Consider the following 54,963-nt stretch of genomic DNA (forward strand, 5'->3'; position numbering starts at 1 on the left):
ACGGAGCAGGTTCGCCCCGGGCAATCGGCGGCCTGCTATCACATGGATCGCTGATCTCAGATCCGCCCTGGCGACTGACGCGCGCAACACGCGGACAGCTCCAGCGCTTGCCCCGGAGCGGAACAAATGACGCTCCGGGGCAGTTTCCTCCTCGTGAAACATATGTTCCGGGTCTTGGTAGGGCTCCGAATGGAGGAAAGAATAATGCTAAAATTGATCTCGAATGCCGGTCTTGCCCTGGCACTCACCCTCGGCAGCGTCGCGCTGCCCGTAAGCTTTGCGCAGGCGCAGGACGTCCAGTTCCGCATTGGTCCCGATGGCGTGCGCATTTACGATCGTGACCGCGATAGGGATCGCTACGGTGACCGCGATCGCGATTTCCGCCGCGGCTGCAGCCCGCGCGAAGCCGTTATGGCCGCCCGCGATGCGGGCCTGCGCCGCGCCGAAGTCGTCCGCGTTACCGACCGCAGCGTCACCGTTCGCGGCTGGACGCGCGGTGGTCCCGACCGGATCATTTTCGCCAATCGCCGTGGCTGCCCGGAAATCGGCTAAGCTTCAAAAACCGCGTTTCGAAAACAAACGGCCCGCCCAAAGCGGGCCGTTTGCATGTCCTGTGCGCTTGCCACCCGAAGCCTCTGCGCGTAAGCAGCAAACGCTTAGGAATTCCGGGAGGCTGATTTGAGCGGACGCTTTCTTTCGATCGGTGAATGCATGGTGGAGCTGTCACAGGCGGGTGAAGGCCTGCTGCGAAAAGGCTTTGCCGGAGATACGCTGAACACGGCCTGGTATGCCCGCGCCTGCCTGCCCGCCTCCTGGACCGTCGATTACTTTACCGCGCTCGGCGACGACGCCATGTCCGACGAGATGGCCGCCTTCTTCGAGAGCCACGGCATCGGCACCGGCCATATCCGCCGCATCAAGGGCAAGGCGCCCGGTCTCTACATGATCAATCTCAGGAACGGCGAGCGCTCCTTCAGCTACTGGCGCGACAGCTCCGCCGCCAGGCAGCTGGCCGCCGACCCCGATCGCCTGCGCGAGGCGGTGGAAGCCTCCGACGTCATTTATTTCTCTGGCATCACGCTCGCCATCCTGCCGCGCGAGGATACCGATACGCTGCTCGCCGAAACCCGCCGCGCCAAGGCCTCCGGCAAGCTGGTGGTCTTCGATCCGAACATCCGCCCGCGGCTCTGGTCGAGCTATGACGTGATGCACACGGTCATCAGCGAGGGCGCCCGCGCCTCGACGCTGGTCATGCCGAGCTTCGACGACGAAGCCTCGCATTTCGGCGACGATTCGATCGAGGCGACCATCCACCGTTACCGCGCGCTCGGCGCCAACAACATCGTCGTCAAGAACGGCGCCGATGGCGCCACGCTGGATTTCGAAGGCAAGCGCGCCGCGGTTCCCGCCGAAAAAGTCGAGACCGTCGTCGACACGACCAGCGCCGGCGACAGCTTCAACGGTTCGTTCCTGGCGAAATACCTGGAGACCAAAGACGCCGAGACAAGCGCCCGCTTCGCCGCCAAGGTCGCAGCCCGCGTCGTCAGCGAACACGGCGCGCTGGTGGCCAGGGACAAGCTTGGGCTCTGAAGCCCCTTAGATCAGTGCGATGATCTTCGTAAACGTCGTCGCGATCTTCAATGCGGCCTCGGTTGTCCGAACCAGTCTTTGAATATCGTCGACTATGTCCTCAAGCGAGCCCTTGGCGCTTTTGAGCTCGTTTGTCAGCACCTTATATTGCCCCGACGACTTCGTGAGGCTCGCCGCCACCATCGCATCCAGTTCGTCGTCGTAGATATGATAGAGCTTGAGGAACCGGTTCGCATCGGCAGCGGTCAGCGCTTCGCTGAAACCGAGATTGGCGGCTGCGATGCCGGACCGCAAACGATCATAGGCTATGCTATTCGTCGTCATCTCAGCCTCCTGTCGAAGCAAACAATCGCGCAAACACGGCCAGCTGTTTTGCCGCCGCCACGAAATCGGCGAGTGCCGCCGGATCGGCATTCCCTTCGGCCAATTGCTTGTGAGCGCTCACCATGTTGTCGAGGACACCTGCATAGCCTGGCTTGCCGTTCCCGGACGGCACAAGCAGCCTGATCGCATTCGCCATCGCCTGCTGCTCGTCCAGTGACGCCTTGTAGGCCGTAATCTTCTCGCTGGCGCTACCATTCCGCCTGATCGTGTCGAGAGCCTTACGCTTGCGCAGAAGCCAATCGCCGTAGTGTTGCTGGACTCTATCGGCGACCAGCGCGAAATCTGCCGCCAGCAGCTCCTGCCCCTTGACGATCGTCGGGTGAGCGCGCCGCATCTGTGTCTGGATACGCCGCCACGCAGCCTCGGTAATAGCTTTCTGGACGATACCGGATATGGCGGCGGCAGCCGGCTCGAAAGTCTTCACGGCTGTCACGTTCGGCGCCGCCGTCGATATCACCTTCTGCATATTGTCCACCGCAGCCGCCACGCCGGGACCTTCGACGCCGCTGGCCGCCCGGGCGAGTGCCTGCCCATAATCGGCGAGCGCGGCCGCATAGGCAATCCGGACATCCCAGACATCGCCTGTTACGAGCGTTGCCCGATAGGCCGGCGGAAATTCGTAGCCGCCGCCTCCCATCGCGAAAACAGTCGCCTGCTCCTCTGTCCGGATAGCCCGTGCCAGCGTATTGTCGATGCCGCGAGCATCTCTCGCCGCCTGGGCGACGGCTGTTGTGGCCGTTCCAAATGCCTGAATATCGCCGGCATCGATATTGGCGCAGCCGGTAAGTGCCGCCGCCGCAAGCAATGCGGCTGCCCGTCGTCGTTTCAACATGAAGTGTTCCCCTGCTCCATCCAAGAGATAGCAGGGATACGCGTGCAAGCAACAAACCACATACAATCAAAGATTGCGAAATATGCAATGCGCCGCGCTGTTATCGGCTTGTAATATTTCCATCATCGACAGAAGCGACAATAGGCTGCGGGAATCGATAATCCGGCTCCCGCCTGGGGTTGCGCTTGCCCGGCTTGACCGGCGGCCTGGATGGATACGGGATATGCTTCAACATCCTTCGAAGAGCCTGAGTGGCGAGAGCTGGGGCAATGCCGGGCCCGGCACGGTGCCCGAACGCCTCGTCATCGTCACCGACGCCTGGCACCCGCAGGTCAATGGTGTCGTGCGCTCGATCGAGAATACCAATCGCGAACTGGCGAAGATGGGCGTCGAGGTGTCGATGGTGACGCCAGAGCGCTTCGCGAGCTTCCCCTGCCCGACCTATCCCGAAATCCGCCTGTCGGTCGCCCGCTATGGCCGCGTTGCCCGCGAGATCGAAAAGCACCGGCCGTCCTACGTTCACATCGCCACCGAAGGCCCGCTCGGGCTGACGGCGCGGCGCTGGTGCCTGAAGAACCGCATGCCCTTCTCCACCAGCTATCACACCCGCTTTCCGGAATATGTCTCGGCACGCCTGCCGGTGCCGAAGAGCTGGCTCTACGCTTTCGTGCGCTGGTTTCACAATTCGGGCGCCGGCTGCATGGTGGCCACCCCCAGCCTCGCCCGCGAACTGGCGGAAAAAGGCATCCGCAACCTGATGCCCTGGACCCGCGGCATCGACGCCTCGCAGTTCCATCCGGCTGAACTCGAGGAGAAGCCCTTCGGCCTGCAGCGCCCCGTCTTCATGACCGTTGGCCGTGTGGCGCTGGAAAAGAACCTGCCCGCCTTCCTCGATCTCGATCTGCCCGGCTCGAAGGTCGTCGTCGGCGACCGCCCGGCGCGCGCCGAGCTTGCCAAGCGCTACCCCGATGTGCTCTTCACCGGCATCAAGTTCGGCGAGGAACTGGCTGATATCTACGCCCAGGCCGACGTTTTCGTCTTCCCGTCGCTGACCGATACTTTCGGCAATACCATCCTCGAGGCGCTCGCCTCCGGCGTCCCGGTCGCCGCCTATCCGGTGACCGGCCCGCTCGACATCATCGGCGATGACGGAGAAGTCGGTGCGCTGGATGACGACCTGCGTGCCGCCTGCCTTGCCGCACTTTCGGCCTCCCGCGAAAAAGCCCGCGAGCTGGCGCTGAACTATTCCTGGGAAGCGGCGACGCAGCAGTTCATCAACAACATCCGCGCCGCCAACGGCGTCATCGCCCCGAAATGGAAGCGCGCCTGGCAATATGCCAAGACCCTGCCAAGGCGGAAGGCGGCGATCGCTGCGGAGTGATTGGTTGAGCCTGAAGTAATTTGAGGTTGGCGCAAGCAGCCCCCTCATCCGCCCTACGGGCACCTTCTCCCCGATGGGGAGAAGGGAAAACCTCAGCGTATTAATTCCTGCACCATCAGGCGGAACGGCGCGGCAATTCCCTTCTCCCCATCGGGGGTCCGAAGGACGGGTCGAGACTGTCGGCTCGACCCCGGTTGGTGGCGGCGGCCGGATGAGGGGGCCGCACGCTCAAAGCTAAAAGGCTAGCTAACCCTAAGTCCGCCGCCTCTTCCCCTCGTAGGGGTTTTCCTTCTCGCGGTAGTGGATCCGGATCGGCACGCTCGGCATATCGAAATCGACGCGCAGGCTGTTGATCAGGAAGCGCGTATAGGATTCCGGCAGGGAATCGGCGCGCGTGCAGGAGATCATGAAGGCCGGCGGGCGGGCCTTGACCTGCGTCATGTATTTCAGCTTCAGGCGGCGGCCGGAGACGGCGGGCGGCGGATGCTGCACCTGCTGCTGCTCCAGCCAGCGATTGAGCTTGGAGGTCGAGATGCGCTTGTTCCAGACACGGTCGGTCTCGATGATCGACTGCATCAGCTTGTCGAGCCCGCGGCCGGTCTGGCCGGAGATCGGTACGGCGCGGATGCCGCGCGCCTGCGGCAGCAGCCGCTCGGTCTTTTCCCGCAGATCGGCAAGCACGGCCTGCGGATCCTCGATCATGTCCCACTTGTTGAAGGCAAGAACAGCGGCGCGGCCTTCGCGGATCACCAGATCCACCAACTGCAGGTCCTGCTTTTCGAACGGAATGGTCGAATCGAAGACGATCACCACCGTTTCGGCAAAGCGGATCGAGCGCAGCGAATCCGCAACCGACAGCTTTTCAAGCTTCTCGGTGACGCGCGCCTTTTTGCGCATGCCGGCGGTATCGAACATCTTGATCGTCCGGCCGTGCCAGTCCCACTCGACGGAAATGCTGTCGCGGGTAATGCCGGCTTCCGGACCCGTCAGCAGACGGTCTTCGCCGAGGAAGCGGTTGATCAGCGTCGACTTGCCGGCATTCGGACGACCGATGATCGCCACGCGCAACGGCTTGGTGTCGTCGTACTCGGGCTCGTAGTCGTCGTCTTCGAATTCGTCGCGAACATCGACGTCAGTGACGGCGTCGTCTTCCTGCTTGGCATAGGCGCGGTCCTTGCCGATCGCTTCGACGATAGCGTCGCGCAGATCGAGCATGCCCTGGCCGTGCTCGGCAGAAATCGGCGTCGGTTCGCCGAGGCCGAGCGTATAGGCATCGTAGAATCCGCCATCGGAGCCCTTGGCTTCCGACTTGTTGGCAACCAGCACCACCGGCTTGCCGCGGCGGCGCAGCATCTCGGCGAGATCCTTGTCAACAGGCGTCAGCCCGAACTTGGCATCGACGACGAAGAGCGAAAGATCCGCCTCGTCGATCGCCGCTTCCGTCTGCAAACGCATGCGGCCCTGCAGGCTCTCTTCGTCGGCCTCTTCGAGACCGGCGGTGTCGATGATGGTGAAGGTCAGGCCCATCAGCCGCGCGTCGCCAGGACGGCGGTCGCGGGTAACGCCCGGCGTGTCATCGACAAGCGCCAGCTTCTTCCCAACCAGGCGGTTGAAAAGCGTCGATTTACCGACATTCGGGCGACCGACGATGGCGACCGTAAAACTCATCAGGTTTCCTTAAGCTCAGCCCTGTGCGGCGGGCGCCTTGCCGGATGCGGTGATATTATCAAGCATCATCTGCGCCCGGTTGGCAACATTGCGCGGGCTCGCGGCATCTTCAGTGATCTGCGTGAACCAGGTACGCGCCTGCGCCATGTTGCCGGCCTTGTAGGCGGCAATGCCGAGCGCTTCGCGGGCCGAGTGGCGGAAGGCATTGGCCGGGATCGCCATATCCTCAAGCTCGGCAACGACCTGATCGTAAGTGCCGGTATCGATCAGCAACCAGCCGGCGCGAAGCTTGGCGGCACTGCGCACGGCTTCCGGAACCGACTGATCCTTGCCTATCACCTGGAAGGCAGCAACGGCGCCGGCATTATCGCCCTTGGCCGACAGGACAGTCGCGGCGCGCATGCGGGCCAGAACCGGATAGGCGCCATGGCCTTCCTTCTCCAGCTTGTCGAGAGCGGCGATCGCTTCGTCGTTCTTGTTCTCGTCGGCAAGCTTCATTGCCGCCAGGAACTGGTCGCCGGTGCTGGACGAGGCATTGTCGTCCCAATACTGGTAGACCTTGAAGCCGACGGTGCCGAGAACGATCAGGACGGCGAGCGCGATCAGGTAGCGGCCAAAGCGGCGCCATGCGCCCTTCATCTGGTCGGAACGCAGTTCCTCATTGACTTCACGAATGAAGCTGTCGTCGTTGAATGCCATTCTCGTCTCCGGCAGGAAAAGCCCAGTTTATGCGTTTGCGCATATTGTTGGGCCTTCTACCCCATTTTGCGGCCGATGTAAGGGGGATATCTGAGATTCCTCAGGAAGCCAGCATCGGCAGCGGCGCCACGCCGATCAGCCATTCATGCACCCGCCAGATCATCAGCGCCCAGACGATGACACCGATGACCACGGCATAGAGATCGTATTTGCCCGAAACGAACACCGGAAGGGTGATCTCGCCGCGGCGCCAGCGGCGCTTCAGCGAGATGCGCAGGATGACGCCCCAGGCGAGAAACGCCGCAAACAGCAGGACGGAATAGGCCTCGCCATTCGACAGCAGATGGGCGAGCGCCCAGATCTTCACCGACAGCACCACCGGATGCTTGGTCTTGGCCCGGATATGGCCGGCCGGCAGAAAGCCGGCGACAAAACAGATGACGGCGAGAAGCATTAGCGTCACGGTCAGATGCGCCATGCCCGCCGGCGGATTGTAGAGCATGCCGATCGGCTCGCTGCGCGCCGTCACGAAGGCATAGGCGACGAACACCAGCGTCAGGATGCTGGCGATCGAATGGAAGGCGATCCATACCGGCTTGCCGAGCTTCTCGATCATCGCCAGCCGGAAGCCAGGTACGACGACGCGGATCAGATGAAGACCGAGGAAGAGAACGAGGCTTAAGGCAAGCAAGGCCATGGCTGATATTCCTGATTGATAGGTGCTGATGCTGGATACCGGTTGACCGGCGAAAATGCCAGCGCGACCGCAGCTTCGCCGCAATTCTGTAACAGGAAAGCCGCAAACAAATTGTCGCGGTGCCCATGTTTCGTTTCATTTCCTCTGCCTGCCTCGCCCTTTCCGTTTCCCTGCCCTCTGCAGCCATCGCTGCCGATCAGCCGAAGCAGCTCGTCATCATTTCCTTCGATGGCGCCCACGACAACGCGCTCTGGCAGAAGAGCCGCGAGATGGCGGCGAAGAACGGCGCGCACTTCACTTATTTTCTGTCCTGCACCTTCCTGATGAATCAGGACGCGAAGAAGGCCTACCAAGCCCCTCATCAGAAACGCGGAAAGTCGAATGTCGGCTTCGCCCAGAGCGACGACGAAATCCGCGAGCGGCTCGGCAACATCTGGCATGCGCATCTGGAGGGACACGACATCTCCAGCCATGCCTGCGGCCATTTCGACGGCCGCCAATGGAGCAGCGCCGACTGGTCGGAGGAATATGCGACCTTCAAGGCGACGCTGAAGAGTGCCTGGAAGAGTGTCGGCCTCGAGGAGCCGGATGGCTGGCAGGATCTCGCCGATCACGGCATCAAGGGTTTCCGCGCCCCCTACCTCTCGGCAACGGCGGGCAGCGACATGATCACCGCAGAAAAGAAGGCGGGCTTCACCTATGACGCCAGCCTCGTCACCAAGGGACCGGCCATGCCCGTCATCGAAGACGGCATCATCCGCTTCGGCCTGCCGCTGATCCCCGAGGGACCGAAGGACCGCCCGATCATCGGCATGGACTACAACCTCTTCGTCCGCCACTCCAAGGGCGAAGAAGACGCCGCCGACAGCAAGACCTTCGAAGAACGCTCCTACGCCGCCTTCAAGGAAGCCTTCGACAAGCAATATGCCGGCAACCGCATCCCGCTGCAGCTCGGCTTCCATTTCGTCGAAATGAACGGCGGCGCCTATTGGCGGGCACTCGACCGGCTGGTCAGCGACGTCTGCCATAGGAGCGATGTCGCTTGCGTCAGCTATTCCGAGGCGATTCCGATGATCTTGGAGCGCGGGAAATTGAAAGAGCAGGACGCTTCGGGGCTGTAACGGCGGTTTAGTTCAGCAGCATGAGGAGATTGGCCGCCAGCGCAGGCGGCCCCCTCATCCGGCCCTTCGGGCCACCTTCTCCCCGCTGGGGAGAAGGGAAGTTTGGAAACTGCCTCCCCTAAAAAGCGAGCGTTCAAGGCTGGGTCCCTTCTCCCCCGCGGGGAGAAGGTGGCGGCAGCCGGATGAGGGGGCCGCTCGCTCGAAGCCTTCAGTAAGCTACCTCAGCCGTCCTGATGGACAACCCCACCCTCACGATCCAGATACCGCTGATCGATCGCCGGCAACGGCTCCCCATCGATCGCCGATTCGAACGTCCGAAGACGCTTGTAGATGGACAGCAGCTCGACGATCGTCGTCCAGGAATTGACGAGATACTGGAACGATTCACGCACCTGCCCGAAAACGTTCTGGATCTGGCTCATGACGCCAAGCGTCAGCTTGCCAGCAACGATCGACGGCACGAGGACGAAGGTGCCGAACAGATTGTCCGCCTGCAGATAGAAGATGCGGGCGACGTTGAAATACATGTAGTGGAAATAGAGGCGGAAGTAGTTGCGCCGGACGTTGGCGAAAAGCTGCGCCACCGTGATCGGATCCGCGCGGTCGTCATGGTCCTCGCCATAGACCAGCTCTTTGCGGTAGGCCGCTTCAACGCGCTGGTTGCGGAACTCGAGGCCCGGCAGCTTGATCCCGACCGCCGCCAGAAACACCGTTCCGAACAGCGACCAGCAGATCGCCGCCCAGACGAGCGCATGCGGGACTTCGCCGATAATTGGAAGTTCGGTGACCGTGCCGGAGAACTTGAACAGCACCGGCAGGAAGGCGATCAGCGTCATGATCGAGCTGACGAGGTTGACGCCAAGGCTTTCGACCGTGGTCGAGAAGCGCATCGTGTCTTCCTGAACACGCTGCGAAGCGCCTTCGATATGGCGCAGCTTCGGCCAGTAGGACGTGTAGAATTCGTTCATCGCCGTGCGCCAGCGGAAGATATAGTGGCTGACGAAGAACAGGTTCAGCACGCCGACGGTGATGGCGACGAAGGCGATGCCCGCAAAACCCGTCATGCCCCAATAGAGGTCGGCAGCGCTCGGAATCGGGTCCTGACGCGCCAGCGCCCGCTGGATCATGTCGTAGAACGGACCGTACCACGCATTGATCGCCACGCTCACCTGCACCGAGAAATAGGTGTTGAAGATGATCAGCGCCGAGCCGAGCACCGACCAATTCTGCCAGCGGTGCGGGCTGTAGGTAAACCAGAAGCCCGCGAACAGGGCGACGAAGACCGCGTAATAGATGTAGAACCACAGGAACGGCTTCGACCAGAAGACGGAAACGCCGATCACCGCCTCCTCCCCGGCCGGCAGCGGCGGCAGGCCGATCGCGGCACCGAGGCCGGAGCCTCCGAAATACCATAGAAGAACGCCGATCAGCGCCCAAACGATAGCGGATGTGAAGAACAGTTTCGGCTTCGGGAAATAGGAGACGAACACGTTTGCGCGGCTTTCTTGAACAGAGTCGGCATTTGCTTTGACAGCACTGATTGTGCGGGAAATTAAGGCAGTTCGAAGAAGGCAGCAATGGCCGAGAGCCATTCTTACGTATTTGTAACGGCTTATCCCAGTTTCTTGATGACCGGCAGCACCAGCAGCGCGCAGACGACGAGTGCGGCCGCCGCCATATAGGTCGGCAGCGTGAAGCTGCCGGTGCCCTGCGCCACCCAGCCGGCGACCAGCGGCCCGATGATCTGGCCGAGTCCGAAGGCCGCCGTCATCATCGCGAAGATCCGCCGCGGGCTTTCGGGCGACAGCTTGCGGCCGATCTGCAGGCCGAAGGCGGTGATCGCAAGGAAGGTCGCGCCGAACAACCCGCCGCCGATCAGCGGCGCCAGCGAATGCGGCAGCATGACGGTGGCCAGAACGCCCGCTGCCTCGACCACCAGCGCGGCCACATAGACGCCGCCGAGGCCAAGCGGCTTGACGAAGGGCTTCCAGGCAAACAGCGCGACCGCCGATGTCAGCCCGGCAATGAACCAGCAAAGAAACTCCACCATCTGCCCGGCCGCATCCATGCGCGCGATGGCGACGAGGAAGGTGGCGGTGATCACATAGCCGAAGCCGAAGATCCCGTAGGACAGCGTCACCAGCGTCATCGGCCGGTTCCAGCGGATGGCAGGCTCCGGCCCTGACTGCTGCGAACGTGCCGGGCCGGCCGGCAGCAGAAACCAGACGGCGGCAAGACTGACCGCAGAGAAGATCGCCCCGCCGAACCAGTCGGCTCGCCAGGCGCCAACAACGGGATAGAGGAGACCGATCAGCAGCACCATGACCGACGATAGCGCGATCCCCGCCCCCGGCCCGCCGAAATGCGCCGATTGCACATGGTCGTTCCCCGCTGCAGCCCCATGGCTGAGGACGATCGACGAGGTGAAGATCATTGCAAAGGCGCTGGCGAGACCGGCGAGGAACCGGATTGCAGCGAAGACGGGCACCGAGGTCGTCACGCCCATCGCTGCCAGTAGCAGCGTGCTGAGTGCCAAAGCCGACAGCGCCACGAAGCGCTCCCGCCCCGCCGCCCAGCCATAGGCGGCAAGAATGGCACCCGCAAGATAACCGACGAAATTCGCCGAGGCGATGAAGCCGGCATCCGATGCCGAGAGCGGAACGCCGCTCATCATGCCCGGCAGGATCGGCGTGTAGGAGAAGCGCCCGAAGCCCATGGCCGCGGCCATGGCGATCATCCCGGCAAGCGCCGTGCGGAACAGACTGACGGGCTCATTGTCATTGCGTGCCAACATGCCACGGTTATCGCGCCGTTCTTGCTGCACCGCAAACAAGTAATTCTCATCGATCGATCAATTTCAGAAATTCGAAATGTGCATCTTGAAACGCGATATCGTACGATATATGTTTTACGACATAGCATTCGATATGACTAACGATGAAAGGAAGAGCTATGAGAGGCTTTAGAGGTGGTGGTGGCGGCATGTTCGGCGATGCGATCCGCATGGGAATGGGCCGGAAGTTTTCGGCAGGCGATCTGCAGATCGTGCTTCTGGCGCTGCTCAACGAGCAGCCGCGCCACGGTTATGAACTGATCAAGGTGCTGGAAGAGCGTTCCGGCGGTTTCTACGTGCCGAGCCCCGGGGTCATCTACCCGGCGCTGACCTATCTGGAAGAAACCGGCCTGACCGAAGTCGAGGCCGAGGGCACCAAGAAGCTCTACAAGATCACCGAAAGCGGCAAGCGCAAGGTCGAGGAGAACCGCGCCATGATTGACGGCATTTTCAGCAAGCTTGAGCGCGTCGGCGAGAAGATGGCCTTCGTCAACCGCATGTTCGATCCGGAACAGCATGGCCGCCGCCACGAGGAGAACGAGGAGTTCATGCGCGACGACCGTGAGGTTCGCGCCGCCCGCGAACTGCTCCGCTCGGCGCTGCGCATGCGTCATCCCTGGTCACCGGCCGAAGCGCTCCGTATTTCAGGCATCCTGGAGCGCGCCGCAATGGAAATCCTCCAGGGCGGTGATGCCAAGCCGCAAGGCTGAGCTGTCCACACCAGACCTTAAAGCGGACTGCCGTCGCGCGTTGCGTGGCGGCCGTCTTTTTGCAGGACGGGGCCGATCTGCGCCATGTCGCGCCGCACCGAACTGCCCGGCAGCCCGTCGCGCTCCGCGACCCAATATCCAGCTACGCCAATCGCCATCATCACCGCAAACAGTGGAACGGCCACGGCAGATTTCCTGAACCGCCCGAAGCGGATCGGCTTTTCGATCAGCAGATAAGTCAGGGCTGCAAGGGCAAAGCCGGCGGCAAGCAGGCCGATGCGAACGGAAAGCGCCGGCGTGTCCTTCTCGACGATGTAGCCGAACGACAAGAGCGGCCAGTGCCACAGATAAAGCGGATAGCTGATCAGGCCGACGGCGATGGCAATCGGATTGCTGAAGATCGCCTGTTTCAGGAATGCGGTCCTCCCCGCAGCAATCACCAGCACGGCTCCGAGAACCGGTGCGGCGGCGATGATGCCCGGAAAAGCCTGCTTCTCGCGGATCAGCGCGAAACTCAGAACCAGCAACACGATGCCGGAGATGGCGGCGGCATTGGCCGCCGGTTTCGAAAGATTGCCGCGGGACCGCTCAAGCTCGGCCAGTGCAGCACCGGCAAGCAGCTCCCAGAAGCGGGTAATCGGCAGGTAGAATGCCGTTGTCCGGTCAAGGTAGACGATGACCAGATTGGCAATCATCGAGACAAGCGCCACGACGGCGATCGTCTTGATCACGTTCATGCCGCGCCGCCAGGCAATCCAGGCCGCCAGCGGCCAGACGATGTAGAATTGCTCCTCGACGCCCAGCGACCAGAGATGCAGCAGCGGATTGGAAATGCCGCCATCCTTCTGGCTGCCGATCTCGAACCAGAAAAGCAGATTGGCAACGAAACCAGCGCCACCCGCCACATGCTCGCCAAGCTCCCTGTTGTCGGCCGCCGACAAGGCGATCCAGCCAACGCACAGGCAGAACAGCAGCACAGCGATCAGCGCCGGAAAAATCCGGCGGATGCGGCGGCTATAGAAATCGAAGATCGAGAAGCGGTCGTCATGCAACTGCTGCAGGATATGCCCGCTGATCAGATAGCCCGAAATCACGAAGAAGATATCGACGCCGACAAGGCCGCCCGGCAGCCAGGTGGGAAAGGCATGGAAGATGACGACGGACAGAACCGCGACAGCGCGCAGCCCGTCGATATCCGAGCGATAGCCGTGCTGAACGGCCGATCCACTGCCCTGTTGTCTCTGCAGCATTCCCGACCCTCCGCAACAGCCGGCGGGCAAGGCAAAGGTTCAGCCGGCATGTCTCAAGCGGTACCGCGGAAATGCCGCAGCCGCTAATCGGCCATAGGCGGTAGACGCCTGAATATTCGGATGAGGGTGGTGCTAAGCCTGGCCGCCGGGCGCCGTAAAGGATGAGCGCCCTACCCGGTTAAGCAGCAAGATCCGGCAGCGTCAGGATCAGTGGACCGTTGCGGGTCGCAACGACCGTATGCTCGTATTGCACGGTCGGCGCCTGCGGATCGGCATAGAGCGTCCAGGCATCGTCGCCGCCTTCGGCCCAGGTGGCGCCGAGCGACAGGAACGGCTCGACGGTGAAGACCAGACCATCGGTCATGATCCGCTTTTCGGACGGATCCGGCCAGGTCGAGAGTTCGCCCGGCTCCTCGTGCAGCGAGCGGCCGACGCCGTGGCTCGCCAGATTGGCGACCAGCGTGTAGCGGTTCTTGGCTGCAAAGGCGCCGACGGCATTGCCGATCTTTGCCAGCGGCTCGCCCGACTTGATCTGGTTGAGGCCGACGAACAGCGCCCGCTTGCCGTCGCGGCAGAGCCGCTCGATCTTCGGCTTGACCGGCGGCACGGTGAAGGAGGCGCCTGTGTCGGCGAAGAAGCCGTTCTTCTCGGCCGAGACGTCGATATTGACGAGATCGCCCGGGCGGATCATCCGCGGGCCGGGAATGCCGTGGGCGATCTCCTCGTTGACGCTGATGCAGGTCGCACCCGGAAACTGGTAGCAGAATTCAGGCGCCGAACGGGCGCCTGCATCTTCGAGAACCTTGCGGCCGATCTGGTCAAGCTCCAGGGTGGTGATCCCCGGCTCAAGCGCTGCAGCCATGATCTGGATGGCATTGGCGCAGATGCGCCCGACATCCTTCAGCTTTTCCAGTTCGTCGTCGTTTTCGATTACCATCGTTCTTCCCGGCTGCCGCATCGGCGGCAGGCCAATTGCGGGTCTAGGCGGTGGCTTTCGCGCCTTCGCCCGTTTCAGTCAATGCCTTTCTGACCAGCGGCGCGACTTTCGTGCCGTAGAGCTCGATGCCGCGCATGATCTGGCCATGCGGCATCAGGCCGATCGCCATCTGCAGCAGGAAGCGGTCATTCCCGAACACCTTGTGCGCAGCCACAATCTTCTCGGCCACCTGTTCCGGATTGCCCAGAAAGAGGTTGCCGATCGGTCCGCGCGCCGCATCGAAATGCGCCCGGTTCGTCGGCCCCCAGCCGCGCTCGCGGCCGATGCGGTTCATCACCTCGGCCTGCGGCCCATAGAACTGGTCGGCGGCCGTCTCGGTCGTATCGGCGATGAAGCCGTGGACGTTGATGCTGGTCTTCAGCTTCGAAGCGTCCTGCCCTGCCCGGCGTGCCGCCTCGCGATAGAGCTCGAAGAGCGGCGCAAAGCGCGGATATTCCCCGCCGATGATCGCCAGTGCCACCGGCAGGCCCATCGCGCCTGCCCGCGCCACCGACTGCGGCGTCCCGCCGACGGCAATCCACAGCGGCAGCGGATCCTGCAGCGGACGCGGATAGACGCCGCGCCCGTTGATCGGCGCCCGCAGCTCGCCCTTCCAGTTGACGACTTCCTCGTCGCGCAGTGCCATCAAGAGATCAAGCTTCTCCTCGAACAGCTGGTCGTAGTCTTCGAGATTGTAGCCGAACAGCGGGAAGGACTCGATGAACGACCCGCGCCCCGCCATGATCTCGGCGCGCCCATTCGACAACAGATCGAGCGTTGCGAACTGCTGGAACACGCGGACAGGATCCTCGGACGACAGAACGGTGACGGCGCTCGTCAGCCGGATGTTCTTGGTCTTCACCGCAGCCGCGGCAAGCGCCATGGCCGGAACAGAAGCGGCATAGTCGGGACGGTGATGCTCGCCAAGCCCGAAGACATCGAGCCCCACCTGGTCGGCAAGCTCGATTTCCTCGATCAGATGCTTCAACCGCTCGGCACCCTCCGCGCCCTTGCTGCGGCTCGGATTGGGATTGACGTCGGCGAAAGTATAGAGACCCAATTCCATTGTCGGCATCCTGTTGAACTTGCTCCTCAGATAAGGATCGGCAAGCCCCCGGGCAAACGGAAATTCTGGAACGGATCGTTCGAAAAAGTTGATGGCTGGATGGGATCAGGCCAGCGGCCAATCCGAATCCAAATTCAACGGCTTGCGGGCGCAGGCGGAATCGAAGTCGAAGCCGCCTCAGCGCCCGCTTTAAGCCGGTCAGGTCCGCTTCAGATATTCCTCAAGCTGGCCGGCGACGGTACCCCAGCCCTCGTGAAAACCCATCTTCTCGTGAGCCTCCTTGTCTTCGGCACGCCAGTGCAGCGCCTTGGCGGTGTATTTTGTGCGGCCGTTGCCGAGATCTTCGAGCAGGATGACGGCGGTGAAGAACGGCTTTTCGGACGGCACCCAGCCGCTCGTATAGGCATCGGTGAAGACGATCTTCTCGTTTTCGACGAGCTCCAGATAGACGCCGGAATTCGGATACTTGTTCCCGTCAGGATCCTGCATGACGACGTAGCTGGAGCCACCCGGGCGCACGTCGAGCTTGGCTTCGGCGATCGTCCAGGGCTTCGGAACGAACCATTCCTTGATCGAATTCTCGTCGGTCCAGGCCTTGTAGATCTTCTCGCGCGGCACATCCATTTCGCGGACGAGAACCAGTTCATGTTGGGTCGTGGCGGTCATTTCGGCATTCCTCCTGTTATAGCGAAACCTGTGTACGATCAGGTTGTTCCAAGGACGTGGCGGCTCCCGCCATTCCGACATCGAGGTCGATTTTTCGAAGGTTATTTGACGCCGGACAGCACCGACGGTTTCTGCAGGCCATCGAGCTGCAGGCGGATATGGGCGGCCTCGGCGGCGGAATTGGCGAGCGCAATGGCCCGGTCGAACGCCTCGCGCGCCTCCCGCGTCCGCCCCATCTGCTTCAGCAACCCGCCCCTCAGACCATGGAAATAGAAATAGCCGTCGAGCTTCTCGGCAAGCGTATCGACCAGCGCCAACGCCTCTTCCGGCCCCTTGAGCTTGGAGACCGCCACAGCCCGGTTCAGCGTGATCACCGGCGAAGGCTGCAGACGCTCCAGTACGCGGTAAAGGATCTCGATCTCTTCCCAATCGGTATCCTCCGCCCGCTTGGCGCGCGAATGGATCGCCGCGATCGCGGCCTGGATCTGATAGGGACCGGGCCGGCGGTGGCGGATCGCCTTGTCGAGCAGGTTGAGCGCCTCGTTGATCAGCGCATGGTTCCAGCACGTCCGGTCCTGATCCTCGAGCAGCACCAGCTCGCCCCTGGCATCGAAGCGGGCATCGCGGCGCGAGATCTGCAGCAGCATCAGCGCCAGCAGCCCCATGATCTCGGGCTCACCCGGAAAGATCCGCAGCATCAGCCGCCCGAGGCGGATCGCCTCGTCGGCGAAGGCGGCCGCTTCGCGCTTCGGGTCGCCCTGCGAATAGCCTTCGTTGAAGACCAGATAGATCATCGTTGAGACGATGGTGAGCCGCTCTGCCCGCTCCTCCTGTCCCGGCGTCTCGAAGGGTACGCCGGCCTTGGCGACACGCGCCTTGGCGCGGGTGATGCGCTGCTCCATGGCGCTTTCGCCAACCAGGAACGCCTTGGAGATCTGCTGCACCGACAGCCCGGAGACGATGCGGAGCGCCAGCGCGATCTGCTGCGTCGCCGGCAGATCCGGATGGCAGCAGATGAACAAGAGCCGCAGGATGTCGTCGCGATAATTGGATTCGTCCAGCCGGTCGGCGATATCGCTTTCTGCATCCTCGGTATCGGAAATCAGTTCCTCGTCCGGCAGCGCCTGCGTCTTCTTCTGCTTGCGCACCGCGTCGATGCCGCTGTTGCGGCCGACGAAGATCAACCATGCCGTCGGATCGCGTGGCGGACCCTTGTCCGGCCAGGTGCGGATGGCGCGCAGGCAGGCCTCCTGAAAGGCCTCTTCCGCGATATCGAGATCGCGGAAATAGCGAAGCAGCGCGCCCAGCGCCTTCGGCCGGGCCGAAGCCAGCGTCACGTCGATCCAGGCAATGTCTGTCATGTGGCTTTATCTCCCGGATGGAACACGTAGAAGGGGCGGATCTCGTAGGAGGTCGAGCCCGGATTGGCGGCCGACAGCTCCTTGGCAAAGGCGATCGCTTCGTCCAGCGTCTCGAAATCGACGCAGTAGAAACCGAGGAGCGCTTCCTTGGTTTCGGCGAAGGGTCCATCGAGCACCAGCGGCTCGTCCTTGCCCTTGCGCAGCGTGGTCGCCGAGGTCGTCGGCATCAGGCGGCCGGTCGGGCCGAGCTTGCCGGACTTGGCAAGGGGCTCCTGCACCGCATAAAGCCTGGCCATGACGGCATCCTCCTCTTCCTTCGACCAGGAAAAGACGGTTTCTTCATTGGCATAGCAAAGGATCGCATACAGCATCGGTCACTCCTCTTCCTCAATGACGAAGGAGTAACCCGCCATCCGACACGGCGCAGCAAAAAATTACGCCAGGCAAAATTAGCATTGGGGATTGTATCGGCCGTCCCGCGTTTCGCCATCGAGTTGCCACCTTCGGCTTCGATGTCTCCAGCGGCTGGATTTCCAACATCACATTTCAGGACGAAACATGCATCTTTTCAAAAGCCTGCCGCTATCTGCTGCGATCACCGTGGCGGCCTCCGCCGCCTATGCCGCGCCGCAGAATTTCATCTATACCGGCTCCGGCGACCTCGAGGCAGCAAAGTCCCTGCTGGAGCGGCCGGATGTCGGCGGCGCGCAGGTGGTCTATAACTGGAAGATGCTGGAAAAGGCCAAGGGCGAATACGACTTCTCGGCTATCGAGAATGATCTGGCGATCGCCGAGAGCCTGAACAAGAAGCTGTTCATCCAGGTCCAGGACCGCTTCTTCAACCCGAAGGCCCGTAACATTCCGGATTACATGCTTGAAGGCGCCGACTATGGCGGCGGGCTGGCGCCTCAATTCGACAATCCCGGTGAGAACAAGGGCATCGGCTCCGGCTGGGTGGCGCAGCAATGGAACCCGGCGGTGCGCGAGCGCTACCAGGCGCTCATTTCGGCTCTGGCGCAGAAATTCGACGGCCGCGTCTACGGCATCAACCTGCCTGAGACTTCGATCGATCTCGACCCGAAGAACGAGCCGAAGGATTTCAGCTGCGATGCCTACTTCGCCGGCGAGATGGAAAATCTCGGCTTTGCCCGCAAGGCCTTCGCCAAGTCGATGGTCGTCCAGTATGTGAACTTCTGGCCCTGCGAATGGGAAAACGACCATAAATATATGAGCCGCCTCTTCGACTTCGCGGCGAAGAACAATATTGGCCTCGGCGGCCCCGACATCGTGCCGAACCGCAAGGCGCAGATGAAGAACTCCTATCCGTTCTTCAACCAGTACAAGGGCAAGCTCGCCTATGTCGGAATGGCGGTTCAGGAGCCGACGCTGACCTACAGGAACCCGCAGACCAAGAAGCCCTTCACCAAGGAAGAATTCACTGCCTTCGCCGACGACTATCTCGGCGCCAGCGTCATCTTCTGGAGCACGAAGAGCCCCTGGCTCAAGAAGTAGCCTTCAGCCTCTTCTGCATGCCGGTGATTGCCCGGCGGAAGACATCGTGATCATTAAGGGCGCGCGACAGAACGAGCGCGCCCTGGATGCCGAGAACCGCGGCCTCCGCCTCGGCCCGCGCCTCGCCGGAGTTCCGGCCAGCCCGCGTCAGCGCCCCGGCCAGCGCCTCGACCCAGCGCCGGAAATAGCTGTTGATCGCCTCGCTGAAGCGCTCCCGCGTCCCATCCAGCGCAAAGGCGCCGACAAGGCAGATGCGCCCGCCCGAGCGGAAGTAATCGTCAACGCCACGCCACATCGCCGCGATCGCCACGGCGGGCTCGTCGCGGCGCAGCGGCTCATAGATGAAATCCTCGAACCACCGGTCGACCTCGGCAAGCACGGCGGCCGCCATCTCCTCCTTCCCGCCAGGGAAGAAGTGGTAGAGGCTGCCCTTGCCGATCCCGGTGCGTTCGGTGATCCGGCTGAGCGTCGTGCCCTCATAGCCGAGCTCCCGAAAGATCTCGGCAAGCAGGGGCACGACATCGCGGCGTTCGTAAACGGTCTTCAGGTCATCAATCCTTCAGAGACCAAGCTCCGACAGCCCCGGATGATCATCCGGACGGCGGCCGAACGGCCAATGGTATTTACGGTCCGATTCCTTGATCGGCATGTCGTTGATGCAGGCGAAACGGCGCTGCATCAAGCCGCTAGCATCGAACTCCCAGTTCTCGTTGCCATAGGAGCGGAACCAGTTGCCGCTGTCGTCGTGCCATTCATAGGCATAGCGCACGGCAATGCGGTTTTCGCGGAACGCCCACAGCTCCTTGATCAGCCGGTAATCCAGCTCCTTACCCCATTTGCGCGCCAGGAAGGCAACGATTTCTGGCCGTCCGTTGACGAACTCGGCGCGATTGCGCCAGGCGCTATCAGGCGTATAGGCGAGCGAGACCTTCTCCGGATTGCGGCTGTTCCAGCCATCTTCGGCGAGGCGGACTTTCTGGGTGGCGGTTTCAAGCGTGAAGGGAGGAATAAGCGCAGTCATCGTCTTTCTCCTGTACTGATATGACTGCATTGTACTGATTGGTACAGACGATGCAAGAAGCGCGATCTGCGGCATTCGCGCACACTCGAGACGGTGGTGATTTTGCGAGTGTTGTCAGGAGCTCGTCGCGAGCGGCACGCACCCCCTCCGTCATCCTCGGCCTTGTGCCGAGGATCTAACGTACCCCTCCGTCAGCCGTCGTCAGCACGACCCTAAGCATCGCTCAGCGTCCGCTTCACCGCATTCCGCCAGCCCTTGAGCTTGGCGCCGCGCGTCTTCTCGTCCATATCCGGCTCGAAGCGCTTGTTTCGTTTCCACTTGGCGGAGAAGGTCTTCCGGTCCGGCCAGACACCGGCGCGGCTGCCGGCCAGCCACGCGGCCCCGAGAGCGGTGGTCTCCAGGATTGCCGGCCGATCGACGGGCGCATCGAGCAGATCCGACAGCCGCTGCATCGTCCAGTCGGAGGCGACCATGCCACCATCGACGCGCAACACCGTATCGTCGGCGCCGTTCTTCCAGTCCTTCTGCATCGCATCGAGAAGATCGCGCGTCTGGTAGCAGACGGCTTCGAGCGCGGCGCGGGCAAATTCCGCCGGGCCGCTGTTGCGGGTCAGGCCGAAGATCGCCCCACGCGCCTTCGGGTCCCAATGCGGCGCCCCGAGGCCGGTGAAGGCAGGCACCAGATAGACCTCCTGCGAGGGATCGGCGCTCTCGGCCAGCTTGCCGGTTTCTCCGGCGGAATCGATGATCCCCAGCCCGTCGCGCAGCCACTGCACCGCCGCCCCGGCGATGAAGATCGAGCCCTCGAGCGCATAGGTCGTCTCGCCGTCCAGCCGGTAGGCAATGGTGGTCAAGAGCCGGTTCTTCGAGCGCACCATGTCGGAGCCGGTATTGAGTAGCGCGAAGCAGCCGGTGCCATAGGTGGATTTCATCATCCCGGGCTCGAAGCAAGCCTGGCCGATGGTTGCCGCCTGCTGGTCACCGGCAACGCCGAGGATCGGGATCTCGGCGCCGAACAGCGCCTTCTCGGTGATGCCGAAATCGGCGGAGCAGTCCTTCACCTCCGGCAGCATTGCGGCGGGAACGCGCAGGATTTCCAGCAGGTCCTTGTCCCAGCTATTGTCGGCGATGTTGTACATCAACGTGCGCGACGCGTTGGTCGCATCGGTGACGAAGCTCCTGCCGCCGGTCAGCCGCCAGATCAGGAACGTGTCGATCGTCCCGAAGCAGAGTTCGCCCTTGGCGGCCCGGGCACGCGCGCCCTTCACATTGGCCAGCATCCACGAGAGCTTGGTGCCGGAGAAATACGGATCGAGGATCAGGCCGGTCTTCTTGGTGAAGAGTTTTTCGAGATCCTGGCGCTTCAGGTTCTCGCAATAGCTCGCCGTGCGGCGGTCCTGCCAGACGATGGCGTTCTGGATCGGCTTGCCTGTCGCACGCTCCCAGACGACGACGGTTTCGCGCTGGTTGGTGATCCCGAGTGCGGCAATATCGGTCGCCTTCACCCTCGCTTCGCGCAGCGCCATGTGGATGGTCGAAACCACCGAATCCCAGATCTCTTCCGGGTCGTGCTCCACCCATCCCGAGCGCGGATAGATCTGCGTGAACTCCTTCTGGCCGACGCCCGCGATCTTCATCTCGCCATCGAAAACGATCGCCCGTGTCGATGTCGTGCCCTGATCGATCGCCAGAACATACCCGCTCATGCCTGCCCCTCCCTCTAAGCTCAGCGGCTTTCAGATAGATCATTTAAGGCGCCGAAACGAAAGAGAAAAGAAAGCCGATCGCAATTTTGCCTCGTCGTAAATCGGCAGCTTTACAAGCCAGCCGACGCATGCTTAAAGGGCGTCAACGACAGGGGTGCTCCGTATAGCCGGGGCTGAGATGCGGCCGCATGGTCTCAAACTCTTGAGCTGATCTGGATAATACCAGCGGAGCGAGGCGAGCGATGTTTTCTGGCGCACAAATTTCCCTTTACCCGATGACCGACCGTTTCGTCGACGTCATCCTGTCGGCCCTTCCGGCCCTCGACCCCTATCGCGACAGGCTCAGGATCGAGACCGACGACATCTCGACGCTGATCGTCGGCACGCCCGATGTGGTCTTCGCGGCGATGCGCGATCTCTATGTCAGCGGTTCGGCCGATGGCATCCATGCGGTGCTGCGCGCTACCATCTCCCGCGGCTGCCCGGGTGAGCCGGATGATCCGATGTGCCATACCGAAGCCCTCTCGGGTCCGGTCCTGCCGCTTGCCGAGCGCAAGGCGTCAGCGCTGGAAGCCGTTGCCTCCTCGCCGGTCACTGGCCGTACCGCCGCCGCGCAGTTCTCGCTCTATGTCATGGGCACCGGCGATCACATGGAAGAGATCTACGGCTGCATCGACTTCCTGAAGAATTCGGGCGTCTTCGACCGCTCGAAGAATTTCTGTACCCGCGTCAAGGGCGACGCCGGTGCGGTTTTCGCGACCATTCACGAAGCCTTCGTCCGTTTCGGTCCGCCGAATGGCCATGTGACCATCGACCTCACCGTCTCCGCCAACAGTCCATCCGCCGTCTGATCGCTGCCTCACGTCAGGAGACTGCCGATGCTGCGGTTCATCCGATTGCCGGAACTTGCCATGCGTTCTGCGCCCGCCGTGCTGTCGGTCAGCGCGCTGCTGGCCATCTGGGAAGCCTATGTTGAGCTTGCCGGTGTGCCGCCGACGACGCTGCCTGCGCCATCGCGCGTCATCACCCAGGCATTCGTCGAGCACGCCGCCCTGCTGAGCAACAGCTGGCCGACGCTGCAGGCGACGATCTCCGGTTTCGGCCTTTCGTTGGCAATCGCGTTCGTGTTCTCGGTCGCCATCGACTTTGCGCCGCGCCTGCGCGCCGCCCTGATGCCGGTCTTCGTCATCAGCCAGACATTGCCGCTGGTCGCCATCGCACCGCTGATCGTGCTCTGGTTCGGCTTCGGGCTGCTGCCGAAAATCCTGCTCGTCGCCCTCGTCACCTTCTTTCCGATGCTGGTGGCCCTTGCCCGCGGCTATGCGGCAGCGGAACCGGAGATCGAGGAGCTGCTGGCCTCGATGGGCGCCTCGCGCTGGAAGCGCTTCATCGTGGCGCGGCTGCCGGCATCCCTGCCCTATTTCTTCGCCGGGCTGCGCATCTCGATCACCTATGCGGTCGTCGGCGCGATCTTTGCCGAATATGCAGGTGCCGCCCGCGGGCTCGGCATCTACATCCTCAACGCCAAGAACAATTTCCGCGCGGATCTCGTGCTTGCCGCCGTGCTCGTCAGCTCACTGCTGACACTTATCCTGTTTTCGCTGGCCGTGCTCGTCGAATGGCTCGCCATGCCCTGGCACCGCGCCAGCCGGGACGATCGTCGATGAGCGATCAGCCTCTTCTCGATATCCGGGATCTCAGCTGCCGCCTTGGCACCGTCGATGTGCTCGATGGCATTTCACTGCGGCTTCACGTGGGCGAATTCGTCTCGATCCTCGGCCCGTCGGGCGCCGGAAAATCCACGCTCTTCCGAATCCTGACCGGAAGCATCGCCCAAACAGGCGGCAGTATCCGCATGAACGGCAATGCGCTGGTCTCAGAAACCCGCCCCTTCGCCTTCATGCCGCAGCGCGATGCGCTGATGCCGTGGCGGCGGTTGCTTGCCAATGCAGCACTCGGCCTCGAAATCGCGGGGATGTCGAGACGGGACGCGAGCGCCGAAATCACGCCGCTGCTGGCCGAATTCGGCCTGAAGGGATTCGAACGCAGCTGGCCGCACGAACTCTCCGGCGGCATGCGCCAGCGTGTCGCCCTGCTGCGCACCGTCGTCCAGCAGCGGCCGATCCTGCTGCTCGACGAACCTTTCGGCGCGCTGGATGCGCTGACCCGCCTGAAGATGCAGCGCTTTCTCGAAGCGCTCTGCCTGCGCCGGGGGCTGTCGGTGATCCTGATCACCCATGATGTGCGCGAGGCCGTGCTGCTGTCGGACCGCATCTATGTGCTCTCCGCCCGTCCGGCCCGCATCGCGCTGGAAACCAAGGTCGATCTGCCGCGCCCACGCACCGAACCCGGCAGGCAGCAGACGGACGTCATCGCAATCGAAAACCGTATCCACGCAACGCTCTTCGAAGGAGAAGATCAGCCATGACCCTTCCGTCCATCACCCGCCGCACCGCCCTTGCCGGCATTCTGTCGCTGGCCGCCGCACCGCTCACCGTTCGCGCCGCCGCCAACCCCAAGGTTTCGGTCGCCCTCGATTGGACGCCGAACACCAATCACGTCGGTCTCTACGTGGCCCGTGACAGGAATTTCTACCGCGACGCCGGTCTCGATGTCGAAATTCTCCCCTACACCGACACCTCGGCGGCAACCCTCGTTGCGAGCCGCGTCGCCGATTTCGGCGTGCTCGGCTCGATCGGGCTGATGACCCAGCGCGCCGCCGGCGCCGATCTCGTCGGCACCTTCGCGATCGTCCAGAAAGAAACCGGCCGCGTCGTCTTCAAGGCCGATCGCAGCGACATCCAGACACCGAAGGATCTGGACGGCAAGACCTATGGCGGCTTCGGCAGCGCCTGGGAAAACGCCCTGCTCGGCTCGATGATCAGGAACGTCGGCGGCAAGGGCGAGTTCGAGACCGTGACGCTGGGAACCTCCGCCTACCAGGCGCTCGATAACGGCGCCGTCGATTTCACCCTCGAAGTCTACACATGGGAAGGTGTTCAGGCCGAACTTGAGAACAAGGCCCAGCGCGCCTTCGTCTATGCCGATTACGGCGTGCCCGACGAACACACGGCCATTCTGGGCAGCAGCAACGCCTATCTCGCCGAAAAGCCGGACCTTGCCCGCGCCTTCATGCAGGCGACCCGCAAGGGATATGAATTCGCCGCCGATCATCCAGATGAAGCCGCCGCCATTCTGATCAAGGGATCGGATGGCGCACTGATGAACGGCGAACTGGTGCGCGCCTCGCTGAAGGCCCTGGTCGACGGCGCCTATCTGCGCACGGCACCCGGCAAGGCTGGAGATATGAACCCGGCCAAGATGGCGGATATCGGCAACTATCTCTTCGATGCCGGTATCCTGAAGGATGCCAATGGCGCGCCGCTTGCCAAGCGCCCGGAGTTCTCGGCAGCTTTCACCAACGGACTGCTCGCCGGAAGCTGATAGCGGCAACGCGGCGATTGTCAGCCACGGCTCTTTGCGCATAACCTTGGTCCATTGCGGACCAAGGAGAAGCGTTCATGAAGAGAACCGTCGTCGTCACCGGCTCCACCAGCGGCATCGGCCTGGCGATCGCCACCGCCTTTGCCGGCAAGGGCGACAACGTCGTCATCAACGGCTTCGGAAGAGCCGAGGAAATCAAGGCGATCACCGAGCGGCTTGAATCACTTTCGGAGGCGCGCGCCCTCTATCACCCCGCCGACATGACCAAGCCCGCCGAGATCGCCGACCTGATCGAAACGGCGGCAAAGACCTTCGGCACCGTCGATGTGCTCGTCAACAATGCCGGTATCCAGCATGTCGAGAAGATCGAGGATTTCCCGATCGACAAGTGGGACCAGATCATCGCCATCAACCTGTCGAGCTCGTTCCACACGATGCGCGCGGCCATTCCGCACATGAAGGCGAAGAAGCATGGCCGCATCATCAACATCGCCTCGGCCCACGGCCTCGTCGCCTCGCCGTTCAAATCCGCCTACGTGGCGGCGAAACATGGTATATTAGGATTAACGAAGACGGCCGCCCTGGAACTTGCTGAGTCGGGCGTCACGGTGAACGCCATCTGCCCCGGCTATGTGCTGACGCCGCTGGTCGAAAAGCAGATCCCGGATACGGCAAAGGCCCGCGGCATGACCGAGGAGCAGGTGAAGACTGAAGTGATCCTCAAGGCCCAGCCGACGCACGAATTCGTCAAGGCCGAGGAAATCGGCGCGCTGGCGCTCTACCTCGCCAGCGACGACGCCCGGCAGGTCACCGGCACCCACATCTCGATTGACGGGGGCTGGACTGCGGCATAACCATTAGAAAAACAAGAATAAGGAACATCATGAGCGACAGCATCCGCTTCATCCTCAATGGCGAGGACATCGCACTCTCTGATGTCCGCCCGACCGAGACTCTGCTCGATTTTCTGCGGTTGAAGCGCCGGTTGACCGGCACGAAGGAAGGATGCGCGGAAGGCGATTGCGGCGCCTGTACGGTGCTGGTCGGCCGTCTCGTCGATGGCAAGCTGGCCTATGAATCCGTCAATGCCTGCATTCGCTTCATCGGCTCGCTGAACGGCACCCATGTCGTCACCGTCGAGCATCTGGCGGCCAAGGATGGCACACTGCATCCGGTGCAGCAGGCGATGGTCGATTACCATGGCTCGCAATGCGGCTTCTGCACGCCGGGCTTCATCATGTCGCTCTATGGCCTCTGGCTCTCCAACGACAAGCCCGGCCGTCCGCAGATCGAAAAGGCGCTGCAGGGCAATCTCTGTCGATGCACGGGCTACGAGCCGATCGTAAAGGCGGCGGAAGCCATCGCCAGGGCGCGCCCGAGCACGCTGTTCGACCCGCTTGAAAAGACCCGCTCCGATATCGTCGCCCGCCTCTGGGCGATGCAGCCGCGCGAGACCATTACCGTCACCTCCGATGACGGCAGGCTGATGATCCCCGGTTCCGTCGAGGCGCTGGCCCGTATTCTGGCGGAAGAAAAATCCGCCACCATCGTCTCCGGCTCGACCGATGTCGGGCTCTGGGTGACGAAGCAGATGCGGGCGCTGAATCCCGTCGTCTTCATCAATCACCTGAGCGAATTGCAGACGATCAAGGTCACCGACGGCGGCGTCACCTTCGGGGCGGGCGTCACCTATACGAAGGCCTTCGAAGTGCTGGCGAAGAAGGTCCCCGCGCTTGCCGCCCTGATCAACCGCATCGGTGGCGAGCAGGTGCGCAACATGGGCACCATTGGCGGCAACATCGCCAACGGCTCGCCGATCGGCGACAGCCCGCCGCCGCTGATCGCGCTCGGCGCGACGCTGAAACTGCGCTCCGCCGCCGGCACTCGCATGCTGCGGCTCGAAGATTATTTCATCGCCTATGGCAAGCAGGACCGCAAAGCCGGTGAGTTCGTCGAAAGCGTCTTCGTGCCCTATCCGGCCGAGGGCAGCCATTTCGCCGTCTACAAAGTCACCAAGCGCCGCGACGAGGACATTACCGCCACCCTCGGCGCCTTCTACCTGACGCTCGACGACGCCGGTGACGTCAACGACATCCGCATTGCCTTCGGCGGCATGGCGGCGACCCCGAAACGTGCCCGCACCGTCGAATCCGACCTGATGGGCAAGCCCTGGACAGAAGCAACCATCGACGCCGCCCGCCCCACCTTCGACGCCGACTTCCAGCCGCTGACGGATTGGCGCGCCACGGCGGAATACCGCCAGCTGGCGGCGAAGAACTTGCTGATGCGGTTTTATCTGGAGACGGTTGGGACGCCGGTGGAACTCAAGCGGTTCGAGGGGGTGGCGTGATGAAAACGGCCGTCGATATGACCCTCGCTCAGTCGCCAATGATGAGCACTGCGTTCTCCTCCTCTCCCTCATTCCTGTGCTTGTCACAGGAATCCAGTGCGCCCAAGTCCTTGGGCGCGGGAGACCTCCTTCACCGAAAAGGGTCATTCACGGCGCAGACGCGCCGTGGCTGGATTCCTGTGACAGGCACAGGAATGAGGGTGGAGCGAGGGGCGTCCTCCAAGACCATGGCGGAGTCCCACCATGGATAAATCCACCTTCGAAAACCCCAAAGCGATGATCTCCGGCCCGATGCACGGCTCGCTGCGCCATGATTCAGCGCATAAGCACGTCACCGGAAGTGCCGATTATATCGACGATATTCCGGAACCCGCGGGCCTGCTGCATGGCGCCCTCGGCACCTCTGACCGCGCCCATGCCGATATCCTCAGCATGGATCTCTCGGACGTCCGCCGCCACCCCGGCGTCATCCTCGTCTTCACCGGCAAGGACGTGCCAGGGGTCAACGACGTCTCCTCGAACGGCAGCCATGACGAGCCTCTGCTTGCCGAAACCAGGGTCGAATTCCACGGCCAGCCGATCTTCGCCGTCATCGCCGAAACCCGGGAAGCCGCCCGCCATGCCGCACGCAAGGCGAAGATCGAATATCGCGACCTGCCGCACTGGAGCGATATCGACGGCGCGCTGGAAAACGGCAGCCCTCTCGTCATCACCCCGATGACGCTGAAACGCGGCGAGGCCAAGACCGAGATGGACAACGCGCAGCACCGGCTGCGCGGCCAGATGCGCATCGGCGGCCAGGAGCATTTCTATCTCGAAGGACATATCGCCATGGCGATCCCCGGCGAGGACGACGAGGTCACCGTCTGGTCCTCAACGCAGCATCCGAGCGAGATCCAGCATATCGTCGGCCATGTGCTCGACATTCCATCCAATGCCGTGACGGTCAACGTGCGCCGCATGGGCGGCGGCTTCGGCGGCAAGGAAACGCAGGGAAACCAGTTTGCAGCCCTCGCCGCCATCGCCGCCAAGAAGCTGAAGCGCGCCGTGAAATTCCGCCCGGATCGCGACGAGGACATGACCGCGACCGGCAAGCGCCACGATTTCCTCGTCGATTACGAGCTCGGCTTCGACGACGAAGGCCGCATCCATGCCGTCGACGCCACCTATGCGGCGCGCTGCGGTTTCTCGTCTGATCTCTCCGGCCCGGTCACCGACCGCGCGCTGTTCCACGCCGATTCCAGCTATTTCTATCCGCACGTGCATCTGCAATCGAAGCCCTTGAAGACCCATACCGTCTCCAACACCGCCTTCCGCGGTTTCGGCGGCCCACAGGGCATGCTCGGCGCCGAGCGCTTCATTGAGGAAATTGCCTATGCCACCGGCAAGGATCCGCTGGAGGTTCGCAAGCTGAACTTCTATGGCCAGCCCGGTTCTGGCCGGACCACGACACCCTATCATCAGGAGGTCGAGGACAGCATCGTCCTGCGCATCGTCGAGGAACTCGAAGAAAGCGCCGACTACCAGGCCCGCCGCAACGCCATCATCGCCTTCAACCGCGACAGCCGCTACATCCGCAAGGGCATTGCGCTGACGCCGGTGAAATTCGGCATCTCCTTCACCATGACCGCCTTCAACCAGGCGGGCGCCCTCGTTCATATCTATCAGGACGGCTCGATCCACCTGAACCATGGCGGCACCGAGATGGGCCAGGGCCTCTATACCAAGGTTGCACAGGTCCTGGCCGACAGCTTCCAGATCGACATCGACCGCGTGAAGATCACGGCGGCGACGACCGGCAAGGTTCCTAACACTTCGGCGACGGCAGCCTCCTCAGGCTCGGACCTGAACGGCATGGCCGCCTATGACGCCGCCCGCCAGCTGAAGGAACGCCTCGTCGCCTTCGCGGCCGAAAAATGGAGCGTCGATCCGGCGGATGTCCTGTTCCTGCCAAACCGCGTGCGCGTCGGCGAGACCGAAATTCCCTTCCCGGATTTTATCAAGCAGGCCTATTTCGCCCGCGTCCAGCTTTCGGCGGCTGGCTTTTACAAGACCCCGAAAATCCACTGGGACCGCGCCGCCGGCCGCGGCACGCCCTTCTACTATTTCGCCTATGGCGCCGCCTGCACCGAGGTTACGATCGACACGCTGACCGGCGAATACCTCATCGACCGCACCGATATCCTCCACGATGTCGGCCGCTCCCTGAACCCGGCGATCGATATCGGCCAGGTCGAGGGCGCTTTCGTGCAGGGCATGGGCTGGCTGACGACCGAAGAGCTCTGGTGGGACGACAAGGGCCGCCTGCGCACTCACGCCCCCTCCACCTACAAGATCCCGCTCGCCTCCGACCGCCCGAAGGTCTTCAACGTCAAGCTGGCCGAATGGTCGGAAAACAAGGAAGCGACGATCGGCCGCTCGAAGGCCGTCGGCGAGCCACCGTTCATGCTGGCGATCTCGGTGCTGGAGGCACTGTCGATGGCGGTGGCCAGCGTCGCGGATTACAGGGTCTGCCCGCGGCTCGATGCGCCTGCCACGCCTGAGCGTGTGCTGATGGCGGTCGAGCGGATGAAGATGGTGTGAGGGGCGGCGGGGTGGCGTTCGTGGCTTACCCCCCTCTGCCCTGCCGGGCATCTCCCCCTCAAGGGGGGAGATCAGCTAGGCGCTATGGCTTCCCTAAACAACTAGCGTCGAACGATTATTACGATGCGAGCGGGCGCCCCCAGCCAATCTCCCCCCTTGAGGGGGAGATGTCCGGCAGGACAGAGGGGGGTACCCCACCCACAAACCTCCCGGTCACAAAACAATGACCACCTTCAAGGACTTCCTCCTCACCCACCCCGCCACCATCCTGATCGAGATCACCGGCACCCAGGGCTCCACCCCGCGTGAAACCGGCACATTCATGCTCGCCTCCCCCACCGCCATCTGGGGCACGATCGGCGGCGGTCAGTTCGAATATCTGGCGATCGAAAACGCCCGCAGCCTGCTCCAAAACAGCGGCAAGGAAACCATGGACATCCCGCTCGGCCCGGAGATCGGCCAATGCTGTGGCGGGCGCACGCAGCTGCGCTTCCGCAGGGTGACCACCGATATCCTGGAGGAGCTGGAAACCAAGCGCGTCGACGAAGCCGAACACCGGCCGGCCGTCTATCTGTTTGGCGCCGGCCATGTCGGCCGGGCGCTGGCCGCAGCCCTCGCGCCGCTGCCGCTGGCAGTGACGGTCATCGAAACCCGCAAGGAAGAACTGACAAGCCTGCCCGCCGAAACCAAAACCCTGCTGACGCCGATGCCCGAGGCGCTGATCGCCGAGGTCCCGGCAGGCTCGGCGGTCGTCATCCTGACGCATGACCATGCCCTCGATTTCCTGATCGCCCGCGAGGCGCTGGCGCGAACCGACCTCGCCTACACAGGCATGATTGGCTCGGTCACCAAGCGCGCTACGTTTTCGAGCTGGCTGTCGCGCGAGGGCGGCGAAAGGCGCTGGCTCGAGCGTCTGACATTGCCGATCGGCGGCTCTGCCGTCCGCGACAAGCGCCCGGAAGTGATCGCCGCCATGACCGCCGCCGAGATTCTGACGGCGTTGGCTGTTTATGGCCAGCGCTCGAAATGATCGCGCGGTTCCCGGCCATCCAGGAACCCCAGATCGCGCCTGACCCGGTCGGGCATGGTGTCGGGGTCGAGCCGCGAGGAGTATACGAACGTGCGATAGACCCATGCCCGAAGACGCGAGACAAGCGCTTTAACCGGCAGCTCGTGGTGCAGTTCATTGCGTACGATCGTTGAGTCTTTCATGACAGTCACCTTCATTCACTTGACGGTATGACTTGCAGTCTGCGCCCGAAAATGCTGCAATTCCAATCGAACAAACATGCGAATGCATAAAGAGAACTTATCCATGAAGCTCTCCAGGCAATTCCCGCTGAATGCGCTGCGCGTCTTCGAGGCCGTGGCGCGGCATGGCAGTTTCACCAAGGCGGGCGAAGAGCTCGGCATGACCCAGACGGCGGTGAGCTATCAGGTGAAATTGCTGGAAGAGAATATCGGCGAGCCGCTGTTCCTGCGCCGCCCGCGGCAGATCAGCCTGACCGAAACCGGGGAAAGGCTGGCGCCGCAGGTGACGGAAGCCTTCGAGACGCTGCAGCTCGCCATGGCCGAGGCGCGCGGCGAGACCGAAGTGACGCTACAGATCACCTGCCTGGCAACCTTCGCCTCACAATGGCTGGCCCGGAAGCTCGGCCTCTTCCAGCTCGCCCATCCCAATATAGCCGTGCGCATGAACACCTCGGACACGCTGGTCGATCTCGGCCGCGAGGCTTTCGATATCGGCATCCGCTCCGGCACCGGCGAGTGGCCGGGACTGCGCGCCGAAAAGTTGATGGATGTCTATTTCACCCCGATGCTAAGCCCTGCGCTTGCCGGGACCATCGGCGGCATCCACCAACCCGCCGATCTCCTGAAGCTGCGCATTTTCGATACGACAGATCCCTGGTGGCACCAGTGGCTGGAGGCGGCCGGCGTTCCGACATCGAACCTGAAGACAAGGGCGTCGAGCTTCTACGGCGCCCAGGCCTATGAAGCGGCCGCCGCTGTCGCCGGCCAGGGCGTCGCCATCCTGACCCCGGATTTCTACCCGGACGAGCTCGCCAGCGGCAAGCTGATCCGCCCCTTCGACCTGGAATGCACAGATGGCCGCGGCTACTGGCTCGCCTATCCCGAAAACCGCCGCAACGTCCCGAAGATCAAGGCTTTCAGAAACTGGATTCTGAACGAGATGCACGGCACCGGGGCGCCGTCTCAATAGCCCATTTCGGGCGCATAGAAGCAGCGCGGCGTATCCTCGTTGGGAAACAGGCAGAGGTGATAATCGCCATCGCCGGAATGCATCGCCTTGGTCAAGGGCAGCAGGAAAACGTGATAGCGCGTCACCAGCCGGTGGTCGCCCGGCACCAGCGTCACCCGGTAGCCGTTGGGTGTCACCTTGACGCTTTTCGACGGGATCATCTGGCAATCCCCGGTCTCGCTGTCGCCGTTGCAGCAGAAGGGATCATAAGCCCATCCGGACGCCGCATCATGCGCCAGAGCGCCTGGCGCAAAGGCAATCAATACGCATGCCAGTAAGCTTCGCATGGGCACATCTCCAGATGAATGCCCCACCGGATATGCGCTCTCGCAGCAATGCGGCGGCCCTCAAATGAAGGTGTAACGAAGCCGTCACATTTCAAGACGGCCGTGCGGTCCCATCAGTGCATCGAGCCCGTCCAGGCTGACAACATCAGCCGATCCGCGAAAGATCAGCAGCGGCTTGCCAAATATTTCCACCCCATCCTTGTGGACGATCAGCCCTTCGCCATCCCGGCAGGCGACGATCCGGTTGGTGATAGTCTCGCTGTAGCACAGCAGCGCCGGAAGGAAGCGTTCGTCCTCGTTCAGATGCGGGAAATACTCGAAGGGCACCAGATTGAGCGCCTCGCCATCCGTGATGTCCTCTGGCTGCTGCCCCAGGAAAAAGGCATCGACGGCGATGGTCGGCGTCATCAGGATGGCCCCGGCGCTGGTGCCGATCAGGATACCATCGTCGAGCGTCCAGGTCCGCAACCGCTTGAGCACATCGGCCTTGCGCAAGCGGTGCAGGAAATGCCCGGTATGGCCGCCGGAGAGATGGATGGCGTTGCAGGAAAACAGCCGCTCGAGATCGTCAGGCACGATGTCGTCTAGGTCGATGAACGGATCGAGCTTCAGGCGATGCTCGGCGTAATAGGCGGCCTTCTCGTTGAAGAAATGGCAGTCGGGATCGGGGCCGGAGGAGATATAGCCGATATGGTCGCCGCGCTGGCGCACGATCTCTGCCAGCCGCCTGTCCATCGGCGCATTGTCGGCAATCACCTGGTCGCTGTAGAGCGCAAGGATCATCGGCCCTCTCCTTCATAGCTGCCCCGCAACTATCGGCGATCCGGCACGCGATGGGAAGCCAACTTCCCCCTTCCCTCGCGCATCAACATTCTGCAATGTGACGAGTCGGAGGAAGACAGGGGAACAGCATGTATGAATACGCCATAGCGTGGGAATGGTTCGCCTTTGCAGCGCGCTGGTTTCACGTCATCACCGCGATTGCCTGGATCGGCTCGTCCTTCTATTTCATCGCCCTCGACCTCGGCCTGGTGAAGCGGCCGCATCTGCCGGTCGGCGCCTATGGCGAGGAATGGCAGGTCCATGGCGGCGGCTTCTATCACATCCAGAAATATCTGGTGGCCCCGGCGCAGATGCCGGAGCATCTGACCTGGTTCAAATACGAGAGCTATTTCACCTGGCTCTCGGGCTTCCTGATGCTCTGTATCGTCTATTACGGCGGTGCCGATCTCTTCCTCATCGACCGCCATGTGCTGGATATCAGTCCGATGACGGCGATCCTGATTTCACTGGCCTCGCTCGCCGGTGGCTGGCTGGTCTATGATCTGCTCTGCAAGTCGCCGCTCGGCCGCAATACCTGGGGCCTGATGATCGTGCTCTATGCGGTCCTGGTGTTCATGGCCTGGGGCTATACCCAACTCTTCACCGGCCGCGCCGCCTTCCTGCATCTCGGTGCCTTCACCGCGACCATCATGTCGGCCAATGTCTTCATGATCATCATCCCCAACCAGAAGATCGTCGTTGCCGACCTGATCGCCGGGCGCACGCCCGATCCGAAATACGGACAGATCGCCAAGCAGCGCTCGCTGCATAACAACTACCTGACGCTGCCCGTCATCTTCTTCATGCTGTCGAACCATTATCCGCTGGCTTTCGGCACCGCCTTCAACTGGGTGATCGCCGCCCTCGTCTTCCTGATGGGCGTCACCATCCGCCACTGGTTCAACACCACGCATGCCAGAAAGGGCCGCCCGACCTGGACCTGGATCGCTACCGTCATCCTGTTCATCCTGATCATGTGGCTATCGACCGCGCCGAAGGTGCTGACCGGCGAGAAGGATGCCGATGCGGCGGCCGTCGCCCCTGCCTTCCAGCAATTCGCCAGCGATCCGCATTTCCCAGCCGTCAAGCAACTGGTCGGCACGCGCTGTTCCATGTGCCATGCGGCCGAACCCGTCTATGAAGGAATCGTCCGGGCACCGAAGAACGTCATGCTGGAAAACGACGCGGAAATTGCCGCCCACGCCCGGGAAATCTATATACAGGCAGGTCGCAGCCATGCGATGCCGCCCGGCAACGTGACAGAAATCACCGCCGACGAGCGCAAGCTGCTCGTCGCCTGGTTCGAAAGCGCAGTCGAAGGCAAACAGGAATGACAGTGAAACTTCTGCGTGGGCGCCTGCTCTCGTTCAAGCGCGCCCCGCAAAGCCTGAGCGATCAGGAAAGCTACAGCTATGAGACCGATGGCGGCCTTCTGATCGAAGGCGGCAAGATCATCGCTGCGGGCGGCTATGCCGATGTGAAGGCAAAGGCGCCTGACCATGCCGAGGAAATCGATCACCGCCCGCATCTCATCATGCCCGGCTTCATCGACACCCATCTGCATTTCCCGCAGATGCAGGTCATCGCCTCCTATGCCGCCAACCTCCTGGAATGGCTGAACACCTATACATTCCCGGAGGAATGCCGCTTCGTCGAAACCGCCCATGCTCAAAAGATTGCCACGCATTTCTACGACGAACTGATCCGCCACGGCACGACGACCGCCGTCGCCTATTGTTCCGTCCACAAGACCTCCGCCGACGCCTATTTCGCCGAGGCCATGAAGCGCGGCATGTGCATGGTCGGCGGCAAGGTGATGATGGACCGCAACGCCCCGCAGGGCCTGCTCGATACGCCGGAGATGGGCTATGACGAGACCCGCGCCGTCATCGCCGAATGGCATGGCAAGGGGCGCAACCATGTTGCCATCACCCCGCGCTTCGCCATCACCTCGACGCCGCAGCAAATGGAAGCAGCAGCCGCGCTCGCCCGCGAATTCCCGGACCTGCACATCCAGACGCATCTCTCCGAGAACCACGACGAGATTCGCTACACCTGCGAGCTCTATCCAGAGGCGATCGACTACACGGATATTTACGCCCGCTACGGGCTGCTCGGAAGAAAGACGCTGTTCGGCCACTGCATCCATCTCTCGGACCGCGAAGCCGATGCGATGAGCGAGGCCGGATCGATCGCTGTCCACTGCCCGACATCGAACCTGTTCTTGGGATCCGGCCTCTTCCCGCTGAAGGCCCTGTCGCGCCGCGAAAAGCCCGTCCGCATCGGCGTCGCCACTGATATCGGCGGCGGCTCCAGCTATTCGATGCTGAGGACGATGGACGAGGCCTACAAGATCCAGCAGCTGCTCGGCGAGCGCTTGAACCCGCTGGAAAGCTATTACCATATGACATTGGGCAACGCCGAAGTGCTGTCGCTTGCAGACAGCATCGGCACGCTGGAGACAGGCACCGATGCCGACATCGTCGTCCTCAATGCCGCGGCAACGCCGGCCATGGCGCTGAAGATGGACGTGGTCAAAACGCTGGTGGAAGAACTCTTCCTGCTGCAGACGATGGGCGACGACCGCTCGATCGTCGAGACATATGTCGCTGGCAACGCAATGAAGGCAGCGCTTTGAGATAGGACCTGCAATCGGGGGAAGCATGAGCGAGACGCAACGCAGGTTGACGACCATCTTCTCGGCCGATGTGCAGGACTATACGCGGCTGATGGGGCTTGACGAAGAAGGCACGCTGGCGACGCTGAAGCGCTACCGCGAGGCCATGTCCGGCCTGATCGCATCGCATGGCGGCCGCGTCGTCAATACCTGGGGCGACGGCCTGATCGCCGAGTTTCCGAGCGTCGTCGAGGCCGTCCGCGCTGCCGTCGATGTGCAGACCGAACTCGCAGGCTTCAACAGCGCCAAACCGGCGAGCGAACAGATGCTGTTCCGCATCGGCATCAATCTCGGCGACATCATCGTCGAGGGTGCCGATATCTACGGCGACGGCGTCAACATCGCCGCCCGCCTGCAGGCCTCGGCGCCGGCCGGTGGCATCGTCATCTCCAACACCGTCTACGACCAGGTTCGCAACAAGGTGCCTGTTGGTTTCGATTTCCTCGGACCGCTCAGCGTCAAGAATGTCTCCGAAGCGATACCGAGCTACGCCATCCGCATCGGCGAGAGTCATCCAGCCCAAGCTGCCGCGCAAGCCGCAGCCTCCGGAGCACCGGCCGCCTCCCCCGCCCGCCCGGATCAGCGGTCAACGGCTTCGCCATCACGGGCCCGCAAGCTGCTCGGCATCTTCGCCATCGCCGCGGCTTTTTTCGCCCTGATCAACGCGCTCACCTGGGAGGGAAATCTCTGGGCCGTCTGGCCGATCCTCGTGCTCGCTTTCGCCGCCGCCATGACGATCGCCCGCCTGCAAAACCGCGTCGACCAGCAGCTCGCCGGTCTCGCCATCATCGGCCTCGGCCTGATCGCCATCAACCTGCTCTCCTGGAGCGGCACATTCTGGGCCATCTGGCCGCTGATGGCTTTCGCCGCCGTCGGCGCCATCCGCTGGGTGATGCGCGGCTGAAAGGGGCGGCCAAGGCCGCCCCGCCAAAGCTTCACACGGTCGGCACCGTTCCGCCATCGATGGTGAACTCGGCGCCATGAATCGACGCCGCCCGATCGGACGCCAGGAAGGCAACGAGCTCGGCAACTTCCTCGGGATAGGCTGGGCGGCCGGCCGGAATACCGCCGAGCGCATCCATGATGCTCTGCTTGGCGGCCTCGGCATCGATGTCATTGGCTTCCGATATCCGCGACACCAGCCGGTCCGACGCCTCGGTCATGATCCAGCCCGGCGCCACCGCCGTGACCCGCACGCCCTTCGGTCCGAGCTCCTTCGACAGCGCCTTGCTGTAATTGCTGAGCGCCGCTTTCGCCGCCGCATATGCAATCGTCGCCTCGTGCAGCGGTAGCCGCCGCTGGATGGACGATATGTGGATCACCACACCCGTTCGGCGCTCGATCATCTGCGGCACGAGTAGCCGGTCGAGACGGACGGCAGGCATCAGGTTGAGGGCCAGCTCGTTTTGCCAATGCTCCTCCGTCAAGGCCGCAAAACCGCCGCCCGGCGCTGCCGATCCGCCCAGCGTGTGCACGAGAATGTCGATCCCGCCGAATTGTTCGAGCGCGGCACGCGCCAGAACCTCCACGCCTTCCGGTGTCGAAAGATCGGCGGGCACGAAGAGCGTCGCAGGCGTACCGGCATCCGGCGCCGAACGGGCACTGGTGATGGTCTCGGCGCCAGCTGCGGCAAACCGGCGAAGGATCGCGGCACCCGCCCCTTTCGTGCCACCTGTCACCAGCACGCGCTTGCCGGAAAACTCCTCGGGAATGATCGGAAATGTCTGAGCTATGGTCATGTCTGTCCTCTTGTGTTGGAGGACGGGGCGCCGCCGTCCAAAACAATCGCGTTGCTTGAAGACGAAGATGGCTTTAGGCTTTCGAGATGACAAGTACGCACGAAAAAGTAGGGTACTTACCTAAAAGTAAGTCCACCGATGACCTGACGCCATCGACCGCTGCCGAGGGCGTCGAAAATGTCCTGCGCATGCTCGAGGGCCGCTGGAAGCTCGTCATTCTCTTCCATCTCTTCGGCGGCAATGTGTTGCGCTTTTCCGATCTGGAACGCGCGATCCCGGCGATCTCGCAAAAGATGCTGATCCAGCAGCTGCGCCAGATGGAAGCTGACGGCATCGTCAGGCGCATCGTCCACCATCAGGTGCCGCCGAAGGTGGAATATTGCCTCACCGACTGGGGCCAATCGCTCTGCCCGGCGCTCGACGCGCTGTTGACATGGGCCGCCGCCAAGCCTGCCGGATAGTCCGGAAACCCTGCCCTAAGCATATGTTTCTGCTGGCAGCGGAACGTGAATATGCTACCTCTCGGAGGCTTTCCGGAGGATGCCGATATCATGTCAAAGCCGCTGACGATTGCCGATCTGAAGACGCTGGCCCGCCGCCGTGTCCCGAAGATGTTCTTCGACTATGCAGACTCCGGCGCCTGGACGGAGAGCACCTACCGCGCCAACGAGAGCGACTTCGCCAAAATCAAGCTCCGCCAGCGCGTGCTCGTCGACATGACCAATAGGTCGCTCGAAACCGAGATGATCGGCCAAAAGGTCTCGATGCCCGTGGCGCTGGCGCCGACCGGCATGACCGGCATGCAGCATGCCGATGGCGAGATGCTGGCGGCGCGCGCCGCGGAAGAATTCGGCGTGCCCTTCACGCTCTCCACCATGAGCATCTGCTCGATCGAGGATGTCGCCTCGGTGACGACGAAGCCCTTCTGGTTCCAGCTCTATGTGATGAAGGACAAGGACTTCGTCCTCGACCTGATCAACCGCGCCAAGGCGGCGAAATGCTCGGCGCTGGTGCTGACCGCCGACTTGCAGATCCTCGGCCAGCGCCACAAGGATCTCCGCAACGGCCTCTCCGCCCCACCGAAATTCACCCCGAAACATCTCTGGCAGATGGCAACGCGCCCGCTCTGGTGTCTGGACATGCTGCAGACCAAGCGCCGCACCTTCGGCAACATCATCGGCCACGCCAAGAACGTCACCGACCTCTCCTCGATCTCCATCTGGACGCATGAGCAGTTCGATCCGCGCCTCTCCTGGGCCGATGTCGCCTGGATCAAGGAAAAATGGGGCGGCCCGCTGATCATCAAGGGCATCAACGACGTGGAAAGACGCCAGGCTCGCCGCCGAGACCGGCGCCGACGCCATCATCGTCTCCAACCACGGCGGCCGCCAACTCGACGGCGCCCCCTCCTCGATCAGCATGCTCCCCGCCATCGTTGATGCAGCCGGCCACAGAATAGAGATCCACCTCGACGGCGGCATCCGCTCCGGCCAGGACGTGCTGAAGGCCGTGGCCCTCGGCGCCAAAGGCACCTATATCGGCCGCCCCTTCCTCTACGGCCTCGGCGCCATGGGCAAGGACGGCGTCACGCTGGCGCTCGAGATCCTGCGCAAGGAGCTCGATATGACCATGGCGCTGTGCGGCAAACGTAGCATCAAGGATGTGGATGCGTCGGTGATTACCGCCTGATCTACAACCGCCCCGTCGCCAGCGCGGCCGCCCATTCGAGGCGGCCGTTTGCTTTTGCGAGCTCCGACATTGCCATATGGTCATAGTGGACGGTGCGGAAATTGGCGGTCCAGCCAAGCGCGGTCTTCTCCAGAATGGCGTAGCTTGCCAGCGGATGGCCGGCCTCGACCTTGTGGAAATACGGCGCGTCATCGTCATAGCCCGGCGCGCCCACGCTGCCGGGATTGACGAGCAGGCGGCCGCCGGAGAGTGCGATCGCTCGCGGCAGGTGCGTGTGGCCGCAGAGGATCAGCGGCTGGTCGATGCCCTCGGCCAGCGCCTCGATCTCCGCCTGCGGCTTCAAGAGGACATAGCCCTCAGGCGAGACCGTTTCCGTCCAGTAGAGATTATCGTCATCAGGGGTTGCGTGGCAGAGATAGACCTCGTCGCGATAGACGAGTTCCGAAGGCAGCGTCCGCAGCCAGTCGAGATGGCGTGGGCTGAGATCGTGATAGGCGGCCTCATCGGAGGTGAACATCTGCTCCGGCGCGAACTCGATGAGATATCGGTCGTGATTGCCGCGCACGGTCGGCAGATTGAGCGGCAAGAGCCGGTCGCCCGTCTTTCCGGCTTCGAGCGGGCCACTGAAGCAATCGCCGAGATTGACGATGTCGCTGATGCCAAGTGCCGCAATATCGGCGAGCACCGCCTCCAGCGCCAGGGCATTTCCGTGGATATCCGCGATCGCTGCAAACCGCATGACTCAGCTGCCACGATAGGTGGAATAGCCGTAGGGCGAGATCAGCAGCGGCACATGGTAATGCGCCGTCGTATCGGCAATGCCGAAACGGATCGGCACGAGATCGAGAAAGGCCGGGTGCGGCAGCGCCGTGCCTGCGGCACGAAGATAGTCGCCGGCGTGGAAAAGGAGCTCGTAGGTGCCTGCAGTGAAGCTGTCGCCAACAAGGATAGGCCCGCCATCGACGCGTCCGTCAGCGTTGGTCTCGACCGTCTTGAGAAGCTTGCGCAGATCGCCTTCGACCGAAAACAGATCGATGCGCAGGCCCTCGGCCGGCTTGCCGAGGGCGGTATCGAGGACGTGGGTGGTCAGTCCGGTCATAGGGCTGGCTCTCTGATGATGAAGGGGGTGTCGAAGAAGAATTCTTCCAGATTGTTGCCGGGTCCATCGCGATCGACGACGATGAAGCTGCTCGGCTTGCCGAGCGACATCAGAGGATGATGCCAGACATTGCGGCGGTAGTTCACGCCCTGATCACCGCGCGCAGAAAACACCTGCGGCCGCCCCGGCTTGCCATCCTCATCCTCCGAAACAACGACGAGGAACGGCCGGCCGGAAACCGGTGAAAAACTCTGGCTGCCGAAAGGATGGCGCTCCATCATCCCGACCTCATAGGGAAAGGCGCGCGACTGGCCACGGAAAAGATTGATGATGACGCGTGCGCCCTCGCCCGCCGCCTCGGCAGAAGCAAGCGCATGAAACCGTTCGGTCGTGCCGCCATTGATGTAGCGCATCGTCGAAGGATCGGCCTCGATCACATCGCCGAAGGGCGCGAAGGCGGCTTTGGTGAGGGGCTGGATGTCGAGGTAGTCTGGCATTGTCATTCGCCTTGTGCCCGCCAATGGCGGATGTTTTCAAGTTGGGTAACAAGCTCGGGCAACGCAGTTCTTACAGTCTGCCAGATCACCGGCAGTTCCGCCCTATAGTAATCATGGACGATCAGGTTGCGCATGCCTTTGATCCGTGTCCACGGAATCTCCGGATGGTTTTGCGGAAATCCGGGTTCGATCGCCGATATCCGTGCTGCTGCCTCGCCGACCAAGACTATCGACATCGTCACGGCAAGCTGAGTTCTGATATCACCGAGGAACTGCGCCTCGCTCATCCCTTCGGTCAGATCGAACGCCGTCTGCGCTGCCGCCTGCATTCGGTCCATATGGTCAACAAGCCGCTCATTGTTCATATGGCGGATGCTTCTGCGAGAACGCGAGCCTTGATCTTGTCGGGCAGCCCGCCTGGTGTGACGAGGTCCACCTTGACGCCAAGGATATCCTGCAACTCCTCCAGCAACCCGCCGAGATCGAACAGCGTTGTACCCGGCAGCGCATCGACAAGAATATCGAGATCGCTATCGGCCCGGTCCTCACCGCGCGCCACCGAGCCGAAGACGCGCGGGTTGGCCGCGTTGAAACGCTTCGTCGCGTCGCGGATTGCCTGCCTGTTCTTCTCCAGCACTTCCGATGGCTTCATCGCACCGTCTCCTGCAACCGAGACTATAGGCGAGGCGGAACAATGAGGAAAGAATTCCGCATCGTTCAGCGCTCCGGAAGCATGGAGGTCAGCCGCAGGAGCGCGATCTTCTCGACCTGTCCGGCCGCCGTCGCAAACTCGTCCTCGCGGCTGTTGTCGATCCGCGTCTCGAAAGCTGAGAGGATATCGTCCTTGTTCAGGCCCTTGACGGCGATGATGAAGGGGAAACCGAATTTTTCGGTGTAGCGGTCGTTGAGCTCGGTGAAACGCTTGTGTTCCGCCGCGCTTAGCCGGTCGAGCCTGGCGCCTGCCTGTTCCTTCTTGCTGTCCTCGGTCAGTTCACCTGATATCGCCAGGCGTCCGGCGAGATCGGGATGGGCGCGCAGCACGCCGAGGCGCTCCTCCTCGCTCGCCGCCCGGAAGATCGCCACCATCGGCGTATGAACACGATCGGCCGTCAGTTCGCCGTGGATGAAGCCGTCGTCATAGGCGCGCTCGGCGATGAACGGCGAATGCTCGAAGACGCCGCCGAAGCGGGTGACGAATTCCTCTCGCGCGATCATCAGATTGTCTCCGGCTTGTGATGCTCGTGCCAGTGCCTGGCGATCTCGATGCGCTGCGGCACCCAGACCTTCTCGCGGGACAACACATATTCCATGAAGCGCTTCAGCGCCGCGGCACGGCCCGGACGGCCGACGAGGCGGCAATGCAGCCCGACGGACATCATCTTCGGGCTACCCTCCTTGCCTTCCGCATAGAGCGTGTCGAAGGCGTCCTTCAGATAGGTGAAGAACTGATCGCCGGAATTGAAACCCTGCGGGGTGGCAAAGCGCATGTCGTTGGTCTCGAGCGTATAGGGAATGATCAGGAACGGCTTGCCATCCGCGCCCTTCACCCAGAAAGGCAGATCATCGGCATAAGAGTCCGACGAATAAAGGAAACCGCCCTCCTCCTGGACGAGCCGCAGCGTGTTGTCCGAGGGCTTGCCCTGGTACATGCCGTAGGGCCGCTCGCCGGTCAATTCGGTATGCAGGCGCACGGCTTCGAGAATGTGCTTGCGCTCCAGATCTTCCTGAAAATCCTTGTATTCCAGCCAGCGATAGCCGTGGCTGGCGATCTCCCAGCCGGCTTCCTTCATCGCATCGACGGCTTCCGGATTACGGGCCATGGCCAGCGTCACGCCATAGACGGTTGCCTGCACCTTGAGTTCGGTGAACAGCCGCCACAGCCGCCAGAAACCGGCGCGCGAGCCATATTCGTAGATCGATTCCATGTTGAGATTGCGCTGTCCCGGCCAGGCAGCACCGCCGACGATTTCCGACAACAGGTTCTCCGAGGCCGGATCGCCATCAAGAATACAGCTCTCGCCGCCCTCCTCGTAGTTGATGACGAATTGAACGGCGACATGCGCGCCGCCCGGCCATTTCGGATCAGGCGTGTTGCGGCCGTAGCCGATCAGATTGCGCGGATAGGTATCGGATGCCATGAAATCACCTTCTCGAAGACAGGCGAAACGGTAGCATCCGGAGAGCGAAAGTCGAGCCGGAAATGCGAAAGAGACTTTCACGGAAATCGCGAAAGTCTCTCACGAAATCACTCAGCTAAGCCCGATCGCCCTGAGGACCGCGACGCAGACGACGCCCGATGCGACGGCCGCCAGCATCGGCAAGCGAAGCGCTGCGAGCGCGGTGACGGTGCAGGCGATGGTCTCGGCAATCCCGGTTGCAAAAGCGGTCGGCGCGACGACGGCCATCAGCACCGCAGGCGGAATGGATTCGATCGCCTTGCGCCTGTTGCCGTCGAGCGACACATGGCGAATGAGGAAAAGACCGCTGACACGCGTCAGGATGGTTGCCGCCGCCATCGCCAGGATGGCAAGCAATGTCGAGAAATCGAGCGTCATGGCGTTACCTCCACGCGGCGCTTGCCGCTGACCATCGCGGCGGCAAGCCCGGCCAATGCGCCGGCAGCGATGTACCACACACCGGGGATGAAATGCTGCGTCAGAACGGCGGCCGCGCCACTGGCGAGCAGCACCGCGCCGGTCTCCGGTCCCTTCCAGAAACCCATGACCAGCACGATGAAGACCGCAGGAAAGGCAAAGTCGAGCCCGAGCGTGACGGGGTTGCCGAGGAAGGCGCCGAGCGTGGCGCCCGCCAGTCCTGACAGCAGCCAGGCGAGATAGAAAGGTGCCGCCAGCCCGGCAAACCAGGCCGGCGTCAGCCGCGCGACACCGGCCCGGAATTCGGCCATCGCCCAGATCTCGTCGGCGAGGAACAGCACCGAAAAATAACGGGCACGCGCCGGAAAGGCCTGCATCTTCGAGCCGATCGAAGCGCCCATCAGCACGTGGCGGATGTTGACGAGCAGCGCCGCGAAGCCCAGCCCCGCCCAGGAAGCCGGATGCGTCCAGATATCCATCGCCACGAATTGCGACCCGCCGGCAAAAACCAGCGCGCTCATCAGTGCGGTCTCAAGCGGCGACAGCCCCTTGGTCGCAGCGACTGCGCCGAAGACCAGACCGATCGGGATGACGGCGGCGATCAGCGGTGCGATCGCGCGCATACCGCCGGAAAATTCCGCCCAGAATTCATTCTTTTTCACGTTCAAAAACTCCGCTTGCTGCGGAGGTGATAGAGCGGCGCAAGAACGCCGTCTTGAACGAAAGTGATTACCGGGCGCGGTACTGGCCGGGTGTCAGTCCGGTGCGGGCCTTGAAATGCCGGGTGAAATGCGCCTGGTCCGCAAAGCCGCATTCGAGCGCGATCTCCGCCGGCTGTTCGCCTGCCTGCAGCTTGCGCCGGGCGATCCTGACGCGGACATCTGTGAGGAAGGCATGCGGCGTGATGTGGAATTCCTTGCGGAAGGCGCGGATCAGATGCGCACGGCTGAGCCCGGCGATAGCGGCCAGTTCTTCGAGAACGATATCGCTTTCATATTGCTCCACCAGATAGTCGCGCGCCCGGCGAACCGCCGATCGTTCGGCGCTATCGACGGGAATGATGATCGAACCGCCATGCAGGCGGAACATCGCATCCAGCACCAGGAACATGCCCTGCCCGGTCTCCAGCGCGCCGGCCCCCGTCTCCAGTGTCCGATGCGCCTCCAGAAAGGCATTGGCGAGCTTTGGATCATGGAGGATCTGCTTGCCGAAGGCCGGTGTGCCGTGGAAGGCCCGGCCGGTCACGTCCTCAAGAATTTCCCGGAACAGTGCCATGTCAGGATAGATCATCCGGTAGCGGTAACCGCCATCCGTCGGCGCACCGTCATGCGTCTCGCCGGGATTGATCAGGTAGAGATCGCCGGGACCGGATGCCTCGCGCGCACCACGGATCGTGGCGATCTGGCTGCCGCTCTCGATGGCGCCGATGCTGAAAGTATCATGCGCATGCGGCGCAAACTCGTGGGTCAGGAAGGTCGCGCTCAGGCATTCCATGCCGTCGAAGCGCCGGTCGCGCCAGAAGCGGGTCGTCTCCGCCCCGGCGAGCGGCATGGCAACAGTCGCCTGTTCCTGGGAAATATTCTGCATCGCGCCGATATAGCAGTTTTCCGCAGCCGCTTCTTGAACAAAAGTGATCAGGCGATCTTGCGGGCGCTGACCTTGCCCATCGGATGCAGCGAATGAACGCGGAACGGCCCGCCCATGCCCTCTTCCATCATCAGCGCGATATTGGAGATGGCGATCGGCTCCGCCAGCACCGGCTCGAAGATGCCGCGCAGCGCCTGTTCGATGCGCGGCATGTCGACAACATTGACTGGCCCGGTCACCGGCATGTGGAACCGGTATTCGTCCATCACATAGGGGTTGCCCCAGCGGTGTAGATTCGTGAACTGCGCCGCCGACAAGCCGTCGGGATCACTCCGCTCGATATCGGCTTCCGAAAGCGGCGCCCGGAAGCCATCGAAATGCTGAACGATCGACGATGCGAGATAGCGGACATTCTCGCATGGCAACGTCGGAACCAGGCTGTAATAGTTTCCGAGCCGCGCCACTTCGATGCGCGGCACGCTGAACGGCTGGAACGTGCCAGAAAAGCGCATCAATTCCCGCAATAGTTGCGCTTCAGATACCTCCGCGGAGAGGTGGAACGGCGCCTTCAGCACGCCATGAAAGCCATAGCGGCGCGGCACGGCCGTGTGGAAGGCAATTTCGTGAATGCCGAGACCGCGAACGGCCGGCGGCTCCAGCATCTCGCCCGAAAAAACGTTTCGGCCAAGCCAATTGGCCGCCACATGGCTGAGCGGATCGCTCGGCGAAGGCGTGAAGCAAATGGCATAGCGCATGCGATTTCCTCCATCTGAGAATGCGGCGCACGGCCGAATCCGGCGCCGTCGATGCGCAAGCAGATAGGTGATTTGCATGACAGAATAACGAAATATACTCTGGACGAATTCACGTTTAGCGTGAAGCGGCCGTGATATGGCTCGAAAGCGCGAAGCTTTCAGGCAGGTCGAAGGAGAGCTTTTCGCCTGCAATTGGTGCAACGACAGCTTCGGCAAGCCGATGCGCCAGGCCGAAGCTGACCTTGAAACCGCCGGTCAGCGCATGAAGATGCGGATGAAGCGGGTGCGGCCCCACCATCGGATCGCGATGGATCGCTTTCGGCCGCAGCCCCGCCCAATGCTCGATAACGGGCGCATCACGGAGGACCGGCGCCATCTCGCGCGCAGCGGTAATGAGCGGATCGAGTAGCGCATCTGTGGACAACGGTTCCGCAAAGCTGTTCTCGCTGGTACTGCCGACCGCGACATGCCCGCCCTCATGCGCGACGATATAGAGCCCGTCGCGGAAGATCGTCGGCATTGCTGGGTCGATATCGGCCTTCAGCAGCGCCGCCTGCCCCTTCACCGGTTGCCCGAGCGGTTGCGGCAAATCGGGCGTGAAGCGCTCGAGGATTGGGAACGAGCCATGCCCGACGGCAATGATGCAATCACCGAAGCTGATCCTCCGGCCGCCGATCCCGGCTGTCCGCGCCCCTGTATCAAGGCTGTCGAGCGCCGCCGCCTCCAGAAGCCGAACATGCTTCGCCCGCATCAGGAACGCCCGGAGCACGGCGATCAGCGCGCGCGGCGCCACCCGGCCGGCCAGCGTATCGTGCACGAAGCCGTTCTCGCCCGCGGCCGCGTCGATCCAGCCCTGAACAGGTGGTGCATCGCTGACATTCCAATGAAACGCTCGTTCCTGCTGATGCCAGTTGGTTTCGGCATCGGCGGAATGACGGAGCGCAATGGTCTTCAGATGCGGCTTCGGCAGCGGGATAAGACGGCCGGAGCGCCGGTAGCCGGCCGAAAGCCCGGTTTCCGCCTCAAGCGCCGCAATCTCGCTTTCAAGGCTGACCAGCGCATCGAACTGGAACTGCTTCTTGGCATTCCATTTGTCCGGCATATGCGGCATCAGCGCGCCGAGCAGACCGCCGCTAGCACCCTGCCCGATCGTTCCTGCATCGATCAGCAACGTATCGATACCCAGCCGCTCGGCGTGAACCGCCGCCCACAGGCCCATGATGCCGCCGCCGGCGATCAGGAGATCGGCGGATTGACCGGAGAGAAGAGCCGGACTATCGGCTTGTGGCATGACAGATATCGATCCCGATCAGATTGGCAGCAAAAGCCAGCCGCTCGAATGGCGAGACGGCGATATGCCCTATTCGCAGGCCTTTGGCGACCACTTTTATTGTCAGACCGACGGCCGCCTCGAATGCGGCCACGTCTTCCTCTCGGGCAACGGCCTGCCGGAACGCTGGGCTAAAAAGCAGAGTTTCCAGATCGGCGAACTCGGCTTTGGCACAGGCCTGAACTTCGCCGAGACCTGGCGGCAGTGGAAGCTGCATCGCGCGGACGGCCAGCATCTGCACTTTATGTCCTTCGAGCTTTATCCGATGCAGCGCGACGAGATTTTCCGCGCCCTGTCGCACTGGCCCGAGATCGATGCCGAGCGCGATGGACTGACGTCCGCCTGGCCGGATGCACCAACCGGCATCGTCAGCCTCGATCTCGATCCACAAACGCGCCTCAGCGTGGTCTGCGGTGCTGCGTTAGACGGCGTGAAGGCTGCCGAGCCAAACTTCGATGCCTGGTATCTCGATGGCTTCGCGCCATCGCGCAATGGCGACATGTGGTCGGAAGAGCTGATGCGGCTGGTCTGCGAGAAGACGGTTCCGGGCGGCAGCTTCGCCACTTATGCGGCGGCGGGATTCGTCCGGCGCAATCTTGTCGCTGCAGGCTTTGCCGTCGAGCGCCGCAAGGGTTTTGCGGGAAAGCGCGAAATGCTCTGCGGCACCAAGGGCCTATAGGCCCGAGCGGCCCGGCACCGGCTCGGTCTTGCCGAGCCATAGCTGGATCTTCTCCTCCAGCAGTTCCGGGCTGATCGGCTTCGACATGTAGTCATCCATCCCGGCATCGAGGCAAAGCTCGCGGTCGCTTTCCAGCGCATGCGCGGTGACGCCGATGATCGGGACGCGATGCCCTTGGCCGCGCTCGCGCAGGCGGATCGCCCGCGTCGCATCGTGGCCGTTCAGGACGGGCATCGACACATCCATCATGATGATGCGCGGCGAATGCGTCTCCCAGGCATTGACCGCTTCCTGGCCGTTGTTGACCACGAGGAAGCTGAGATTGGTGCCCTGCAGGATCTGCGTGAAAACGATCTGGTTGACCTCGTTATCTTCGGCCACCAGCACATCGACGAACTCGGCCTTGCGCCGAGGCTCTTCGCGCACAGGTTCCTCGAACTCCGGCTCCTTGAGTTGCGCTTCCGCCTGCAGCCGTGCGAGCTCGGTTTCCGAAGCCTGCTTGACGCGCTTGGCCCGCACGACCTCGACGATCGTGCCGCGCAGCAGGTTGGCTCGCGCCGGCTTCATCAGGTGCGCCTGGCCGTTCAGCGCCGCGAACTCCTTCTCGGAGCCCGAAATATCCATCGACGTCAAGAAGATGATCGGCAGGTTCTCGAACCGCGGATCGGCGCGCAGCCGGCGCGCCACTTCGGCTCCATTCATGCGCGGCATGTGATAGTCGAGCACCAGCGCATCGACCTCGACGCCCACCTGATATGCGGCCTCCAGAATGGCAATCCCCGTCGCCCCGCTTTCGGCCGCCACGCCGTCGAAGCCCCAGAGCGTCAGCTGCTCGCTGAGAATCGCGCGGTTCACCTCGTTGTCGTCGATGACGAGAATGCGCGCGCCGCGCACATTGACCGGCAGCGGCTTGGGATCGAGCTTGGCGGCGGCGACCGCGAACGGTAGGTTGACGGTGAAGACCGAACCCTTGCCGGCTTCGCTCTCGGCATGGATATAGCCGCCGAAGAGATCGACGAGACCGGCGGTGATGGCCAGCCCGAGACCAGTTCCCTCATGGCGCCGCGTCGAGGAAGAGTCGACCTGCGAGAATTTGTCGAACACCGATTGCAGCTTTTCGGCCGGAATGCCGATGCCGGTATCCTCGATCCGGAGCTCGACCATCACCTCACCATCCGATCCCTGCCGGAACCCGATATCGACGAAGACATGGCCCTTCTCGGTGAATTTCACGGCGTTGCCGACCAGATTGGTGACGACCTGCCGGAACCGCCCGGCATCGCCGATGACCGCGGCAGGCAGGTTGGGATCAGCGCGGACCAGAAGTTCCAGATCCTTCTCCGCCGCCTGCGACGACAGGAGCGTTGCGACGTCCTCGACCGCCTCGACGAGATCGAACGACGCCTTGCGCAGCTTCATCTGCCCGGCATCGATCTTCGAGAAGTCGAGAATGTCGTTGATGATCGTCAACAGCGCATTGCCGGATTTGACGATGATATCGATGAAGGTCTTCTGCCGCGCATCGAGATCGGTCTTCGCCATCAGCTCGGCCATGCCGAGAACGCCGTTCATCGGCGTGCGGATCTCGTGGCTCATATTGGCGAGGAATTCCGATTTGGCGCGGTCGGCGGCTTCGGCGCGCGACAAGAGCCGCTGCAGCTCGCCTTCGCGCTGCTTCATCTCGGTGACGTCGGTGAACAACGCGATCCAGTGGCCGCGTTCGCTGATCGTCGCCTCCATGTTCACCCAGCGCTCGCCGAGGATATGGAAGACGGTGATGATCGGCTCACGCGCGGCGATGGAACTGCGCCAGTAGTGCAGCGTATCGGCGGCCGAACCGTTGAAATCGCCGCGCTCGGCGCAGAAATTGAAGAGATCGATCCAGCCACGCCCTGCGGCGAGATATTCGGCAGGGATCTGCAGCACCGGCGCCAGCGCCTCATTAGATAGCTGGATGATGCCATCCTGGACGATCGCCAGCCCCTGCGGCATCGCCCGCGTTGCATCGCGCATCAATTCGCCGAGCGTCTCGATCGCCGCCCGTGCGTCATGCACTTCCTGCTCGCGCTGGCGGATCGTGCTGATATCCGAATAGGTCAGCAGGATGCGGTCGTCGGAAATCCGCCGGCTGTCGAAGATGATCGACTTGCCGCCCGACCAGTTGAGCTCCACCGGCTCCGGATCGCCCTCGGCGGTGAAATGGTGGCGCCGCGATTCCAGCACTTCCTCTGGCGTCTGGCTGTAGCCATAGCGCCCGAGTTCGTGATTGCGGCGGATCACATCGAGAAATGGCCGGCCGTCGAAACGGTCCTCGATCGGCAGATCGCTGATCGTATAGAACTCGTCGTTGACGTAGAGAATATCGAGCTTGTTATCGAGGATCAGCACGCCGACCGGCAGCGAGCGCAGGATGCTTTCGATATCCCGGTGCAGTACTTCTGCGTGCTGCTGGGAATTGATGATCTCAGCTTCGCGCTCCTTAAGCGGCGAGATATCCGAGAAGGAGCCAACGACGTAAAACTTGCCGTCAGGGGTCTGCACCCGGTTGACGCGCGACAGGATGGGGTAGGATTTGCCGTCGGTGCTCGGTACGCGGCCTTCGATCTCCGTCAGCGAACCGTTCTTCAGCGCCAGCATATTCTCTTCGTAGATGCCGCGTCCGCTCTCTTCGCCGAACATCTCGAATTCGGTGAGGCCGAGCACCTTCGAGCGCTCGTGCCCGGTGAAGGTCTCGTAATACTGGTTGGCATAGACGAGCCGGTGGGCCTCGTCGCGCACGAAAGCGGCGACCGGCAGATCCTCCATGATCGTGCGCAGAAGATCGAGTTCGGCAACGCTTTCGTGCCAGCCCTTTTCGCTGGGCGGCCGCGCACCGCCGCGATAGGCGGAATTGACGACTAGCGGGCGGCCATCGGCGGCAAAGACGCCGATCGGGTGATCGAGCGTTTCGAGGGCGGTACGCACCCGCTCGAAATCGGCCAGCAGCGCCTGATCCGGCCCGGTGGAAACAGCGCGGCGGGGCTGCGGCCGCTTCTCGAAGATGCCGAGCACATAGGCCCGGTCTTCCGACGGCATGAAACTTTCGATCTGCACGCGCTCGTGGCCTTGCCCCGGCCGGTCGAAGCAGATGGCATTTTCCTCGGTACGGAAGACCAGCGCCCGGCGCTCCTTGTCCTCGCGCTCCTCTTCCTCGGGGCGATCATGCACCTCGCGGCTGCGGCGGCCGATGAAATCCGAGATCTCCATGCCGAAGAAGCGCGCATAGGCTTCGTTGACGGCAACGTAGCGAAGCTCGCTATTCTTGACATAAGCAGGGGTATCCAGATCCGCGATCCGGCTGCATGCCAGTTCCAGAAGGTTACCTGCCGATGTCAAAAAGCGTCCACTCCCGCTGTGAATGAAATATTCACGACTGCAACCATAATGCCAAGCCGCTTAACAAGCTTTTAACCATAAAATCTTAGCGCGCGAGCACCGGGCGCCAAAAGCGATGTTAAAGTTGAATCAGAAGACCAGCCGGACGTCTCATCTATTTGCCATTGCTTATTCTTTTCCGGCTGCTTGGTTGCCCCGGCGCCCTTGAGATCATGGAGAAAATTTAATCCCGCAGGCGCTTGCGCCACCATCAACGTGCCGCGATCGGGGCGGATTCTGGGACCGGCTTCAAGACAAGCCTTGTCCATGAAAGGAATTCGACATGTCCGTTCTTCATAAGACCATGGCGGCGGGCCTGATTGCGCTGATCGTTGCCGGCGCCACCCTCGCCACCACAGGAACCGCAAACGCCCGCGGCGGCAACGCCTTCTGGGGTGGTGTTGCCGGAGGCGTCGTTGGCGGCGTGGTCGGCGGCGCGATCGCCTCGCGCCCCTATTATCCGCCGGCCTATGCCTATTACCCGCCGCCTGCCTACCCGGCCTACTACGCTCCCCGCTACTGCCATCCGGCATGGCGCTATGACCGTTGGGGCCAGCCCTACCGGATCGAAGTCTGCAGACGCTGAGTGAGTTGCGGCGCCGCTTCCTCCCGGCGGCGCCGTCTTCTCTCTAAAACCAGAGATCGCGCACGCAGCGCCCTTTCGACGGCAGATCGGTGAAGGTCACCAGCCCGTCGAAATGATCGATCGCCAGATCCTCCACCGCCTCCGGTGGCGCGAGCCTGACATTGACCGCCATCCGCCGCCGCCCGTCCGGCTCCAATACCAGACCGCGCCAGGCGAGAACGCAGGCGCAGGCAGGGCAGAACAAGATCTCCAGCGGCGACTTGTCTAATCCGGAACGCGTATAAGACGCGACCGGTCCGCTGACAGCAACCCGCTCATTTTCATAATCATAAGCCCAGAGCGTCCCGTAGCGGCGGCAGAGCGTACAGTTGCAGGCCGTGATCGAGCCCGGATCGCCCTCAAGCGTCCAGTGCGCCTTGCCGCAATGACATGATCCGATCATCATCGATGCCGCTCCTCTTCATCCACCGCATTCTGCCTCAGCGAGGCTCCAACGGCAAACGCAGCGCCGAAAATCAGGCGTCCGCAGCCGCCCGCAGATAGGCCGCCGACAGCAGGCGTGCCTCCGCACCGAGCCCGTCAAGCGCATCGTCGGCCACCGCCAGCTTTCCGAAGCTGCCCCTCGATAGCCCCGCCAGCGAGGAAAGAAGCGTGAAGGCGGTCTTCTCCGCCTGACGAAAGGATGCATCCGCCGCATTGGTCAGGAGCCTGACGACGGCGGCCTCCAGCCTTTTCAGCACATCGGCCGACATCCTGAACTGGTCAATCGCGCCAGCCACCCGGTAGAGCGCGGTGGTAGCGTCGGGACGCGCGAGCTTCACCGAGACATAGGCATCCGCAATATCTTCCGCGATCGCCGCAATCGGCTTTCCGTCACCCGGTATGGCCTCGATCGCCTCGGCGATCTGTTCGAAATGGCGCAGCAGAATTGCGAAGAGCAGCGCCTGCTTGTTGGGGAAATATTGATAGAGGGTGCCGACGGAGACACCGGCACGCTCGGCCACCCGCGTTGTCGTAAACAGCGCCAATCCGCCCGTCAGCAAAACCTGAATGGCTGCCTCGTGAATGGCCTCGACCGTCGCGCCCGATCGTGCCTGCAGCGGCGTTTTCCTCGGCTTCAGCCGTGATGGGATGGCGTTTTCCAAATGCGAATACCGAACTGAAGGATCCTTCAGGTATATTGGCAGCTGACGTGAGGGTCAAGCAAACGGCGCCTCACCCGGCAGCATCAGAAACAGGGAAAGAGCATCGCGATGATCGAGAACCAGATGACCACAGGCGAAAACGGCATCAGCCGCAGGCTGTTCCTCGCCACGGCTGCCGGTGCGGCCATGGCATCCTTGCCGTCGAATACCTCGGCCCAGCAGGCCGCCTCGCCCCGCGTCCTGACGTTCAGCGATCACGAGCCGCTTGGCGGAATGCGCACCCGGTTTCTCAAGGATGTGCTGTTCCCGGCAATCGAACGGGAATCGAACGGGCGGCTTAAGATCGAGGATCACTGGAACGGTGAGATCGCCGCCGCCTATGACGCGCTCGGTGCGGTCAGCACATCCAAGGCCGACATGGCGACCGTCGTGCCGGAATATACGGCCAAGGAATTACCGCTGCACCAGATTTTCAAGAGTTTCCCAACCGGCCCGGCCGGAAGCGCGCAGGTCGATTTCTTCCGCCGCGTCTACGCCGAAGTTCCGGCCTTCCCCGCGGAGCTGGAGAAAAACAACATCGTTCCGCTTTTCTGCGGCACCGGATATCCCGTGGCCTTCTTCAGCACCAAGCCTATGGCGGGTCTCGATGGCTTAAAGGGCGGCAAATGGCGTTCGGCGAGCTTCTGGCATCTGGACTTCCTTCGCAATGCCGGAGCAACCCCTGTCACCATGCATTGGGGACCTGAAATCTATGATGCTTTGAAAGCCGGAACGCTTGATGGCCTGATGGTGAATGTCGACAGCGGCTACATGCCGAAGGTCCACGAAGCCGCGCCCAACGTGCTGGTGTCGAAGGATCTGTGGCTCGGCCACCTCTATATGCTGGCGATCAACAAGGACGTCTGGAACCCCCTTGCGCAGGAAGACAAGGATGCGATCGCCCGCGCCGCAGAGACGTCGTACAGGGCTCTCGGCCCGGTGATGGATCGCAGCTTCGATGCACAACTGGCGGAACTGAAAACCGCTGGGGCGTCCGTGCGAATTCTTGAGGCCGCCGAGCCCGTGCGCTTTGGCTCGGCCGCCAAATATCGCGACGTGCAGTCGGCCTGGGCGGAAGAGCAGAAGCGTAGCGGCACTGGCAATGCCGGTGCCGTACTGGCCGAGGTTACAGCGATCATGAACGATATCATGGGGTGAGTGGCAGCGTTCCCACCCTGCTTCTCCGTGACATGATCGAGGTGCCGGTCGCCGCTCCGGCGATCGGCACGCAATCGCCATATAGCCATCGCCTCTTGACTTTCAGCGCGAACTAGACCAAATGCAGCCCAGCTTTCACCTTCCGGCCGCCGCGTGAGCGTGCCCCTGCCAGCAAATAGGAGCAGGAAGAAGGACAAAAGCGCATTTCGTATTGACCGCATCCCAAGACGCGGCAGAAGCGCTGGAAAGCTTTTTCCAACAAGACAAGTTCCCACTTCACGCGGGGTTCTTGACGCCAGAACAACACCGGGCCGCATTCCGCGCTCCGGCGATTTGGTTTTGGCGCGCCCTGAAAAGGTTATGACTTGACCAATTTTGAATCGCTTGGTGTCTCCAAGCCGATCGTCGCCACTCTTTTCCAGCTCGGCATCGAAACGCCGACTCCCATCCAGGAAAAGGCGATCCCTCTGCTCATCCAGGGCCGTGACCTTATCGGTCTCGCCCAGACCGGCACCGGCAAGACCGCTGCCTTCGGCCTGCCGCTCATCGAAAAGCTGATCCCCGAAGAGCGCCGCCCCGACAACCGCACGACCCGCACGCTGATCCTGGCGCCGACCCGCGAACTGGTGAACCAGATCGCCGTCAACCTGAAGAACTTCCTGCGCAAGTCGCATCTGCGCATCAACGTCGTCGTCGGCGGCGTGTCGATCAACAAGCAGCAGCTGCAGCTCGAAAAGGGTACCGACATCCTGGTCG

At 62.4% G+C, this 54,963-nt stretch carries 59 protein-coding genes and 1 pseudogene (2 of these 60 cut by a window edge); 25 read left to right on the forward strand and 35 right to left on the reverse strand.

From position 1 onward, the window contains the following. From AC1DNK_RS08175 to AC1DNK_RS08185, 3 genes are all read left to right on the forward strand, one after another. On the forward strand, positions 1-54 hold the end of the coding sequence (locus AC1DNK_RS08175) for an oligopeptide/dipeptide ABC transporter ATP-binding protein (protein ID WP_112386174.1). The gene continues 930 nt to the left of window position 1, outside the view; the window shows 54 of its 984 coding nt (coding positions 931-984); its start codon lies beyond the left edge, outside the window; the stop codon is at positions 52-54. A 150-nt stretch (positions 55-204) separates the two neighbouring features. Beyond that, the gene (locus AC1DNK_RS08180) at positions 205-552 is read left to right on the forward strand and encodes a hypothetical protein (RefSeq protein ID WP_112386173.1); all 348 of its coding nucleotides are present in this window, start codon (positions 205-207) and stop codon (positions 550-552) included. A gap of 126 nt (positions 553-678) precedes the next feature. Further along, positions 679-1,590 (forward strand): sugar kinase, encoded by a 912-nt coding sequence (locus tag AC1DNK_RS08185; protein WP_477940389.1) that lies wholly within the window; start codon positions 679-681, stop codon positions 1,588-1,590. Positions 1,591-1,596: 6 nt separating this feature from the next. Here the strand turns inward: AC1DNK_RS08185 and AC1DNK_RS08190 are convergent, their stop codons facing one another. Continuing rightward, on the reverse strand, positions 1,597-1,914 hold the full coding sequence (locus AC1DNK_RS08190) for a hypothetical protein (protein WP_477940391.1): 318 nt from the start codon (positions 1,912-1,914) through the stop codon (positions 1,597-1,599). Between the two features lies 1 nt (position 1,915). Then, complete coding sequence (locus AC1DNK_RS08195; protein ID WP_477940393.1) at positions 1,916-2,806, reverse strand: hypothetical protein; 891 nt, start codon at positions 2,804-2,806, stop codon at positions 1,916-1,918. A 223-nt stretch (positions 2,807-3,029) separates the two neighbouring features. On the opposite strand from AC1DNK_RS08195, the gene AC1DNK_RS08200 reads away from it, so the two are divergent. Continuing rightward, positions 3,030-4,187, forward strand: coding sequence for a glycosyltransferase family 4 protein (locus AC1DNK_RS08200; RefSeq protein ID WP_477940394.1), 1,158 nt, complete (start codon positions 3,030-3,032; stop codon positions 4,185-4,187). Positions 4,188-4,439: 252 nt separating this feature from the next. On the opposite strand, the gene der is transcribed toward AC1DNK_RS08200, so the two are convergent. The 3 genes from der to AC1DNK_RS08215 all read right to left on the reverse strand — a co-directional run bounded on the left by der (position 4,440) and on the right by AC1DNK_RS08215 (position 7,251). Then, entirely contained in the window at positions 4,440-5,855 is a 1,416-nt protein-coding gene (gene der, locus AC1DNK_RS08205; protein WP_310294247.1) for a ribosome biogenesis GTPase Der, read from the reverse strand. Positions 5,856-5,870: 15 nt separating this feature from the next. Further along, complete coding sequence (locus AC1DNK_RS08210; protein ID WP_112390302.1) at positions 5,871-6,554, reverse strand: tetratricopeptide repeat protein; 684 nt, start codon at positions 6,552-6,554, stop codon at positions 5,871-5,873. Positions 6,555-6,654: 100 nt separating this feature from the next. After that, complete coding sequence (locus tag AC1DNK_RS08215; protein WP_477940395.1) at positions 6,655-7,251, reverse strand: NnrU family protein; 597 nt, start codon at positions 7,249-7,251, stop codon at positions 6,655-6,657. A 125-nt stretch (positions 7,252-7,376) separates the two neighbouring features. Between AC1DNK_RS08215 and AC1DNK_RS08220 the strand changes: the two genes are divergently transcribed. Next, complete coding sequence (locus tag AC1DNK_RS08220) at positions 7,377-8,372, forward strand: polysaccharide deacetylase family protein (protein ID WP_477940396.1); 996 nt, start codon at positions 7,377-7,379, stop codon at positions 8,370-8,372. A 221-nt stretch (positions 8,373-8,593) separates the two neighbouring features. On the opposite strand, the gene bacA is transcribed toward AC1DNK_RS08220, so the two are convergent. Beyond that, the gene (gene bacA / locus AC1DNK_RS08225) at positions 8,594-9,862 is read right to left on the reverse strand and encodes a bacteroid development protein BacA (RefSeq protein ID WP_112515657.1); all 1,269 of its coding nucleotides are present in this window, start codon (positions 9,860-9,862) and stop codon (positions 8,594-8,596) included. 122 nt (positions 9,863-9,984) lie between these two features. Beyond that, complete coding sequence (locus AC1DNK_RS08230; RefSeq protein ID WP_112516090.1) at positions 9,985-11,166, reverse strand: YbfB/YjiJ family MFS transporter; 1,182 nt, start codon at positions 11,164-11,166, stop codon at positions 9,985-9,987. A gap of 158 nt (positions 11,167-11,324) precedes the next feature. On the opposite strand from AC1DNK_RS08230, the gene AC1DNK_RS08235 reads away from it, so the two are divergent. Beyond that, complete coding sequence (locus AC1DNK_RS08235) at positions 11,325-11,915, forward strand: PadR family transcriptional regulator (RefSeq protein ID WP_477940397.1); 591 nt, start codon at positions 11,325-11,327, stop codon at positions 11,913-11,915. Between the two features lie 17 nt (positions 11,916-11,932). Here AC1DNK_RS08235 and AC1DNK_RS08240 read toward each other — a convergent pair whose 3' ends face one another. The 6 genes from AC1DNK_RS08240 to AC1DNK_RS08265 all read right to left on the reverse strand — a co-directional run bounded on the left by AC1DNK_RS08240 (position 11,933) and on the right by AC1DNK_RS08265 (position 17,605). Next, positions 11,933-13,165 carry an acyltransferase family protein gene (locus tag AC1DNK_RS08240; protein ID WP_477940398.1) on the reverse strand — a complete coding sequence of 411 codons (1,233 nt, stop codon included), beginning with the start codon at positions 13,163-13,165 and terminating at the stop codon, positions 11,933-11,935. Between the two features lie 178 nt (positions 13,166-13,343). Then, on the reverse strand, positions 13,344-14,102 hold the full coding sequence (gene map / locus AC1DNK_RS08245; protein ID WP_477940399.1) for a type I methionyl aminopeptidase: 759 nt from the start codon (positions 14,100-14,102) through the stop codon (positions 13,344-13,346). A gap of 43 nt (positions 14,103-14,145) precedes the next feature. Further along, the gene (locus AC1DNK_RS08250) at positions 14,146-15,207 is read right to left on the reverse strand and encodes an LLM class flavin-dependent oxidoreductase (protein WP_477940400.1); all 1,062 of its coding nucleotides are present in this window, start codon (positions 15,205-15,207) and stop codon (positions 14,146-14,148) included. A 198-nt stretch (positions 15,208-15,405) separates the two neighbouring features. Then, positions 15,406-15,873, reverse strand: a complete 468-nt coding sequence (locus AC1DNK_RS08255) for an SRPBCC family protein (protein ID WP_477940401.1) — start codon at positions 15,871-15,873, stop codon at positions 15,406-15,408. Between the two features lie 101 nt (positions 15,874-15,974). Beyond that, positions 15,975-17,234 carry an RNA polymerase sigma factor gene (locus tag AC1DNK_RS08260; RefSeq protein WP_477940402.1) on the reverse strand — a complete coding sequence of 420 codons (1,260 nt, stop codon included), beginning with the start codon at positions 17,232-17,234 and terminating at the stop codon, positions 15,975-15,977. Beyond that, positions 17,231-17,605: a YciI family protein gene (locus AC1DNK_RS08265; protein ID WP_477940404.1), complete on the reverse strand. Its 375-nt coding sequence runs from the start codon at positions 17,603-17,605 to the stop codon at positions 17,231-17,233. Before AC1DNK_RS08265 ends, AC1DNK_RS08260 begins: the two co-directional genes overlap by 4 nt. Before the next feature lie 187 nt (positions 17,606-17,792). On the opposite strand from AC1DNK_RS08265, the gene AC1DNK_RS08270 reads away from it, so the two are divergent. Then, entirely contained in the window at positions 17,793-18,746 is a 954-nt protein-coding gene (locus AC1DNK_RS08270) for a hypothetical protein (RefSeq protein ID WP_477940405.1), read from the forward strand. Here AC1DNK_RS08270 and AC1DNK_RS08275 read toward each other — a convergent pair. The 3 genes from AC1DNK_RS08275 to glpK form a co-directional block, all read right to left on the reverse strand. Beyond that, positions 18,736-19,293: a TetR/AcrR family transcriptional regulator gene (locus AC1DNK_RS08275; RefSeq protein ID WP_477940914.1), complete on the reverse strand. Its 558-nt coding sequence runs from the start codon at positions 19,291-19,293 to the stop codon at positions 18,736-18,738. The two genes, AC1DNK_RS08270 and AC1DNK_RS08275, sit on opposite strands and share 11 nt — an antisense overlap. Before the next feature lie 12 nt (positions 19,294-19,305). Continuing rightward, positions 19,306-19,767: a nuclear transport factor 2 family protein gene (locus AC1DNK_RS08280; RefSeq protein WP_477940406.1), complete on the reverse strand. Its 462-nt coding sequence runs from the start codon at positions 19,765-19,767 to the stop codon at positions 19,306-19,308. Between the two features lie 212 nt (positions 19,768-19,979). After that, a complete protein-coding gene (gene glpK, locus AC1DNK_RS08285) occupies positions 19,980-21,473 on the reverse strand; it encodes a glycerol kinase GlpK (RefSeq protein ID WP_477940407.1) in 1,494 nt (497 codons plus the stop codon). Between the two features lie 242 nt (positions 21,474-21,715). On the opposite strand from glpK, the gene AC1DNK_RS08290 reads away from it, so the two are divergent. From AC1DNK_RS08290 to xdhC, 8 genes are all read left to right on the forward strand, one after another. After that, positions 21,716-22,324 (forward strand): YkoF family thiamine/hydroxymethylpyrimidine-binding protein, encoded by a 609-nt coding sequence (locus AC1DNK_RS08290; RefSeq protein WP_477940408.1) that lies wholly within the window; start codon positions 21,716-21,718, stop codon positions 22,322-22,324. A 27-nt stretch (positions 22,325-22,351) separates the two neighbouring features. Then, positions 22,352-23,140, forward strand: a complete 789-nt coding sequence (locus AC1DNK_RS08295; protein ID WP_477940409.1) for an ABC transporter permease — start codon at positions 22,352-22,354, stop codon at positions 23,138-23,140. Continuing rightward, on the forward strand, positions 23,137-23,901 hold the full coding sequence (locus AC1DNK_RS08300) for an ABC transporter ATP-binding protein (protein WP_477940411.1): 765 nt from the start codon (positions 23,137-23,139) through the stop codon (positions 23,899-23,901). Before AC1DNK_RS08295 ends, AC1DNK_RS08300 begins: the two co-directional genes overlap by 4 nt. Next, the gene (locus tag AC1DNK_RS08305) at positions 23,898-24,917 is read left to right on the forward strand and encodes an ABC transporter substrate-binding protein (protein ID WP_477940412.1); all 1,020 of its coding nucleotides are present in this window, start codon (positions 23,898-23,900) and stop codon (positions 24,915-24,917) included. Before AC1DNK_RS08300 ends, AC1DNK_RS08305 begins: the two co-directional genes overlap by 4 nt. A gap of 77 nt (positions 24,918-24,994) precedes the next feature. Beyond that, positions 24,995-25,771, forward strand: coding sequence for a 3-hydroxybutyrate dehydrogenase (locus AC1DNK_RS08310; protein WP_477940413.1), 777 nt, complete (start codon positions 24,995-24,997; stop codon positions 25,769-25,771). Between the two features lie 29 nt (positions 25,772-25,800). Beyond that, the gene (gene xdhA / locus AC1DNK_RS08315) at positions 25,801-27,267 is read left to right on the forward strand and encodes a xanthine dehydrogenase small subunit (RefSeq protein ID WP_477940415.1); all 1,467 of its coding nucleotides are present in this window, start codon (positions 25,801-25,803) and stop codon (positions 27,265-27,267) included. Positions 27,268-27,510: 243 nt separating this feature from the next. After that, on the forward strand, positions 27,511-29,850 hold the full coding sequence (gene xdhB, locus AC1DNK_RS08320; RefSeq protein ID WP_477940416.1) for a xanthine dehydrogenase molybdopterin binding subunit: 2,340 nt from the start codon (positions 27,511-27,513) through the stop codon (positions 29,848-29,850). A gap of 223 nt (positions 29,851-30,073) precedes the next feature. Next, positions 30,074-30,880: a xanthine dehydrogenase accessory protein XdhC gene (xdhC, locus tag AC1DNK_RS08325; RefSeq protein ID WP_477940418.1), complete on the forward strand. Its 807-nt coding sequence runs from the start codon at positions 30,074-30,076 to the stop codon at positions 30,878-30,880. Here the strand turns inward: xdhC and AC1DNK_RS08330 are convergent. Next, positions 30,859-31,062 carry a hypothetical protein gene (locus tag AC1DNK_RS08330; RefSeq protein ID WP_477940419.1) on the reverse strand — a complete coding sequence of 68 codons (204 nt, stop codon included), beginning with the start codon at positions 31,060-31,062 and terminating at the stop codon, positions 30,859-30,861. The two genes, xdhC and AC1DNK_RS08330, sit on opposite strands and share 22 nt — an antisense overlap. Positions 31,063-31,165: 103 nt before the next feature. Between AC1DNK_RS08330 and AC1DNK_RS08335 the strand changes: the two genes are divergently transcribed. After that, positions 31,166-32,071 (forward strand): LysR substrate-binding domain-containing protein, encoded by a 906-nt coding sequence (locus tag AC1DNK_RS08335; protein ID WP_477940421.1) that lies wholly within the window; start codon positions 31,166-31,168, stop codon positions 32,069-32,071. Here the strand turns inward: AC1DNK_RS08335 and AC1DNK_RS08340 are convergent. Together AC1DNK_RS08340 and AC1DNK_RS08345 are read right to left on the reverse strand one after the other, a co-directional pair. Then, a complete protein-coding gene (locus AC1DNK_RS08340; RefSeq protein WP_112537949.1) occupies positions 32,065-32,397 on the reverse strand; it encodes a hypothetical protein in 333 nt (110 codons plus the stop codon). The two genes, AC1DNK_RS08335 and AC1DNK_RS08340, sit on opposite strands and share 7 nt — an antisense overlap. Positions 32,398-32,481: 84 nt before the next feature. Next, the gene (locus AC1DNK_RS08345; protein WP_477940423.1) at positions 32,482-33,180 is read right to left on the reverse strand and encodes a Type 1 glutamine amidotransferase-like domain-containing protein; all 699 of its coding nucleotides are present in this window, start codon (positions 33,178-33,180) and stop codon (positions 32,482-32,484) included. Between the two features lie 128 nt (positions 33,181-33,308). On the opposite strand from AC1DNK_RS08345, the gene puuD reads away from it, so the two are divergent. The 3 genes from puuD to AC1DNK_RS08360 are packed head-to-tail and all read left to right on the forward strand — an operon-like array spanning position 33,309 to position 36,800. After that, on the forward strand, positions 33,309-34,553 hold the full coding sequence (gene puuD / locus AC1DNK_RS08350) for a urate hydroxylase PuuD (protein ID WP_477940424.1): 1,245 nt from the start codon (positions 33,309-33,311) through the stop codon (positions 34,551-34,553). Then, positions 34,550-35,857: a guanine deaminase gene (guaD, locus tag AC1DNK_RS08355; protein ID WP_477940425.1), complete on the forward strand. Its 1,308-nt coding sequence runs from the start codon at positions 34,550-34,552 to the stop codon at positions 35,855-35,857. The genes puuD and guaD overlap by 4 nt, the downstream gene beginning before the upstream one ends. Positions 35,858-35,882: 25 nt before the next feature. Beyond that, positions 35,883-36,800, forward strand: coding sequence for an adenylate/guanylate cyclase domain-containing protein (locus AC1DNK_RS08360; RefSeq protein ID WP_477940426.1), 918 nt, complete (start codon positions 35,883-35,885; stop codon positions 36,798-36,800). A 31-nt stretch (positions 36,801-36,831) separates the two neighbouring features. Here the strand turns inward: AC1DNK_RS08360 and AC1DNK_RS08365 are convergent, their stop codons facing one another. Beyond that, positions 36,832-37,635 (reverse strand): SDR family oxidoreductase, encoded by an 804-nt coding sequence (locus AC1DNK_RS08365; RefSeq protein ID WP_477940427.1) that lies wholly within the window; start codon positions 37,633-37,635, stop codon positions 36,832-36,834. 86 nt (positions 37,636-37,721) lie between these two features. Here AC1DNK_RS08365 and AC1DNK_RS08370 point away from each other — a divergent pair, with 86 nt between their 5' ends. Further along, positions 37,722-38,096 (forward strand): winged helix-turn-helix transcriptional regulator, encoded by a 375-nt coding sequence (locus AC1DNK_RS08370; RefSeq protein ID WP_477940428.1) that lies wholly within the window; start codon positions 37,722-37,724, stop codon positions 38,094-38,096. A 90-nt stretch (positions 38,097-38,186) separates the two neighbouring features. Beyond that, positions 38,187-39,324 (forward strand): annotated as a pseudogene (locus tag AC1DNK_RS08375) (alpha-hydroxy acid oxidase). Position 39,325: 1 nt separating this feature from the next. On the opposite strand, the gene AC1DNK_RS08380 reads toward AC1DNK_RS08375, so the two are convergent. The 12 genes from AC1DNK_RS08380 to AC1DNK_RS08435 all read right to left on the reverse strand — a co-directional run bounded on the left by AC1DNK_RS08380 (position 39,326) and on the right by AC1DNK_RS08435 (position 47,147). After that, the gene (locus tag AC1DNK_RS08380) at positions 39,326-40,063 is read right to left on the reverse strand and encodes a metallophosphoesterase family protein (protein WP_477940430.1); all 738 of its coding nucleotides are present in this window, start codon (positions 40,061-40,063) and stop codon (positions 39,326-39,328) included. A gap of 3 nt (positions 40,064-40,066) precedes the next feature. Continuing rightward, a complete protein-coding gene (gene uraH / locus AC1DNK_RS08385) occupies positions 40,067-40,423 on the reverse strand; it encodes a hydroxyisourate hydrolase (protein ID WP_112515606.1) in 357 nt (118 codons plus the stop codon). Next, the gene (locus tag AC1DNK_RS08390; protein WP_477940432.1) at positions 40,420-40,920 is read right to left on the reverse strand and encodes an ureidoglycolate lyase; all 501 of its coding nucleotides are present in this window, start codon (positions 40,918-40,920) and stop codon (positions 40,420-40,422) included. Before AC1DNK_RS08390 ends, uraH begins: the two co-directional genes overlap by 4 nt. Before the next feature lie 2 nt (positions 40,921-40,922). Beyond that, positions 40,923-41,285 carry a HepT-like ribonuclease domain-containing protein gene (locus AC1DNK_RS08395; RefSeq protein ID WP_477940434.1) on the reverse strand — a complete coding sequence of 121 codons (363 nt, stop codon included), beginning with the start codon at positions 41,283-41,285 and terminating at the stop codon, positions 40,923-40,925. Beyond that, positions 41,282-41,572 carry a nucleotidyltransferase family protein gene (locus AC1DNK_RS08400; RefSeq protein WP_112390265.1) on the reverse strand — a complete coding sequence of 97 codons (291 nt, stop codon included), beginning with the start codon at positions 41,570-41,572 and terminating at the stop codon, positions 41,282-41,284. Before AC1DNK_RS08400 ends, AC1DNK_RS08395 begins: the two co-directional genes overlap by 4 nt. A 65-nt stretch (positions 41,573-41,637) precedes the next feature. After that, positions 41,638-42,135 carry a 2-oxo-4-hydroxy-4-carboxy-5-ureidoimidazoline decarboxylase gene (gene uraD / locus AC1DNK_RS08405; RefSeq protein WP_477940435.1) on the reverse strand — a complete coding sequence of 166 codons (498 nt, stop codon included), beginning with the start codon at positions 42,133-42,135 and terminating at the stop codon, positions 41,638-41,640. Further along, on the reverse strand, positions 42,135-43,058 hold the full coding sequence (gene puuE, locus AC1DNK_RS08410; RefSeq protein ID WP_477940437.1) for an allantoinase PuuE: 924 nt from the start codon (positions 43,056-43,058) through the stop codon (positions 42,135-42,137). The genes uraD and puuE overlap by 1 nt, the downstream gene beginning before the upstream one ends. 111 nt (positions 43,059-43,169) lie before the next feature. Next, the gene (locus AC1DNK_RS08415; RefSeq protein ID WP_477940438.1) at positions 43,170-43,475 is read right to left on the reverse strand and encodes an AzlD family protein; all 306 of its coding nucleotides are present in this window, start codon (positions 43,473-43,475) and stop codon (positions 43,170-43,172) included. Beyond that, the gene (locus tag AC1DNK_RS08420) at positions 43,472-44,137 is read right to left on the reverse strand and encodes an AzlC family ABC transporter permease (protein WP_477940917.1); all 666 of its coding nucleotides are present in this window, start codon (positions 44,135-44,137) and stop codon (positions 43,472-43,474) included. Before AC1DNK_RS08420 ends, AC1DNK_RS08415 begins: the two co-directional genes overlap by 4 nt. 106 nt (positions 44,138-44,243) lie before the next feature. After that, a complete protein-coding gene (locus tag AC1DNK_RS08425; protein WP_477940439.1) occupies positions 44,244-45,101 on the reverse strand; it encodes an AraC family transcriptional regulator in 858 nt (285 codons plus the stop codon). Between the two features lie 47 nt (positions 45,102-45,148). Beyond that, on the reverse strand, positions 45,149-45,856 hold the full coding sequence (locus tag AC1DNK_RS08430) for a DUF1045 domain-containing protein (RefSeq protein ID WP_112390259.1): 708 nt from the start codon (positions 45,854-45,856) through the stop codon (positions 45,149-45,151). A gap of 115 nt (positions 45,857-45,971) precedes the next feature. Then, the gene (locus AC1DNK_RS08435; RefSeq protein ID WP_477940441.1) at positions 45,972-47,147 is read right to left on the reverse strand and encodes an NAD(P)/FAD-dependent oxidoreductase; all 1,176 of its coding nucleotides are present in this window, start codon (positions 47,145-47,147) and stop codon (positions 45,972-45,974) included. Here AC1DNK_RS08435 and mnmC2 point away from each other — a divergent pair. Next, on the forward strand, positions 47,146-47,865 hold the full coding sequence (gene mnmC2 / locus AC1DNK_RS08440; protein ID WP_477940443.1) for a tRNA (5-methylaminomethyl-2-thiouridine)(34)-methyltransferase MnmC2: 720 nt from the start codon (positions 47,146-47,148) through the stop codon (positions 47,863-47,865). The genes AC1DNK_RS08435 and mnmC2 overlap by 2 nt on opposite strands. Here mnmC2 and AC1DNK_RS08445 read toward each other — a convergent pair. Next, on the reverse strand, positions 47,860-51,240 hold the full coding sequence (locus AC1DNK_RS08445; RefSeq protein ID WP_477940445.1) for a response regulator: 3,381 nt from the start codon (positions 51,238-51,240) through the stop codon (positions 47,860-47,862). The genes mnmC2 and AC1DNK_RS08445 overlap by 6 nt on opposite strands. A 322-nt stretch (positions 51,241-51,562) precedes the next feature. On the opposite strand from AC1DNK_RS08445, the gene AC1DNK_RS08450 reads away from it, so the two are divergent. Next, a complete protein-coding gene (locus tag AC1DNK_RS08450) occupies positions 51,563-51,865 on the forward strand; it encodes a hypothetical protein (protein ID WP_310294166.1) in 303 nt (100 codons plus the stop codon). A 43-nt stretch (positions 51,866-51,908) separates the two neighbouring features. On the opposite strand, the gene AC1DNK_RS08455 is transcribed toward AC1DNK_RS08450, so the two are convergent. After that, positions 51,909-52,310, reverse strand: a complete 402-nt coding sequence (locus AC1DNK_RS08455) for a GFA family protein (RefSeq protein WP_112515585.1) — start codon at positions 52,308-52,310, stop codon at positions 51,909-51,911. Between the two features lie 70 nt (positions 52,311-52,380). Then, positions 52,381-53,010, reverse strand: a complete 630-nt coding sequence (locus AC1DNK_RS08460; RefSeq protein WP_477940446.1) for a TetR/AcrR family transcriptional regulator — start codon at positions 53,008-53,010, stop codon at positions 52,381-52,383. 108 nt (positions 53,011-53,118) lie between these two features. Here AC1DNK_RS08460 and dctP point away from each other — a divergent pair, with 108 nt between their 5' ends. Next, positions 53,119-54,207, forward strand: a complete 1,089-nt coding sequence (gene dctP / locus AC1DNK_RS08465; protein ID WP_477940448.1) for a TRAP transporter substrate-binding protein DctP — start codon at positions 53,119-53,121, stop codon at positions 54,205-54,207. A gap of 365 nt (positions 54,208-54,572) precedes the next feature. After that, on the forward strand, positions 54,573-54,963 hold the 5' portion of the coding sequence (locus tag AC1DNK_RS08470) for a DEAD/DEAH box helicase (RefSeq protein ID WP_477940450.1). 1,259 nt of this gene lie beyond the right edge of the window; only the first 391 of its 1,650 coding nucleotides appear in the window; the start codon lies at positions 54,573-54,575; its stop codon lies beyond the right edge, outside the window.

It is taken from the genome of Rhizobium sp. 01N424, assembly GCF_056399485.1.

Bases quoted from the DNA above. Each gene is read 5' to 3' on its own strand.
- AC1DNK_RS08180 (WP_112386173.1), top strand. From the start codon at position 205: ATGCTAAAATTGATCTCGAATGCCGGTCTTGCCCTGGCACTCACCCTC.
- AC1DNK_RS08190 (WP_477940391.1), bottom strand. From the start codon at position 1,914: ATGACGACGAATAGCATAGCCTATGATCGTTTGCGGTCCGGCATCGCA.
- AC1DNK_RS08195 (WP_477940393.1), bottom strand. From the start codon at position 2,806: ATGTTGAAACGACGACGGGCAGCCGCATTGCTTGCGGCGGCGGCACTT.
- AC1DNK_RS08200 (WP_477940394.1), top strand. From the start codon at position 3,030: ATGCTTCAACATCCTTCGAAGAGCCTGAGTGGCGAGAGCTGGGGCAAT.
- der (WP_310294247.1), bottom strand. From the start codon at position 5,855: ATGAGTTTTACGGTCGCCATCGTCGGTCGCCCGAATGTCGGTAAATCG.
- AC1DNK_RS08210 (WP_112390302.1), bottom strand. From the start codon at position 6,554: ATGGCATTCAACGACGACAGCTTCATTCGTGAAGTCAATGAGGAACTG.
- AC1DNK_RS08215 (WP_477940395.1), bottom strand. From the start codon at position 7,251: ATGGCCTTGCTTGCCTTAAGCCTCGTTCTCTTCCTCGGTCTTCATCTG.
- AC1DNK_RS08220 (WP_477940396.1), top strand. From the start codon at position 7,377: ATGTTTCGTTTCATTTCCTCTGCCTGCCTCGCCCTTTCCGTTTCCCTG.
- AC1DNK_RS08230 (WP_112516090.1), bottom strand. From the start codon at position 11,166: ATGTTGGCACGCAATGACAATGAGCCCGTCAGTCTGTTCCGCACGGCG.
- AC1DNK_RS08235 (WP_477940397.1), top strand. From the start codon at position 11,325: ATGAGAGGCTTTAGAGGTGGTGGTGGCGGCATGTTCGGCGATGCGATC.
- AC1DNK_RS08240 (WP_477940398.1), bottom strand. From the start codon at position 13,165: ATGCTGCAGAGACAACAGGGCAGTGGATCGGCCGTTCAGCACGGCTAT.
- map (WP_477940399.1), bottom strand. From the start codon at position 14,102: ATGGTAATCGAAAACGACGACGAACTGGAAAAGCTGAAGGATGTCGGG.
- AC1DNK_RS08250 (WP_477940400.1), bottom strand. From the start codon at position 15,207: ATGGAATTGGGTCTCTATACTTTCGCCGACGTCAATCCCAATCCGAGC.
- AC1DNK_RS08255 (WP_477940401.1), bottom strand. From the start codon at position 15,873: ATGACCGCCACGACCCAACATGAACTGGTTCTCGTCCGCGAAATGGAT.
- AC1DNK_RS08260 (WP_477940402.1), bottom strand. From the start codon at position 17,234: ATGACAGACATTGCCTGGATCGACGTGACGCTGGCTTCGGCCCGGCCG.
- AC1DNK_RS08265 (WP_477940404.1), bottom strand. From the start codon at position 17,605: ATGCTGTATGCGATCCTTTGCTATGCCAATGAAGAAACCGTCTTTTCC.
- AC1DNK_RS08270 (WP_477940405.1), top strand. From the start codon at position 17,793: ATGCATCTTTTCAAAAGCCTGCCGCTATCTGCTGCGATCACCGTGGCG.
- AC1DNK_RS08280 (WP_477940406.1), bottom strand. From the start codon at position 19,767: ATGACTGCGCTTATTCCTCCCTTCACGCTTGAAACCGCCACCCAGAAA.
- glpK (WP_477940407.1), bottom strand. From the start codon at position 21,473: ATGAGCGGGTATGTTCTGGCGATCGATCAGGGCACGACATCGACACGG.
- AC1DNK_RS08290 (WP_477940408.1), top strand. From the start codon at position 21,716: ATGTTTTCTGGCGCACAAATTTCCCTTTACCCGATGACCGACCGTTTC.
- AC1DNK_RS08295 (WP_477940409.1), top strand. From the start codon at position 22,352: ATGCTGCGGTTCATCCGATTGCCGGAACTTGCCATGCGTTCTGCGCCC.
- AC1DNK_RS08300 (WP_477940411.1), top strand. From the start codon at position 23,137: ATGAGCGATCAGCCTCTTCTCGATATCCGGGATCTCAGCTGCCGCCTT.
- AC1DNK_RS08305 (WP_477940412.1), top strand. From the start codon at position 23,898: ATGACCCTTCCGTCCATCACCCGCCGCACCGCCCTTGCCGGCATTCTG.
- AC1DNK_RS08310 (WP_477940413.1), top strand. From the start codon at position 24,995: ATGAAGAGAACCGTCGTCGTCACCGGCTCCACCAGCGGCATCGGCCTG.
- xdhA (WP_477940415.1), top strand. From the start codon at position 25,801: ATGAGCGACAGCATCCGCTTCATCCTCAATGGCGAGGACATCGCACTC.
- xdhB (WP_477940416.1), top strand. From the start codon at position 27,511: ATGGATAAATCCACCTTCGAAAACCCCAAAGCGATGATCTCCGGCCCG.
- xdhC (WP_477940418.1), top strand. From the start codon at position 30,074: ATGACCACCTTCAAGGACTTCCTCCTCACCCACCCCGCCACCATCCTG.
- AC1DNK_RS08330 (WP_477940419.1), bottom strand. From the start codon at position 31,062: ATGAAAGACTCAACGATCGTACGCAATGAACTGCACCACGAGCTGCCG.
- AC1DNK_RS08335 (WP_477940421.1), top strand. From the start codon at position 31,166: ATGAAGCTCTCCAGGCAATTCCCGCTGAATGCGCTGCGCGTCTTCGAG.
- AC1DNK_RS08340 (WP_112537949.1), bottom strand. From the start codon at position 32,397: ATGCGAAGCTTACTGGCATGCGTATTGATTGCCTTTGCGCCAGGCGCT.
- AC1DNK_RS08345 (WP_477940423.1), bottom strand. From the start codon at position 33,180: ATGATCCTTGCGCTCTACAGCGACCAGGTGATTGCCGACAATGCGCCG.
- puuD (WP_477940424.1), top strand. From the start codon at position 33,309: ATGTATGAATACGCCATAGCGTGGGAATGGTTCGCCTTTGCAGCGCGC.
- guaD (WP_477940425.1), top strand. From the start codon at position 34,550: ATGACAGTGAAACTTCTGCGTGGGCGCCTGCTCTCGTTCAAGCGCGCC.
- AC1DNK_RS08360 (WP_477940426.1), top strand. From the start codon at position 35,883: ATGAGCGAGACGCAACGCAGGTTGACGACCATCTTCTCGGCCGATGTG.
- AC1DNK_RS08365 (WP_477940427.1), bottom strand. From the start codon at position 37,635: ATGACCATAGCTCAGACATTTCCGATCATTCCCGAGGAGTTTTCCGGC.
- AC1DNK_RS08370 (WP_477940428.1), top strand. From the start codon at position 37,722: ATGACAAGTACGCACGAAAAAGTAGGGTACTTACCTAAAAGTAAGTCC.
- AC1DNK_RS08380 (WP_477940430.1), bottom strand. From the start codon at position 40,063: ATGCGGTTTGCAGCGATCGCGGATATCCACGGAAATGCCCTGGCGCTG.
- uraH (WP_112515606.1), bottom strand. From the start codon at position 40,423: ATGACCGGACTGACCACCCACGTCCTCGATACCGCCCTCGGCAAGCCG.
- AC1DNK_RS08390 (WP_477940432.1), bottom strand. From the start codon at position 40,920: ATGCCAGACTACCTCGACATCCAGCCCCTCACCAAAGCCGCCTTCGCG.
- AC1DNK_RS08395 (WP_477940434.1), bottom strand. From the start codon at position 41,285: ATGAACAATGAGCGGCTTGTTGACCATATGGACCGAATGCAGGCGGCA.
- AC1DNK_RS08400 (WP_112390265.1), bottom strand. From the start codon at position 41,572: ATGAAGCCATCGGAAGTGCTGGAGAAGAACAGGCAGGCAATCCGCGAC.
- uraD (WP_477940435.1), bottom strand. From the start codon at position 42,135: ATGATCGCGCGAGAGGAATTCGTCACCCGCTTCGGCGGCGTCTTCGAG.
- puuE (WP_477940437.1), bottom strand. From the start codon at position 43,058: ATGGCATCCGATACCTATCCGCGCAATCTGATCGGCTACGGCCGCAAC.
- AC1DNK_RS08415 (WP_477940438.1), bottom strand. From the start codon at position 43,475: ATGACGCTCGATTTCTCGACATTGCTTGCCATCCTGGCGATGGCGGCG.
- AC1DNK_RS08420 (WP_477940917.1), bottom strand. From the start codon at position 44,137: ATGCGCGCGATCGCACCGCTGATCGCCGCCGTCATCCCGATCGGTCTG.
- AC1DNK_RS08425 (WP_477940439.1), bottom strand. From the start codon at position 45,101: ATGCAGAATATTTCCCAGGAACAGGCGACTGTTGCCATGCCGCTCGCC.
- AC1DNK_RS08430 (WP_112390259.1), bottom strand. From the start codon at position 45,856: ATGCGCTATGCCATTTGCTTCACGCCTTCGCCGAGCGATCCGCTCAGC.
- mnmC2 (WP_477940443.1), top strand. From the start codon at position 47,146: ATGACAGATATCGATCCCGATCAGATTGGCAGCAAAAGCCAGCCGCTC.
- AC1DNK_RS08435 (WP_477940441.1), bottom strand. From the start codon at position 47,147: ATGCCACAAGCCGATAGTCCGGCTCTTCTCTCCGGTCAATCCGCCGAT.
- AC1DNK_RS08450 (WP_310294166.1), top strand. From the start codon at position 51,563: ATGTCCGTTCTTCATAAGACCATGGCGGCGGGCCTGATTGCGCTGATC.
- AC1DNK_RS08455 (WP_112515585.1), bottom strand. From the start codon at position 52,310: ATGATGATCGGATCATGTCATTGCGGCAAGGCGCACTGGACGCTTGAG.
- dctP (WP_477940448.1), top strand. From the start codon at position 53,119: ATGATCGAGAACCAGATGACCACAGGCGAAAACGGCATCAGCCGCAGG.